This window comes from Rhodococcus sp. B10 (assembly GCF_011770055.1).
Lineage (GTDB): Bacteria > Actinomycetota > Actinomycetes > Mycobacteriales > Mycobacteriaceae > Rhodococcoides > Rhodococcoides kyotonensis_B.
The window spans coordinates 1-57,671 of sequence record NZ_JAAFYV010000035.1; the positions used below are offsets into that span (position 1 = coordinate 1).

The following is a 57,671-nucleotide window of genomic DNA, read 5'->3' on the forward strand; positions in this document are numbered from 1 at the left end:
TTTCACCGTCGAGCCCCAACCCAACAGAACCCAGAACAGCATCCGCACCTCATGGGTGTACACCGGACGTCCCATCGCAACCATCCCCCAATGATCAGGCACGTTGCGATGACTGCTTGAGACCGCCTACATTCGCGCGCACATGGGGGCTCAGGTGAAGGCCACGACCTCCTCGCCCCACGCCCGCCGGAGCTCGTAGTCCGGATCGTCGACCTCCCGGTCCTGCTTGTCGATCAACAGTGTCGTCCGTGCGGTCTCGTCGTACCTCGTCCACGGCTCGCGGCCGTGCGCGAAGTCGATCCACCGCTGCTGCATGCGCCGTGCGACGGTCTGCGCAGCTCTGCGACCGCCAAGTTTGTACGTCGGATCCTTCGGAATGACACCGAAGTTGCCGAACACGTACGGCACCTCGGTACCGTGCGTCGCGCCGATTCCGGTCAGCCTGAACAGCGGCGATGCATGGTCGAACCGATAGACGTACGTCGGAGCGACCCGGCTGTGCGCCTCCGCGATCCACAAGGTCGGCATGCGGAACGCCGCGTCGCGGGAGATCTCCATCGCCGTCCTCTTCGACGGATAGTGCGGGTACGCGAGCGCGATCTCGGCCTCCTCGTCCTCCGGCAACTGTGGGTGATCAGCGGCGATGGCCTGGAACATCTCGTGAATCTTGTCGGGTGTGATCGGCATCAACGGCGACTTCATCAACTTGAACAGCGACGCTTCGTCCCGGTTGGTCCCGATCAGCAGAGGCACCTGCACCTGCCTCCCCTTCTGGAACGACGCCACCGGATAGTGCGGCACGATGTCGCCGTCCACGGTCGGTGCCACCGCCAACGTTCCGGGCACCTTCGACGGAATGTCCCGAACCAGCTCGGCGCCGACCCTAACGAAGTCGTCGACGGACAGCTCACGCAGCCGGTCCGCCTTCACCTCGGCCAGTTCGAGAAAACGCTCCGCGATCGACGACGCTCGCGCTGCGCCGTAGACCGACGTCGCAGGCGAGCTCTCCGCGATCGCACGATGAAACAAACCGTCGGCAGCAGGCGACGTCAGCAGGGTCGTGACGGCGCCGCCCCCTGCGGATTCACCGAACAGCGTCACGTTCGACGGGTCGCCGCCAAATGCACCGATGTTGTCGCGCACCCATTCGAGCGCAGCGATCTGGTCACGGAGACCCAGGTTCGTGTCGAAGTCCCCGAACGACGAGAAGTCCAGGAAACCCAGCGCCCCGAGGCGGTAGTTGATCGTCACGAGTACGACGCCGCCCTGCCGAACCAGGTTGCGGCCGTCGAACATACGTTGCGCAGACGACCCGATGAAGTACGCACCGCCGTGAATCCACACCATGACCGGAAGCCCGCTCGCGCTCTTGCCCACCGGGTCATTCCGCAGGCTCCACTCCCGCTCCGGTGCCCAGACGTTGAGGGTCAGACAGTCCTCCCCGAGCGTCAATCCCGGATCGATCGGCATCGGACCGTGCGCGCTCTGCGGCGCGATGTGTCCGAACTCGGTCGCCGCCCGCACGCCCGTCCACGGTTCCGGCGGCCGAGGTGCCCGCAATCGGAGATCACCGACGGGCGGTGCCGCGTAGGGCACTCCCTTCCACACGACGATGCCGTCGTCGACGACGCCTTCCACCTGGCCGTACCGAGTCTGCGCGATCACCGTGCAATCATGCGTCACGGACGAGATCCACGCGGGGTGTTGAGGTTCGCCTTTTTCACGAGCGAACTACCGGTGACTTCGCAGAACGACCGGAGGACGATGGAAGCCGACCTACCTACAAACGATCGGGCTTGTCGGTCAGAGCGGTATCCTCACCTGCTGCTATGTCGCGAAGCCACTGAGGGACGGGCTTGTTGTCGTATTCGCGCAGCTTGATGGACGCTCCTGCGGCGGCCGCGCGAACTCGGCGCTTTTGCTCCGGTGTCCAGGACCGGCGCGCTTCGGTGCTCGTCATGACTGCTCCTTGTAGGCACTGTGGGGTCCAATGTCGCTGGTGTGTTCGGTTTCCGCCAGGTCAGTGCCGGCTACCGTCACAGCGCAATCGGCCAGCGCCTGAAGTGTGTCCCGGTCAGTCCTGGCGATGAACGGGTGCTCGCTCGATTGTCAGCGCGGGTTCGTTGGTTGACCGTCAGAATCACGCCGACGACGGCGAGTAGCCCGACCAACAGGGTTATCCAGGCGTGTGAGGGCAAGTGATGGCCTTTCTACCGGTCCGGGGCGGGGGATGCCGGGACTGTAGGAGATCGCACCGACACGACGCCGTCGTTCCACCCGAGTCCAAGTCGCTTACAACCGGTCTCCAAGTGGACCCGGCCACAGTTCCTCCCATGACTACAACAGCCCGCAGAGCCTCTGCATCCGCTCTGGCGTTGATCGCCGGCGCCACCCTCCTGTCCGCATGTTCCTTCTCCATCGGCACCGGTGGCGACGCCGAGGCAGCTCCCGACGGCGCCGTCGAATTCGACGACCTGCAATCCGCGACGATCCAGCTCGAAGCGCTCGGCACCTTCGTCTCCCCGCAGGAAGGTGGATACGAGGCTGCGGGACGCGGTTCCGGATTCCTGATCTCGTCCGACGGTTACGCACTCACCAACAACCACGTCGTCACCGGTGCAGGCACCCTGAAGGTCTGGCGCGGCGGAGACCAGAGCGACACACTCGGCGCCCGCGTCGTCGGCTCGTCGGAATGCCTCGATCTCGCCGTCGTGAAGCTCGAAGGCGACGACTTCCCGTTCGTCGCCTTCCACGAGGGCGAGATCGACACCGCCGACGAAATCTACGCTGCCGGTTACCCTCTCGGCGATCCGACGTTCACGATGACCAAGGGCATCGTGTCCAAGGCCGACACGGCCGGTGACACCCCGTGGGCCTCCCTCGACCACGTCATCGAGCACGACGCGAAGATTCGCAGCGGCAACTCCGGTGGCCCGTTGGTCGACCCGGACGGCCGACTCGTCGGCGTCAACTATGCGGGCAACGACAAGTACGACACCAACATGGCCATCCATCGCGACGAAGTGCAGAACGTCGTCGACGATCTCAAGGACGGCAAGAACGTCCTCAGCCTGGGCATCAACGGCGAGGCACTGACCGACGACTCCGACACCGGCCTCGGCGTCTGGGTCAACTCGGTCGCGTCGGGATCCGCTGCCGACAAAGCAGGCATCGAAGCCGGCGACCTGCTGACCAGCATGGAAGGGGTCACCCTCGGAACCGACGGCACGATGGCCGACTACTGCAGCGTCCTGCGCACCCACGGCCAGGACGCGACGCTGTCCGTCGAGGTCTACCGCCCCTCGACCGATTCCTACCTACGTGGTCAGATCAACGGCGACGCGATCGAGGAAACCACCACCGTCTCGTCCCGGGTGTCGACTCCGCAGAGCGGCAGCAGCGTCTCGCAGACCAGCACCGGCGGGTTCACGACGGTCGAGGACAACGACGGTGTCGTCAGCGTCGACGTCCCGGCGGGGTGGAACCAGGTCGACGGCACCAAGTTCGTCGACGACCGGAACAACTACTTCTACGGCGTCGAAGCGAGCTCGAATCTCGAGCAGTACCAGGGCGGGTGGGGCGCGGTCGGCACGTCGGTGATGGCGTCCGACACCGCGGTGTCCAACTCCTCACCGGAGGATCTGCTGAACTGGGCGACGAAGTCTCTGCCGGAGTCGGGATGCGTCTCGACCGGCCGCGAGGACTACAGCGACGCGCTGCACACCGGCCGATTCGAGGTGTGGACCGGATGCGGCGAGACCGCAGCAACGTACATTCTCGTTGCGGCCAAGGCAGATTCGGGTCGCTACCTCACCCTGGTGGCCGTACAGGCCAACAGCGAGGCCGACCTCGACGCGGCGGACCGCGTGATGAACAGCTTCACGGTTGCGCTGTAGACAATTCCGACAGATCGAGGTTGTGCATTCGATTCACGATCGGATGCACAATCTCGAATTCGGCGCCTACGGCATTCTCCGCAATACTGACGTTCGGTTTTCTCGCTGACTCCGATTCCTCAGGAGTCTTTCGTCACCACCGTGAACGATCGGTGAATTCGACAAAGCGACCTACGGCCCTTTTGTTAAAGCCGAGAGTACTTTTCGTTACACCCTTTTGCGTGGTGGACCGAGCGTCTAGCGTGGGGTGCGGCGCACCGATGCGCCTGCTCCACACCCCTCATTGCAAGGAGTCACCATGTTCGACCTCGCATTCCTGTCCGATTTCTTCGGCGCCTTCTCCGACCTGTTCGGCGCATTGGACTTCTTCAGCGGATCCGCTGAACAGTAAAACGACTGCGCTGTTTCTATTTACAGCTCGGTCCGCGATAAACCGAAATGCCTCGGATCGAATTCGATCCGAGGCATTCGTATATCCGGTCTGAAACCGGGCAACCTTGCGCATCGATGAACCATCCACACCGTCTATCAGCTGTGGCGGGCCATCGATGCCGAAAGGGAGGGCACGGCGAGCAGATCAGTTACGCGGACGCTTACCCCGCCGGTCGCCGCCGAACTTGCCACCGCCGCGACCACCGCGGCCTCCCCCGGGAGGACCCTGGTCGGGCTGCAGCTGAATCAACACGCCGCTGATTCTGGTGCGTCGCAAGGCTTCCATGGTCTCGTCGGCCAAATCGGCGGGAAGTTCGACGAGCGAGTGATCGGGCCGAATGCTGATGTGCCCGAAGTCGCTTCGACGCAAGCCGCCCTCGTTCGCGATGGCGCCGACGATCGCACCGGGCACGACGTGATGCCGCTTGCCGACGGCGATGCGGTACGTCGCCATCGCCTGTCCGGTCTTGCGGTGATGCGAGCTGGCCGCATCCTCGTCGAAGCTGCGGGGCGGGCGCGGTTCGCGCTTCTCGCGAGGAGCACGCGGCGGGGCGGGCGGCTCCGGCTTGAGCAGGAATTCCTCGCCGTCCCGTGACTGGACGGCCAGCGCGGCGGCGATGTCGGCGAGCGGCACGTCGTGCTCGCGCTCGTAGTCCTCGATGAGCTTGCGGAACAGACCCAGGTTGGGCGAGTTCAGGCTCTCGGTGATGGAGTCGCCGAACTTCTGGACGCGCTGCGCGTTGACGTCGTCGACGCTCGGCAGTTGCATCTCGGTGATGGGCTGACGCGTCGCGCGCTCGATGGCCTTGAGCAGATGCCGCTCCCGCGGCGCGACGAACAGCAGTGCCTGACCGGCGCGGCCCGCGCGACCGGTACGGCCGATGCGGTGCACGTACGACTCGGTGTCGTGCGGGATGTCGTAGTTGATGACGTGCGAGATGCGGTCGACGTCGAGACCACGGGCCGCGACATCGGTGGCGACGAGGACGTCGATCGTGCCGTTCTTCAGCTGACCGATGGTCCGCTCGCGCTGCGCCTGCACGATGTCGCCGTTGATCGCGGCCGCCGAGAATCCCCGTGCGCGCAACTTGTCGGCGAGTTCCTCGGTGGCCTGCTTGGTGCGGACGAACATGATCATCGCTTCGAACTCTTCGACCTCGAAGATTCGAGTGAGCGCCTCGAGCTTGCGCTGATGCGCGACCTGCACGTAGCGCTGCGTGATGTTGGGCGACGTGGTGGTCTTGGTCTTGACGGTGATCTCGACCGGGTCGTGCAGGTACTGCTTCGAGATCTTGCGGATCGCGGGCGGCATGGTGGCCGAGAACAACGCGACCTGCTTGTACTCGGGGGTGTCCGACAGGATGCGCTCGACGTCGTCCTGGAAGCCCATCTTCAGCATCTCGTCGGCCTCGTCGAGGACGAGGTACTCGAGCTGCGACAGATCGAGCGTCCCCTTCTCGAGGTGGTCGATGACGCGTCCCGGCGTTCCGACGATGATCTGCGCGCCCTTGCGCAGCCCCGACAGCTGAATGCCGTAGGCCTGGCCGCCGTAGATCGGGAGGATGTGCAGACCGGGGATGTTGGCAGCGTACTTGCCGAACGCCTCGGCTACCTGCAGCGCAAGCTCACGCGTCGGCGCGAGAACCAGCGCCTGCGGGATCCGACGTTCGACGTCGAGGCGCGACAGGATGGGGATCGCGAACGCTGCGGTCTTACCCGTTCCGGTCTGCGCGAGGCCGACGACGTCACTGCCGTTCATCAGCGGCGGAATCGTGGCGGCCTGGATCGGCGACGGAGATTCGTAGCCGACGGCATGCAGAGCCTTCAGGACTCTCTCGTCGATACCGAGGTCCGCGAACGTCGCCTGTGCGCTGTCGTCGGACGAAACCGGGCTGGTGGAACTGGACTCGTCAGACGTCACGGCGGCATCCTGATTCGGCTCTGTTGTGCTCATATACAACCGAGTTTAGTCCCTGTCATGAACCGCCGATGACCTCGTGGCTGGATTGTCGAGCGAACGGCCGTCCGGCGTTCTAGCGTCGACAGTGATGATGTTCGCCGATCGTATGGAAGCCGGCCGCATCCTGGCCAAGGATCTCGGTCACCTCGCAGGGCAGAATCCGCTGGTACTGGCGCTGCCACGAGGCGGCGTGCCCGTCGCGGCCGAGATCGCCTCCGCGCTCGGGGCCGAACTCGACGTCATTGCTGTCCGCAAGCTGGGAGTACCGGGACAGCCCGAACTCGCGATGGGCGCGATCGGTGAGAACGGCACGCTGATCCTGAACCGCGACGTCATCGATCACCTGAGGATCACGGCCGACGACATCGACCACGTCAGACGTCAGGAAGAGATCGAGCTCGCGCGGCGTGCGCAGCGGTGGCGACGCCACGGCCCACGCTCGCGTCGGGGCAGGCTCGCGGTGATCGTCGACGACGGGATGGCGACCGGTGCCACCGCGGAGGCAGCCTGCCGCGTCGCCGCTGCCGAAGGTGCGGCGGGAATCGTGTTGGCCGTCCCGGTCGCGTCGCCCGACGCGGTTGCCCGCATCCAGCCGCTCGTGAACGAGGTCCGGTGCCGCGTCGACTCCCACCTCGACGGCGTCGGCGCTGCGTACGGCGACTTTCACCAACTGACGGACGACGAGGTCACCGCCCTGCTTCTGTGACCGAACCGACACTCGGTGTCGAGAATGTGACCCGTTACGGTTATTGTGCATTCGAGTCACACCTAACTCCGCAGGACAGGTCGGAAATTCGCAAACCGGACAACCATCGGTAGTGCACTACGGCTCGGAATGTGATGAAATGCACACCTATACGTCAGTTTTTCGGAGGGGATTCAAGTGCGCGAATATTCTGTGCCGGCATCATTCACCATTCCTGATGATGTCTCGATGGCCGATACCGTGTTTCGGTACGAGAAGGAGTCCCCCAACCTGGTGCCGTTCCAGCGTCTCGTGAACGGCTCCTGGGTCGACGTCACCGCGAAGCAGTTCGCGCAGGAAGTGGCAGGCGTCGCCAAAGGCCTCATCGCATCGGGCATCGAACTCGGCGACCGTGTCGCCATCCTGTCGGCCACCCGCTACGAGTGGGTCGTCCTCGACTACGCCATCTGGACCGCAGGTGGCTGCACCGTTGCCATCTACGAGACGTCCGCACCCGATCAGGCGCAGTGGATTCTCGAGGATTCCTCGTCCAAGCTCCTCGTAGTCGAGACTCCCGCCCACGCGGAGGCGTTGAAAGAGGTCACCGAAGGCGCCGCCGAGCTGCGTGAGGTTCTGCAGATCGATGCAGGCGCGCTCGACGAGTTGACCACCCGCGGCGTGGACGTCAGCGACGAGGACCTGCATGCCCGCCGCGGTCAGGTCACCGCGTCGTCGCCCGCGACGCTCATCTACACGTCCGGAACCACCGGTCGGCCCAAGGGTGTGCAGCTCACCCACTCCAACTTCTACGCCGAGACCAAGGCCGTTCAGCTCGCACTCGGCGACGCGATGAAGGAGGGCAGGCGGACGCTGATGTTCCTCCCGATGGCACACGTGTTCGCCCGTGCAATCTCGTTCGGCGCATTCGAGTCCAAGACGACCGTCGGACACACCTCCGACATCTCGACGCTGCTCGACCAGTTCGCCCTCTTCAAGCCCAACTTCATCCTGTCGGTGCCGCGTGTGTTCGAGAAGGTCTACAACTCGGCGAAGCAGAAGGCGCACGACGGCGGCAAGGGCAAGATCTTCGACAAGGCTGCCGCCACCGCGATCGAGTGGAGCGAGGCCAAGGACAAGGGCGGCCCCGGCCTGGTGCTGAACCTCAAGCATGCGCTGTTCGACAAGCTCGTCTACTCGAAGCTCCGCGCTGCACTCGGTGGCGAATGCGACCGCGCGGTGTCCGGAGGCGCAGCACTCGGCGCACGGCTGGGCCACTTCTTCCGCGGCGTCGGCATCCCGGTCTACGAGGGATACGGACTCACCGAGACCAGCGCGGCCGTCACCGTCAACACCACCAAGGACCAGCGCGTCGGCACCGTCGGTAAGCCGATCAACGGCCACGCGGCGAAGATCGCCGAGGACGGCGAACTGCTCGTCAAGGGACCGGTCGTCTTCGGTGGCTACTGGCACAACGACAAGGCGACCGCCGAATCCATCGTCGACGGCTGGTTCCACACCGGCGACCTCGGCTCGATCGACCAGGACGGCTTCGTCTCGATCACCGGCCGCAAGAAGGAAATCATCGTCACCGCGGGTGGCAAGAACGTCGCACCCGCTGTGCTCGAGGACGCACTTCGAGCGCACGCCCTCATCAGCCAGTGCCTCGTCGTCGGCGACGCCAAGCCGTTCATCGGCGCGCTGATCACGCTGGATCCCGAGGCGCTTCCCGGGTGGAAAGAACGCAACAGCATCGCCGACGGCATCGCATTCGACGAACTGTCGAAGCACGCCGACCTCGTCGCCGAGATCGACAAGGCCGTCGCCGACGCCAACAAGAAGGTCTCGAAGGCCGAGCAGATCAAGAAGTACAAGATCCTCGAGGTCGACTTCACCGTCGAGACCGGCGAACTCACGCCGACGATGAAGCTCAAGCGCAACATCATCCATCAGGAGCGTGGCGCCGAGATCGAGGCGATCTACGCCAAGTAGTCCTTTTCGTGTGACGTGCAGGTACCCGGCCTGCACGTCACACGTGAGAGAGCAGGAAATCCGCGGCTTCGAGCGTGACCGTGCGGTGGACCTTCTCGTGCAGAAGATCGTGGCCGGCGTTCTCGAACTCCCTCAGCCGGGCACCGGGGACGGACGGGATCCACTCGCGCACCGCGTCGATCGGGGCCATCCGGTCGTCGACACCGTGCATCGCCAGCAACGGCACCGTCGACGAGTTCAGATCCCCGGCCTTACCCGTCGTCGACGTCGGAGTTCCGCACAACACTGCGGAGACGAAATGATCCGGATCCTTGTGGAGGGCTGCTATCGCCGTCGCCGCGCCGAGGGAATGACCCATCAGAGCCATCGGCACGCCCGCGCGCTCGGACCTGGCGATCTCGGCGAGCTGTAGCGCGTTGTCGGCCAGACCACCGATCTGCGACGCGTCGGACAACTCCCCTTCGGTCAGTCCGTGGCCGACGTGGTCGACGGCCCAGACATCGATGTTCTCGCCGTTGAGCACGCGGGCGAGACGGTGGTAATGACCGCTGTTCTGTCCGAGACCGTGAAGAAACACCAGGACAAGACGTGGATGAGCTGTGGTCCACGAGCGGTAGTGGACAGCACCGGTGACTCCTTCGAAAAACGGCATTCGACTATTTTGCCTGGCTCGGTTCGATGTCGCAGCAGTCCCCTACAGTTGTCCGCGTGTTCCTCCTCGACGACCGGGTGGTCTTCAGCGCGAGCGACCTCTCCGCGGCAGCGGTGTGCGAGTACGCGCTGCTGCGCACGCTCGACGCGCACCTCGGCCGTGTCGAGGCAGGCGTCGCTGCTGCCGACCCGATGCTCGAACGCACATCGGCGCTCGGATTCGCGCACGAACGTCGGCAACTCGAGGCGTTCCAGAAACAATTCGGCGCCGGTGTGTCGATCATGCCGCGGCCGGAGCGCACGCGTGTCGCCTACGCCGACGCGAACGCGGCCACCGTCGAAACGGCGTTGTGGGGCTACGACGTCCTGTACCAAGCGACGTTCTTCGACGGACGATTCCTCGGATTCTGCGACTTCCTCGTCAAGGAGGATCGTGGCTATTCGGTCTACGACACGAAGTTGTCCCGGCACGCTCGGGTGCCTGCGTTGCTCCAGCTCGCCGCGTACGCCGACGCACTCGAGCGGAACGGCATCGAGGTCGCCGACTCGCTGCACCTGATGCTCGGTGACGGCACCACCACCGATCACGCGCGCAAGGACCTGCTGCCGGTCTATCGTCGTCAGCGCGCACACCTCGAGGACATTTTCGACGAGCACATCGCCGACGACGAACCCGTCGACTGGGCCGATCCGCGGTACACCGCGTGCGGCAGGTGCGACGCGTGCGAAGAAGAAGTGGTCGCGCGCGACGACCTTCTTCTCGTGGCGGGACTGAGCGGTGGCCATCGAGCACATCTGATCGACGCGGGCATCACGACGACGAGAACACTTGCAGCACACGACGGTTCGGTGGACGGAATCTCGCATCGCATTCTGACCAACCTGCGTTCGCAGGCGGCTCTGCAGCTCGCGCAGGCCGACAGCGGCGTCGCCGAATACGAGATCTTCGACGCCGACGCACTCGGCTCGATCCCGGAACCGGACCCCGGCGACATCTTCTTCGACTTCGAGGGTGACCCGTTGTGGGCAGAGCCGGGTTCCAACGACTGGGGTCTCGAGTACCTGTTCGGCGTGCTCGAAGCCGACGGCACCTTCCTGCCGTTCTGGGCACACGACCGCGCGCAGGAACGCCAGGCGCTCGGAGACTTCCTGGACTACGTCGTCGAACGGCGTCGACGCTTCCCCGGCATGCACGTCTACCACTACGCGGCGTACGAGAAGACGGCCCTGCTTCGACTCGCCGGACGTTACGGCGTCGGCGAGGACGTCGTCGACAATCTGCTGCGGCAGAACGTGCTCGTCGACCTCTACCCGATCGTCCGGTCGTCGATGCGGATCGGCGAACGCTCGTACAGCATCAAGAAACTCGAACCGCTCTACATGCCTGCCGATCGCGACGGCGACGTCACCAATGCGGCCGCGTCGATCGTCGAATACGCCAACTGGTGCGACCTGCGCGACGAAGGCCGCACCGAGGAGGCGGACGCCGTCCTGTCGGCCATCGCCGACTACAACGAGTACGACTGCGTCTCCACCATCCGGCTGCGAGACTGGTTGCTGGAGAGGGCATCCGAGGCAGGCGTCACACCAGATCCGATCTCCGAGATCCCCCTCGAGATCGACGATCAAGCGTCACCACTCGAACAGTCGCTTCGAGACTTCGCCGGCATCGGCGAACGAGACGCGGTGCGGCAGGCCGTCGCGCTGTACGGCGGATCCATCGGATATCACCGTCGCGAGCGAAAACCGTTCTGGTGGGCTCATTTCGACCGGCTGCAGAAGCCGATCGACGAATGGGCCGACGCTGCAGACGTATTCGTGGTCGAGTCGGGAACGATCGAGTCGGAGTGGTCGAAGACGACCCCACGGCAGAAGTTGCTCCGGCGACGTCTTCGTCTGATCGGCAACGGCGGCGTCGAGAAGTCCGTGCGACTGCTGTACGACCTGCCTGCCCCGGACGGCCTCGAACAACCGCACCCGACGTATCGCTCGTGCAGCCGAGGCGATGTCGTGGAAATCGGAGACACGTTCGTCGTCGTCGACGAGAAGCTCGCCGCCGGTGCGGACCCGTACGCCGACCTCCCGATGGCTTTGGCTCCGACGTCGCCGATTCCGTCGGCGAGTCTGGAAGCCGCCATCACCGCTGCCGCCGAGGAGGTGCAGCGGGGACTGCCGGACCTTCCGCGGACCGCCGTCGCCGACCTGACCTCCCGAGCGACACCGAGAACACTGTCCGGCAAGCCACTTCCGACGCTCGTCGGCAGCGACTACATCGGGGCCATTCGCACCGCATTGCTCGATCTGGACAACTCGTACCTGGCCGTCCAGGGGCCTCCCGGAACCGGCAAGACGTACACGGCCGCATCCGTCATCTCGACCCTGGTACGCGAGCATCGGTGGAAGATCGGCGTTGTCGCACAGTCGCATTCGGTCGTCGACAATCTACTGCAGGGCATCGCGAAAGCCGGTGTTCCTGCGCAGCAGATCGGCAAGAAGAAGGCACCCGACGGACTCACCGAACTCCGTGAAGGCGATTACCCGTCGTTCATCGGGGATTCCGTGGACGGCTGCGTCGTCGGCGGCACGGCGTGGGACTTCTCCAACTCGAATCGCGTCGAACCCGGCTCGCTGGATCTTCTCGTCGTCGACGAAGCGGGACAGTATTCACTCGCGAACACGATCGCGGTCGCGCAATCCGCTCGAAATCTGTTGCTGCTCGGCGATCCTCAGCAACTACCACAGGTCAGTCAGGGCACGCACCCCGAACCGGTCGACGAGTCCGCTCTGGGCTGGCTGTCGGCGGGGCACGGCGCACTGCCCGAGGACCGCGGATACTTTCTCAGTCGCACATGGCGCATGCACCCCGACCTGTGCGCACCCGTGTCGGCCCTGTCGTACGAGGGCAAGCTCTTCTCGAACGAGGCGCACACGCTGCAGCGGAACCTCGTCGGACTCCGCGCGGGCCTGCACACCGTGTACGTCGACCATCACGCGAACACCACCGACTCCCCCGAGGAAGCCGACGAGATCCGTCGACAGATCGAGAAGCTCGTCGGCAAGCAGTGGACCGACCCGAAGAACCACGACGGAAGCCGGGGCCTCGAACCCACCGACTTCATCGTCGTCGCGCCCTACAACGCGCAGGTGGCCCGCATTCGAGAACATCTCGACGACGCCGGTCTTGGGGACGTGCTCGTCGGAACCGTCGACAAGTTCCAGGGCCGTGAGGCACCGATCGCGATCGTGTCGATGACCGCGTCCAACCTGGGTGAATCACCCAGGGGCGCAAGCTTTCTCCTGTCGAGAAACCGACTCAACGTCGCGATCTCGCGCGGACAGTGGGCGGCATTGCTGGTGCAGTCGTCGACGCTGACGCAGTATCTCCCGTCGACACCGCACGGCCTCGAATCGTTGGGCGCATTCATGGCACTCGGCGAGACCGGCTAGCCGAAGTTCTTCCCCTCGCCCCGGTAGGTCGGCACGGTGGTGACGCTGCCGTCGGACTCGACGATGTGCAGCGCGTCGAACCGCTCGCACACCTCGCCTGCCTTGGCGTGCCGGAACCAGATACGGTCGCCGATCGAGATTCCGGCCCCGGCAACGGGTGTCTGTACCTCGCCTGCACCCTCGTTGCGCAGCAGTTTCAATCCGCCCAGCAGGAGGCCGCGCGCCGCGGACGAGACGGCGACAGGCGTCGGCACCCTCGATTTCGACGCAGGCCCCGACGCGATGTACCCGCCGCCGAACGCCGTCGCCACCGAGCGAGTGGGCGTCCGAACGACCGGAAGTGCGAAGTACAGAGCAGGATTGGGCGCGAACGCCTTGTAGCGGTCGAACAACGTCGGCACGAACAGACCGGAACCTGCAGTCACCTCGGTCACGACCGGGTCCGCACTGCTCACCTCGAGCGAGCCGGTCCCACCGCTGTTGACGAACTCCAGATCTCCGACGACGCCCGTCACTGCGTCGACGACAGCTCCTCTGCGCGTGCGTAACTCGGCGGCCGACGCGCGCTTGACCAGCTCGATGGCCACACTCGAATCGGGCAATCCGGCAATCTGCGCCTCGTAGAACATGATTCCGACGACGCGGAAGCCGCGGTCCTTCGCCCGCGCCGCGAACCGGGCGACCTGGTCGGGCTCACGGAGCGGCGAGCGACGCACCCCGAGATGCAGTGGCCCGATCCGCAGGGACGCGTCGACGTCGATGCAGATACGCGGCTTGATCCGGTCGGAACCGGCGGCGGCACGGATGATGTCGAGGTGGGCCACGTCGTCGACCATCAGGGTGATCCGCCCGGACAGCACTCTGTCGCGGGTGATCTCGGCGATGGAGTCGGCGTCGACCGTCGGATATCCCATCAGAACGTCCTGCGCACCGAGCCGGGCGAGCCAGACCGCTTCGGCGGGCGAGTAGGTCATGATCCCGCGAAAGCCGCTTCCTGCAGTCAGATTGGGACCGAGGACCCGTTCGAGCACGGCTCGGGTTCGCACCGACTTCGCCGCGACGCGCACCGGCGTGCCGCCTGATCGACGGCACAGGTCGGCGGCATTGGCGTCGAGCGCGACGGCGTCGACCGCCGCGAACGGTGGTCGGAGCGACTCGGTGGCGCGTGCGATGCGGTCCAACGCGGTACGGCCGTGCACGGTTCGTGGCAGCAGTGATGTCACGGAGTTCCTCGTCCTGTCGTCCGAAGGCAGTGTCCTCACACTTCTACAGCCTTCGAGGCGATGATGCCGGACAGATCGTCGAGAGCGGCGATGACCGCCACGTCGTCGTGGTCGACAAGCCACCGCAGGATCAGCCCGTCGACCGTCGCCATGCCGAAACGCGCCACGGCCTCGATGGGCTCGATCCACCGCGTGCCGGTGAACTCCGAGCAGCGTTGGAAGAACAGCAGGGTCTCGTCGTCGCGGATGCGGTACTGCCCGGTCGCGATGGACGCGGCCAACTCCGACCCCAACGCACGATGGCGTAGCAGGTAGGTCTTGATCTCGTAGGACAGAAGCTGCCGGTCGGCGGTCTTCTCGACGATCGGCCAGATGGCGCTGAGCCCGCTGTGCACGAGTTCTCGCAGACCCGGAACCCCCGGCAGATTGACGGAGTCGGTGAACGCAGCCTGCAGCGCTCGCGTCACGTCGACGACGAGGCCCTCGCCCATCGCGATGACGAGCGACTCCTTCGATTCGAACAGGTAGTAGACCGCCCCCTGGCTCACCCCCGCTTCGTCGGCGACACCGCGGACGGTCAATGCCTCGATTCCGACCCGCTCGGCGCGATCGAGGGCAGCCGAGACCAGCTGTGCACGCCTCGTGTCCGCCGACAGCCGGGTCTGCATGCCCCGATAGTAAGCGGGCAGCCCCTCTGCGGACTGGCGATTGACCGTGTCGACGGTGCACATTCATAGTTGTGCGATGAACGGAGTCGAGTGGCGGAACTGGGCCGGGAATCAGAGCGCTCGCCCGCAGGAGTCGGTGAGTCCGAAAACCGTCGAGGAAGTGCGACGCACGGTCCTCCATGCAGCCGAGACCGGACTGCGCGTCAAGTGCGTTGGCGCCGGCCATTCGTTCACGTCGATTGCGGTGACCGACGGAATCCTCGTCGACCTCGACCGGTTGCAGGGCATCGAATCCGTCGTGCCGATGCCCGACGGTTCTGCGTCGGTGACGGTGTTCGCCGGGACGCGTCTGCGCGCGCTGACCGCATGGTTGTGGGACCTGGGCCTTGCGATGACGAACCTCGGCGACATCGACGAACAGTCGATCGCGGGTGCCATCTCGACGGGGACGCACGGGACCGGACGACGATTCGGCGGCATCGCGACTCAGGTACAGGCACTGGAGATGGTGACCGCCGACGGCAGCGTCGTGACGTGTTCCCGCGACTCGGAGCCGGACATGTTCGACGCGGCCCGCGTCGGACTCGGCGCGCTGGGCATCATCACGAAGGTCACGTTGCGATGCGAGCCGGCGTTCGCGCTGCATGCCGTCGAGGCGCCGTCGACGTTGACCGGCACGCTGTCGTCGCTGCCGGACGTCGTCGAGCAGACGGATCATTTCGAGTTCTACTGGTTTCCGCACACCGACCGGGTGCTGACGAAGACGAATACTCGATTGCCTGCCGACAGTCCGTTGGCGCCACTCGGTCGTGTCAGGGCTTATCTCGACGACGAGTTGTTGGCGAACCGTGCATTCGAGATCGTCAACCGCGCGGTGACGCGTTTCCCGGCCGCGATTCCGCGAGTCAACGCCTTCTCGTCGAGGGCACTGTCGGCGCGCGAGTTCACCGACCGGAGTTATCGCGTGTTCGCGTCGTCGCGCACCGTTCGGTTCCGCGAGATGGAATATGCGGTGCCTGCGGAGTCGATCACGTACGTGGTGCGCGAGGTGGATCGGTGGCTGCAGTCGTCGGGCTTCGCGGTGGCGTTCCCCGTCGAGGTGCGCTTCGCGGCCGCCGACGACATCTGGCTGTCGACGGCGAACGGCCGCGACAGCGCGTACGTCGCGGTGCACCAGTACCACCGGCGGGAGCACCGCGAGTACTTCGACGCGGTGGAGAAGATCGCCCGCAGCGTGGGCGGGCGGCCGCACTGGGGGAAGCTGCACTCGCAGACGGCGAACGATTTCGCCGAGATGTACGAGCGTTTCGGTGACTTCGTCGCGATGAGGGACAAACTCGATCCGGGCGGGATGTTCGGGAACGAGTACCTGGCAGCTGCGCTGCATGTGAGCAGAAATGTATAGAGGGCTATACATTTATGCTCACGTGTTGTCCGGACTTCTCGCTGCCGCAGTCGTTCTCGGCGTCGGCGAACTCGTCGCCGTGCCGTTCGGGCCGAACTCGTCACCGTTCTTCGCAGTCGGATCCGCCGTCGTCGACAACACCCCCGAAGCAGTACGGGAGTGGGCGATCGACACGTTCGGCACGTCGGACAAGACTGCCCTGTTCGTCGGGATGGCGGTCGTCATCGCGTCGATCGCCGCTGCGGCCGGCATGCTGAGACGGCCGTGGGGAGCAGTGCTGTTCGGGGTGCTCGGGGCGGTCGGCGTACTCGCCGCCGTCACACGCAGCACCGCCACTCCCCTGTCCGCACTGCCGACGATCCTCGGCGTCGCGGCGGGGATCGTCGTACTGAACGCCCTTCTGCGAACCGAAGAACCCGTCGCCGACGGTATGTCGCGGCGTAGTTTCCTCAGCCTTGCCGTCACCGCCGGAGTCGTCGCCGTCGCGGCAGGCACTGCAGGCCGGCTTCTCGGCCAGGCGCGTGACGTCACCGCCAACCGACTCGGCTTCAGGCTCCCGACGCCGACGCCTCAGCCCCCGATCCCCGCGGGCGCGGATCTGCGGATCGACGGGCTGGCGTCGTACATCACGCCGAACGACGAGTTCTATCGCATCGACACCGCACTGGTGGTGCCGCAGGTGGCGTCGGAGGACTGGTCGCTGCGCATCCACGGGATGGTGGACCGAGAACTCGAGATCACGTTCGCCGACCTCGCGACGAGGCAGGCCGTCGAACGCACCGTCACGCTCACGTGTGTGTCCAACATCGTCGGCGGCGATCTCGTCGGGAACGCCACCTGGATCGGCTACCCGCTGAAGGACCTGCTCGAGGAGGCCGGAATCCAGGACGGCGCGGACATGGTGCTGTCGTCCAGTCACGACGCCTTCACCGCGGGCACGCCGCTCGAGGTGCTGTTGGACGGCCGCGACGCGCTCCTGGCCGTCGGCATGAACGGGCAACCGCTCCCCGTCGAGCACGGCTATCCAGCACGTCTCGTCGTACCCGGCCTGTACGGGTACGTGTCGGCGACGAAGTGGGTCACCGACCTCGAGATCACTCGATTCGACAAGGCCAGCGCCTACTGGACCGACCGCGGCTGGGGTGAGCGCGGCCCGATCAAGACCGCGTCGCGCATCGACACCCCCAAGCCGGGAGCAGCGGTCGACGCGGGAACGGTCGTCGTCGCAGGCGTCGCATGGCATCAACACACCGGAATCTCCGGCGTCGACGTACAGATCGACGACGGAAACTGGGTGGCAGCAACACTGTCCGAGGAGTACTCGACGGACACGTGGCGACAGTGGACCTACGAGTGGGCCGCAACGCCCGGCCAGCACACCATCCGTGCCCGCGCGACCGACGGGAACGGCGACATCCAGACGTCGATGACGGCGGACACCGTGCCCGACGGGGCAACCGGCTATCCGAAAGCGTTCGTCACCGTCCGATGAAGGACGCCTTGATGCTGTTGTCGTACAGGATCTCTCGCTCACGAGCCGTCAGACCGAGCGCGGTCTCGAGGGCGGCGAAGTTGTCGTCGACGTAGCCGCCGAAGTACGCCGGATCGTCCGAGTTGACCGTGACGATCAGACCGCGCTCGATCATCTGCCGGATGGGATGCTCCGACAGATCCTCGTACACCTTCAACCGAACGTTCGACAAAGGGCAGACCGTCAGCGGAATCTCCTCGTCCACAAGACGATTCACGAGCGCGTCGTCCTCCAGGCAACGGACACCGTGATCGACGCGTTCCACACCCAGCAGGTCGAGGGCCTGCCAGATGTACTCCGCCGGGCCCTCCTCCCCCGCGTGCGCGACGACGTGCAAGCCCTCGGCTCGCGCCTTCGCGAACACGTCGACGAACAACGACGGCGGGAAACCGGCCTCCGCGGAATCGAGGCCGAGCCCGATGATCGGGGCCTGCATCGCGAGCAGATCGTCGAGCAACTTGTTGGCATGCAGCACCGGCTTGTCCCGCAGAATCGACGCGATCAGCCCGCTCTTCACCCCGAATTCCCGCTCGCTCGACGCCACCGCATCGGACAAGCCCTCGACGACGGCCTCGAGCGCGACACCCCGCGCCGTGTGCGCCTGCGGATCGAAGAAGATCTCCGCCTGCGTCACACCACCTGCGGCAGCACGACGGAAATACGCGCGCGCGAGATCACCGAAATCCTCGGCAGTCCTGAGCACCGACATGTTGGCGTAGTACAGATCGAGGAACGACTGCAGATCCGTGAACTCGTACCGGGCCGCCAACTCGTCGATGTCGTTGTACGGCAACGCAATTCCGTTGCGCTCGGCGAGTTCGAAGATCTGCGGAGGCTCCAGCGAACCTTCGATGTGCATGTGCAGTTCGGCGAGCGGGGTAGTCATCGCAGAAAGTCTACTTACCGGTGTACGTCGCCTTTCCCGGGCCGTTCGCCAGGAAACTCTTCACCGCACCTTTCAGATCCTCGGTCTCGAACAGCGCCCCCGACACGTCCGCGGTGATCTCGTCCGCATGAGCGACACCACCCGAACGCCACGCTGCCACGATCTTCTTGGTGGCAGCGTGAGCCACCGTCGGTCCGGCGGCCAATCGCTCGACCAGGGTACGGGCAGAGGCGTCGACGTCGTCGTGGATGCTGTTGACCACGCCCCACTCCTTCATGGTGGCCGCGTCGTAGAGGTCGCCCGTCATCACGAACTCGCGCGCACGTCCGGAGCCGGCGCGTTCGGCGAGGCGCTGCGGGCCACCCATGGACGGGGTGAGGCCGACGACGATTTCCACGAGGCCGAACTTGGCCTTCGGTGACGCGACGATGATGTCGCAGGCAAGGGAGATCTCGAACGCGGCCGTCAAGGTCAGTCCGTGAGCCGCGTAGACGACCGGGCACGGCAACGCTTCGAGCGGATGCGCGATCTCGTCGAACAGGCGACGCCACAGATCGGCGCCCTGTTGGGCCGACAAGCCGTCGAAGACATGCACGTCGACGCCCGCCGAGTTGACCTTGCCCTCGGCCCTGAGCAGCACCGCGCGGGGTGGATACGCCGTCAGATCGGCGATGTTCGCGCACACGGCGTCGAACATCGCTTGATCGAACAGATTGAGGGGCCCGTGGTCGAAGGTCAACACTGCGACCTCCGCACCGGCATCGGTGGTGTACCTGACGAGCGAAGTGGGTTGGTCAGCCATGGTGTCAGAGTGCCATACGCTGCGCGACGCGTAGTTACCGACGAGTATATTGCGTCTCGATTACCGTTACCTGGAGGAACACACATGAGGCGCAGCCTGTTCGAGAAGGACCACGACGCGTTCCGCGAATCCGTCCGCGAGTTCGTGACACGCACCATCACTCCCGTCGAGGAAAAGCTGATCGAGCAGCGCTTCATCGACCGGGAGATCTGGCTCGAAGCAGGGCGCAACGGCTTCCTCGGCCTCGAGGTGCCGGAGGAATACGGCGGCAGCGGCGCCGAGGACTACCGCTTCAATGCAGTCCTCGGTGAGGAACTCGCTCGATCGAGCGCCGCCGTGGCGTCGTGCTTCGGCATTCACTACGACATCGTCGCCCCGTACCTCGTCCAGCTGACGACCGAGGAGCAGAAGAAGCGCTGGCTGCCCGGCTTCTGCAGTGGCGAACTGCTGACGGCGATCGCGATGACCGAGCCGTCGGGCGGATCGGACCTGGCGTCCCTGAAGACCACCGCAGTGAAGGACGGCGACGACTTCATCATCAACGGGTCGAAGACGTTCATCACCAACGGCAACAGCGCCGACCTCGTCATCGTCGCCACCAGGACCACGCCCGAGAAGAAGGCGCGCGGCATCACGCTGTTCGCCGTCGAGAACGGAACCGAAGGCTTTTCGCGCGGACGCAAGCTCGACAAGGTCGGTCAGCCCGAATCGGACACGGCCGAGCTGTTCTTCGAGAACGTGCGGGTGCCGTCGTCCAACATGATCGGCGAGTTCGACGGCGGCTTCATCCACATGATGCAGCTGCTGCCGCAGGAGCGCATCAGTGCGGCGGTGGCGAACCTCGGTCACGTCCGGCCGATCCTCGAGGAGACGCTCCAGTACGCCAAGGACCGCAAGGCATTCGGTCAGGCGATCGGCTCGCTGCAGTGGAACAAGTTCCTGCTCGCCGAGCTGGTCACGAAACTCGATGTGGCACAGGCGTTCGTGGACAACTGCATCGTCGCGCACGGCAACGGTGAACTGACCGCCATCGACGCCGCCAAGGCCAAATGGTGGACGTCGCAGGTGCAGAACGAGATCCTCGACCACTGCGTCCAGCTCCACGGCGGCTACGGCTTCATGAACGAGTACCGCGCTGCCCGAGCCTGGAAGGACGCTCGGGTCACCAAGATCTGGGCAGGATCGAACGAGATCATGAAGGAACTGATCGGCCGGGATCTAGGGCTTTAGGCGCCTTCGGCGCACGTGCGCGCGAATGTATAGCCCTCTATACATTCGCGCGCACGAGGCGAAGCCGCCCTAGCCGACCACCAACAACAGATCGCCGCCATCCACCTGTGCGCCGGCCGCGATCGGCACCCGCGTGATGACACCGGCCCTCGTCGACGTGATGGACGCTTCCATCTTCATGGCCTCGATCGTGCCGACGGTCTCGCCCACCTCGACCGTGTCGCCCTCCTTCACGGACAGCGTGACGACGCCGGTGAACGGGGCGGACAGGTGTTTCGGGTCCGCGCGGTCGGCCTTCTCGGCCTGCGTCGTCGACGACTCGACGCCGCGGTCGCGCACTCGAACCGGACGTAACTGCCCGTTCAAGATGCACAGGACGTTCCGCATCCCATCCGTGTCCGGCTCCGAAATCGCCTCGAGGCCGATGATCAACTCGACGCCCTTCTCGAGCTGCACGCGATGTTCTTCGTCTTGCCTCAGTCCGTAGAAGTATTGGTTCGTCGACAACTGAGACGTGTCTCCGTACTCACGTCTATGCTTCTCGAACTCGCCGGCCGGACCGGGAAACAGCAAGTGGTTGAGCGTGTTCCGCCGTCGGTCACCCGGCTCGCCCAATGCAGCGATGTCGCTGTCGCTCAGCTGCGTGACGGCGGGTCTGTCCGGACGACCGACGAGCGCGCGGCTACGAAGCGGCTCGGGCCATCCGCCCGCGGGCTCACCGAGTTCGCCGCGCAGGAAATCGACGACCGAATCCGGGATGTCGAGGCTCTGCGGCTGCTCGGCGAATTCGGCTGCGGTCGTGTCCGAACCGACCAACGCAAGTGCGAGGTCGCCGACCACCTTGGACGACGGCGTCACCTTGATCAGTCGCCCCAGTTCCCGATCGGCACCTGCGTACGCGGTCTCGATGTCCTCGAATCGATGCGACAGTCCCAGCGCAGCTGCCTGCTGACGCAGATTCGACAACTGACCACCGGGAATCTCGTGCGTGTAGACGCGGCCCGTCGGGGCCGGGATGCCGGACTCGAACGGTGCGTACATCGAACGCACTGCCGCCCAATACGGTTCGAGGTCGCACACCGAACTCAGGTCGATACCGGTGTCACGGTCGGTGTGTTCGGTGGCTGCGACGATGGCCGACAACGCAGGTTGGCTGGTGGTTCCCGCCAGCGCGGCGCTCGCACCGTCGACCGCATCGACGCCTGCCTGCCATGCCGCAAGGTACGTCGCCAGCTGACCGCCCGGGGTGTCGTGGGTGTGCAGATGGACCGGCAGGTCGAAGCGCGAACGAAGCGCCCCCACCAACGTCGCTGCAGCCGCGGGGCGGAGCAAGCCTGCCATGTCCTTGATCGCCAGGACGTGCGCGCCTGCGTCGACGATGCTGTCCGCCAGCCGGAGGTAGTAATCGAGCGTGTACAGGGTCTCGTTCGGATCGGACAGGTCACCGGTGTACGACATGGCGACTTCCGCCACTGCGACACCGGTGTCACGAACGGCATCGATCGCCGGTCTCATCTGATCGATGTTGTTGAGCGCGTCGAAGATTCGGAAGATGTCCACGCCTGTCGCGGCAGCTTCCTGCACGAATGCGTGCGTGACGCGGTCGGGATACGCCGTGTAGCCGACCGTGTTGCGTCCCCGAAGCAGCATCTGCAGGCAGATGTTGGGCATCTCCTCGCGCAACGTCGCGAGCCGCTCCCAGGGATCCTCGTGCAGGAATCGAAGGGCGACGTCGTAGGTGGCTCCGCCCCATGCCTCCACCGAGAACAACTGCGGCGTCAAACGGGCGACATGAGGTGCGACGGCAACGAGGTCGCGTGTCCGCACACGCGTCGCCAGCAACGACTGATGAGCATCTCGGAACGTCGTGTCGGTCACCGCCAGCGCCGACGATGCACGAAGATGGGCTGCGAAGGCGTCGGGACCCAGAGCCGCGAGCCGGTCACGTGAACCTGCTCGAGGTGCCGCCGCCAGATCGACGGGTGGCAGTTTGTCGACAGCGTAGATCGACGACGGGCGTTCTCCATGCGGACGATTGACGGTCACATCGGCCAGGTACCGCAGAATCTTCGAACCGCGGTCGGCAGAGACGTTCTGCGTCGACAGTTCAGGGTGTTCCTCGATGAACGTCGTGGTGACGCGCCACGCCTCGAAGTCCGGATCACCCAGCACCGCCTGCAGGAAGGGGATGTTGGTCGCCACGCCGCGCACACGGAACTCCGCCAGAGCGCGCCTGGACCGCGCACATGCCGTCGCGAAATCACGTCCGCGACAGGTCAGTTTCACCAACATCGAGTCGAAGTGCGAACCGATCTCGGAACCGACTCCGACGATGCCGTCCAGCCGGATACCCGAGCCGCCCGGAGTGCGGTAGGCGGTCACTTCGCCTGTGTCGGGCCGGAATCCATCGGTCGGGTCCTCTGTCGTGATGCGACATTGCAGAGCAGCACCGTGAACCGAGATGTCGTCCTGCGTCAGTCCCAGATCCGACAGAGTCTCACCCGACGCGATACGCAACTGCGACGCCACGAGATCGACGTCCGTGATCTCCTCCGTCACCGTGTGCTCGACCTGGATGCGGGGATTCATCTCGATGAACACGTACCTGCCGTCGGGGCCCAGAAGGAACTCGACCGTGCCGGCGCACGTGTAGCCGACATGCTTCGCGAAGCGGACGGCGTCGTCGCACATCGATTGTCGCAGAACAGGATCGAGACCGGGCGCGGGAGCGACCTCGACCACCTTCTGATGCCGCCGCTGCAACGAGCAATCTCGCTCGAACAGATGGACGACCTCGCCCGTCGAATCGCCGAGGATCTGCACTTCGATGTGGCGTGGGTCGACCACCGCCTGTTCGAGGAAGACGGTTCCGTCCCCGAACGCCGTCTCGGCTTCGCGGGATGCGGCGCCTATCGCATCGCGCAACTGCCCGGGCTCGGCGACGCGTCGCATGCCGCGACCTCCCCCGCCCGCGACCGCTTTGACGAACAACGGGTACTCGATACGTTCGGCGGCGGCAACCAACTCGTCGACGTCGTCGGACGGAGGGGTGGACGCAAGGACGGGCAGGCCCGCAGCCTTCGCCGCTGCTACCGCACGTGACTTGTCTCCGGTCAACCTCAGAACCTCCGGCGACGGTCCGACGAACGTGATGCCCGCGGACGCACACGCCGCCGCCAATTCCGCGTTCTCGGAGAGAAATCCGTAGCCGGGGTAGACGGCGTCCGCACCCGACGTCCTTGCCGCGTCGAGAATCGCGTCGACGGACAGGTACGCGCGCACCGGATGGCCCACTTCACCGATCTGATACGACTCGAACGCCTTGGCGCGGTGCGCCGACTTGCGGTCTTCGAAGGGATAGACGGCGACGGTGGATGCGCCCAGCTCGACCGCTGCACGGAACGCACGGACGGCGATTTCTCCGCGGTTGGCAACGAGGACTTTCTCGAACATGGTGGCCCCTCTCGGGTGAGCCTGAGCCGGCGGGCGCCGCGACGACGGCGGCGCGAGCGATCGTCGCTCACCGGGATACGACCCGAGTCTCGCACATCTATCGATTCGATACTAGATCTGAACTAAAGTTACTGAAACCAGATCTTCTCTCGATTTTCCTGGTCAACTTGCCGCGGGAAATCTCTGTACATGGTTTCATTGGCACGAACTTTCTATAGTGTGACTTGAAATACAGTCCAACCCCCTCCGAGGAGGACTCGATGAGCGACGAGCAGACACCCGACCGCTGGATCACCGACTGGGACTTCAGCGAGCGCTACCCCGTGTACACGCGGGCCAACGCCGGTGAAGTTCTTCCCGATCCGTCCAGTCCACTCAACGTGACCCTCGTGTGGAACAAGGGCCTCAACATCGGTTGGCGCGAGGGATACGTCGACCATCTCGGCACGCACCTGGCCTCCGAGATCGACGAGACCATGCCCGAGATCATCGGCAACTTCGGCGGGTACCACTACACGAACTTCTCGATGACCGAGCTCAACGGCGCCCGTCTGCCGGGGCTGACCGTCCCGGTGTGGAACACACTGTGGGTGGGCGATCACCCTGACATCCCCGAGTATGTCGAAAAGCCCTGGCACAACAATGCCGAGCTCACCGAAGGTCTCGAGAAGAAGACTGCGTGGGCGCTCACCACGGACACGTTCCCCGAGGCGGAAGAGGCGAAGAAACGTGCCGACCTCGCACGCGCCAACCGCCCGGACGTCCGCGAGCTGACCGATCAGGCGCTCGTCGACCACGCTCGGTCGTTCGTTCCCGATCTGATCTTCTGCTACGCCTATCACCCGGTGACCACGACGCTGTCCACCATGGGTCCCGCGGTCGCCGGCGCGCTTCTGGAAGCCATCGGCGAAGCCGACAAACTCGGCGATCTCCTGAGCGGACTCGGTGGAGTGGATTCCGCCGCCCCGTCCTACGCCCTGTGGAAGATGGGCCGCCTCGTCGCCGGGTCCGAGGAATTGACCCGACTGTTCGACGACGGTCTCTCGACTCTTCTGGACGCGGTGGACGCGAGCGACTCCTCCGATGCGAAGCAGTTCCGCATCGAGTTCGACGACTTCCTGTACAAGTACGGCTCTCGCGCACCGAACGAGTGGGACATTCGCTCGGACAGTTGGGAATCGAAGCCCGTTCTCGCTCTTCTCGCCGTGAACGGGATGCGCCTCAGCCCCGAAGAGTCGGACCCCGAGAAGATTCGCGAGCGGAACGAGGCCAAGAGGATCGCACTCACCGCCGAACTCGCGGACAAGATGCCGGACGACGCGACGCGACAGAGCTTTCTCGACGCCGCCAAGTCCATCACGAAGTTCATGCCGTGGCGTGAACGCACCAAGACTGCGTGCGTGAAGGTCATGGGGGAAATGCGTACCGCCCTGTACGAATTGGGAGGGCGCATGGTCGCGCGCGGCGTCATGGACGACCACCACGACATCACGATGCTGCTCGACGACGAACTCGACGCCTTCGTCGCCGATCCCGAGTCCTTCGCGTCGACCATCGCCGAACGACGCGAGCAGTACCTCGCATTGTTCGACCTGGAACCGCCGTTCTTCCTGTTCGAACCACTTCCGTTGTCGCAGTGGCCCAAGCGGAAGGAACACAAGGCACAGGCGGCAGTGCCGGGTGACGCGCTGACGGGCGTCGGCGGCGCGCCCGGCACCGTTCGCGGACGTGCGCGGATTCTCCACGATCCGTACGACGTGGGCGATCTGGCCGAGGGTGACATCATCGTCGCGCCACAGACCGACCCCGCGTGGACCCCACTGTTCGTCTTCGCCGGCGGCGTGGTCGTCAACGTCGGCGCGACGATCACACACTCGTCGATCGTGTGCCGCGAGCTGGGCATTCCGTGTGCCGTCTCCGTGCAGGATGCCACGGCACGCATTCCCGACGGTGCCATGATCGAGGTCGACGGCAACACCGGGACGGTGACCGTCCTGTGAGCCTTCGTATCGGGCTGTCGCTTCCCCAACTCGGGGAGCACGTCGACACCGTCGCCGTACGCGAATTCGCCGTCGCTGCCGAGGAACTCGGCTTTGCCAGCCTGTGGGTCCAGGAACACCTGTTCTATCCCGAGGCCAACGAGTCGGTGTACGGCGGTCGACACACGACGAGCGTCCATCCGGCGTATCGGTCCGTGTTCGGCGCCACGGAACTGATGGCCTTCGTCGCCGCGTGTACCCGAACCGTCTCCATCGGCAGCAGCATCCTGGTCGCCGGCTACCACCGACCGGTGGAGCTGGCACAGCGGCTGGCCACTCTCGACGTGCTGTCCGGCGGCAGGCTCGTCGCCGGACTCGGCGCCGGCTGGTCGGACGAGGAGCATGCTCAGATGGATGTCGATCCACGTACGCGGGGCCGTCGTATGAGCGAACTGGTCGAGGCGGTCCGCGCGTGCTGGGGTCCGGATCCGGTCCAGTTCGACGGCGACTTCTTCACCATTCCGCGATCGGCGGTTCGCCCGAAGCCGGTGCAGACACCGCATCCCCCGCTGCTGTCGGGTTTGCGCTCCGCAGCAGGCTTGACGAGGACGGCGGCACTGTTCGACATCTGGAACCCCAGCAGCGGAACTCCCGAAGCCCTGCTGGACCAGCTCGACACCATGGCGGGGATGCGGCCGGAGGGAATGAGTCCGGTTCGATTGTTCCTTCGTTCGTACCTCCAACGGCCGACGGACGCGGTCGGATCGGGCGGGCAGGGCATCACCGGCGTCGAGAACGACATTCGAACAGCCCTCGTCACAGGTGCCGAACAGCTGATCGTGGAACTCAACTTCTGGGACGAGATGCGCTCGTCGGCCGACTGGGTCGCGGCGCCCTCTCGACTCGCCCCGCTTCTCGAGAAAGCCGACGAACTGTCCGCGCAGCTCGCGACTGCGGACGCACCGTGACCTCCGCCGCGTCACGAGATTCCCGACCGCTCGTCGCCGTCGTCACCGGCGCGGCATCCGGGATCGGCCGCGCGACAACGGAAATCCTCCTCGAACGAGGAGGTTCCGTTGTCGCGTTCGACACCACGCCCGAAGCCATGGAGTGGTTGGCCGGGATCGACCGGGCCGTCCCGTTCGTCGGCGACGTGACGCACCCTGCCGACAACCGCGCAGCCGTCGCCGAGGCGGAGCGTGCGTTCGGCCGACTCGACGCTCTCGTTCTCAACGCCGGTGTGCCCGCGTCCGGTTCGATCGAGACGCTTGACATGGACGTGTTCGACCGGTCCATCGACGTCAACCTACGAGCCGTCGTACTGGGTGTGCGCGAATCCATTCCGGCGTTCCGGCGAGCAGGTGGCGGATCCATCGTCATCACCGCGTCGGCCACGGCGCTGGGTGGCGAACCGAATCGATGGCCCTACGCGGCAGCCAAGGCCGGCGTCGTCAATCTCGCGAAGTCGTTCGCAATCGATCTCGCGAACGACGGCATTCGAGTCAACGCGGTCTGCCCGGGACCGATCGGCACGGGGATGACCGAACGCATCGCAGTCGGCACCCCCGAACGGTACGAGGCCTTGAAAGCCATGGTGCCGCTTCATCGTTGGGGGACCGCGCGTGAGGTCGGGGAAGTGATCGCGTTCCTCGCGTCACCGCTGGCGTCGTTCGTCACCGGTGCCGCGATTCCGGTCGACGGTGGCGCCACGTGCGGCAGCGGTCAAACGGTACCGTTGCCCGCCCCTGCCTCGGTGGGATGAACGAACACCGATTGTTCGACGTCATCGTCCGCGCGTGTCAGCAGCGCACGTGTCGACGCGCCTAGATGACTTGTCCAGCCGCCGGGGTCCTCGATGCCTCGTGACGACGGAGCCTCGACGCTGACCGCAGCAGTTCTCGGAAGTGCCCGCACGATATCCAGCAGCGGCAGTACGCCGTCCCCCGGCGCCAACCGGTCCGTCCGCGCTTCCGAGAGGGCCTCGTGTGGATCGGCCGCCGGCCCCGCGAACGACGCGTCGCAGATCTGAAAGTACGGAAAGCGCTGTCTCGACACAGGATTCAGATCGCTCGGCGTCGATCCTGCGCGTACGAAATGCAGAGTGTCGACCAACAGACCGGCATCGATGCCGTCGAGTACTTTCGTAGCTGCCCGTACGTCACGAACGGACGAGAACACCATCGGTTCCAGACAGCACCGAAGGCCGTATTCCGAGGCCGACGCTGCCAGGTGTGAGAGAACAGCAGCGGCACGGGGCAGATCGTCGTCCAGCACCGTGACGAGGAGATACTCCGCGCCGAGCTCCGCCCCGGCCTCCATCACGGCCGTCCAGTCGTCGCTCGTGCTCCCGGCATGCAGCTTCACCACTTCGACGTCCAACACTCGTAACCCGTTGTCGGACAACGCACTCCTGGTGTCACGCAATGCCGCCGATCCCGACGGGAGCGCGTACCCTCTGCTCTCCCCCGACTGCGCGACGCGGACGCCCACGGCGTCGAACCCGCCCGCGGCGGCGAGTTCGACGAACCGATGGGGCGGTACGTGTAAGGCCGACAGATGCGACAGCGACATGACGCGTCGACCGGCTGCCTCGTTCACGTATCGCGGCCTGTCACTTCTGCCAGAGAGTCTCGAACTGTTGCTGATAGTCGGCAACTCCCGCGTAGTATCCGGTGGCCTCGTCGAGAACCGCCGAGTCGATGTTGTCCGCGTTCAACAGTTGAGTGGGCAGGAATGCGGCGTCGGCCACTGCGATGTCGTCGCCGTTGAACTGTCGGGCAAGCGTGTCGAGAACGCGCCAGCCGAGAATCTGGACCGGGAAACCGACCCACACGCTGTTGTCGCCATCCTTCAACGACTGGAGGTTGTCGGGAGTGGGTGTCTGACCGGCGAACGTCACCTGGTCCTGCAGACTTGCCCCTCGCAGAGCTGCGTCGACGCCGAGCACGAGGTCACCGAACGAGAACAGCGCGTAGTTGATCGTCGGATCACGCTGCAACGTACTGACGACGCTCTGAGGAGTCTTCGTCCCGAGATCGGTGACCTGCTGATTGACGAGCTGGACCTTGCAGTCCGGGCACTGTTCCTTCAGCTGCGCGGTGAAGGCGTCGGTGAACACGTTCAGGATCGAGTAGTCCGTGATGGAGAAGATCGCGACGTTCGCGTCGCCGTCACTGTCCGCGATCACCTGGCTGGCCACCATCTTGCCCCACTCCTGCACCTGGGCGTCACCGTCGAGCGCGGTGGATATCACCCCGGGCACCGGTGGTCCGGCGATACTGTCCGCGATCACGGGAATGCCTGCCGCTCGGGCCGATTCGATCTGCTTGGACAACATGGTGAGCGGAGTGCCCGAGACGTGAATGGCGTCCGGCCGGAGCGCGATGGCCTGGTCGACGGCCTTGGGCGCAGCTTCGGCGTCGGTGCCCATCAAGATGCGCTGGTAACGCCAACCGAGTACGTCGGCCGCCTGCTGGATCGCGTCGTTCTTGGCACTCGAAATCGGTTGCGGCGTCTCGATGCTGATGACGTATTTTCCTGAGTCGGGCGCCCTGCTGAGAGGCGTGTCGAGAACGAGATCGGTCGGCGCCGCCTCGTACCGATCGGCGACCGCCTGCGCACCGGCCACGTCGGCCGCTTGCCCGGTGCCTTCGTCGGCCGAACTGCTGCTGCAGGCGGACGCCAGCAGGCATGCGGAGACGACGGCGACGAAGGCCCTGGTCCTGGTTCCAGTGAACACACGCGTTCCTTTCGAGGAGTTCATTTGCGACGAGCCGTGCGCGCGGCGAGTGCCACGGCGACGATGAGTGCCAGACCGTTGAAGAGGTCGTTGACGAAGCTGGGTGAGCCGGCGAGCTGCAGCCCTTTGACGCCGGTCGCGAGTAGATAGATGGCGATGAGCGTGCCGAGGACGTTGACCCGTCCGGCACGAATCTGAGTGGAACCGAGGAAGACTGCCGAGAACGCCGGAAGTAGGTAGGACGGGCCGATGTCGGGAGCCGCGGTGCCGAGCTTGGCGGCGAGCACCACACCCGTCGATGCGGCCACCGTGGCGGATGTGACCAACGCGCCGAACATGATTCGTTCGACACGAAGACCGGCCAGGCGTGCCGCCTGGCGGTTACCACCGGTTGCGTACAGGTACCGTCCCAAGGGGGTCTTCTCCAGAACGACGTACATCACAGCGGCCACGACGATCATGTAGAAGAACGGCAACGGCAGCCCGAGGAACGGCTTGCTGCCCATGTCGAGGAATCCATCGGTGAATCCCTCCGTGATCTGCTTTCCGTCCGTGACCCAGTAGGTTCCGGCCAGCAGAATGCTCGACATACCGAGGGTCGCGATGAACGAATCGACGCCCAGCTTCACCACCACGAAGCCGTTGACGGCGCCGATCAGCGCACCACACAACAGCGTCGTGACGACGGCTACCGGTGCACCGATACCCTGCGACAGCTGATAGGACACCATCGCGACCGAGAAACCCATCACTCCTGCGATGGACAGGTCGAACACACCTGCGGCCAACGGGACGATGAGTCCGATCGCGAGCATGGCCGTGATCGCCTGGTCGCCCGCGATGATCCTGAAGTTCCCCTCGGTCAGAAAGGTGTCGGGAATCCAGATCGCGAACAACACGATGATGGCAACCCAGACGTAGAGGCCGCTGAAACGATCGAGTCCGAGCTTGGGCAGACGCTTGCGGTCACGGGTCGGCGTCGGAGTACCGCCACCCGACGGAGAGCTGTGCGGCGCGGCCGACGTTCCCTCGTGCGATTGTGTTGTCATGGTGATCCTTTCACCGGTTGTCCGCGGACGCGGACGAACTCGCCGTCGATGCAGGCTTCTTCAAAGTCGATGCGGTCAGCCGATCCGGGTCGATCCGTGGCCGCGTGAACTCGTCCACGACCCCTCCACCCGCCAGAACGATCACCCTGTCGCACAGGCGGGTCAGCTCCCCGTGATCGGTCGAGACGACGAGGACGGCGGCGCCGCTGTGCGCTGCCGAGTCGACGAGCGTGTGAATGTCGGCTTTCGCTCCGACGTCCACGCCCTGGGTGGGTTCGTCGAGCAGCAGCACTCGCGGGTTACGTCGAAGCCACCGTGCCAGAACGACTTTCTGCTGGTTCCCACCGCTGAGGGTGCCGAGCGTGCGCTCCGTGTCGCCCGCCGGTCGTACACCGAGCCGCTCCAACCAGTGTGCGACATCGGACTTCTCGCGCCTCGTCCGCGAGAATCCGTATCGCGAATAGGCCCACGGGTCGGCGACCGACACGTTCTCACGTAGCGATGCGTTGACGAACGCCGCATTGGAAACACGTTCGGCGGGTACGCATCCGACGCCGGCCGACATCGCGAGATCCGGACGACCCTGCTCGACGACGCGGCCCTCGACCGCCACGACCCCGGCGCGAGCCTCCGCCCCGAACAATGCGGGCACTACTTGTTCACGTCCAGAGCCGGTGATTCCGGCGATGCCGAGTACTTCGCCCGAGCGAACCGAGAAATCGAGGTCCGCGAGCGCCCCACAGGACAGTCCGCTGACCTCGAACACCGGCGAGCCGACACCAGTCGTCGTCGCTTCCGGCTCGGCCAGGAATTCCACCACGCGACGGCCGATCATGAGTTCGACCAACCCTGCCTCGTCGAGTCCGTCGAGATCTCGCGTGTTGACGATCTTTCCGTCCCGCATGACGGTGACGCTGTCGCACAACGAGAACACTTCCGTCAGGTGGTGCGAGACGAACAGCACCGCGACTCCGCGGTCCCTGATGCGACGAACCAGATCGAAAAGGCGAACCGCCTCTGCAGCAGGCAGATTCGCAGTCGGTTCGTCGAGCACGAGGACAGTCGTCGCCCCGGACCGGTCCTGGACGGCTCGTGCGACTGCCAGCATCGTGCGTTCGCTCATGCTGAGCGAGCCGGCGAGCTTGTCGAGCGGTAAGTCGAACCCCAATTCGGCGAGCGCCGCACGTGCCCGCGCGCGCTCGGCTCGGGAGTCGATGGTTTTGAAGGCCGTGGTCGCGTAGCCGTGCCCGAGAGCGAGGTTGTCGACGACGTCGAGGCTTTCGACCAATCCGAGATCCTGATGTACGAAGCGCAGTCCTGCGGCCTCGCCGCTGCCGGGAACACCCAGGTGCAACTCGGCCCCGCCGACCTCGATGCGCGCCCCGTCGTCCGGGTCGTGATAGCCCGCAAGCACTTTGATGAGCGTCGACTTGCCGCAGCCGTTCTGTCCGACCAATCCACGGATTTCTCCCGGCGCGAGCGATAGATCGATACCGTCGAGAGCACGCTGGCCCACGAAAGTCTTCGAGAGCCCGGTGATACAGAGCGCGTCTGCCATGACACCTACCCCTGTGAGGTGTGTTACTTTAACCCAGCATTTGTTACCTAGGTCATACTCAACTATGTACAGAGATAAGTCCAGCACGAGTTTTCGGCTCGAACCTAGGGCCGCGAACGCGTCTCTATCAGTAGGCATCGACAAGAAACGGATGGACAACATGGTGAGAGCCGACGAGTTCCAGTCGGGCACGGTCGTACAGACCGCGTACCTCGTGGACGACGTACGCACGGCCGCTGCACGATTCGCGGCGGCCACCGGCGCCGGACCGTTTCTGGTGCGTCGCAACCGAATCACCGACGCAGTCGGTCCGGACGGTCGCCCCGCGATGTTCGATCACAGCTCGGCGTACGGCCAATGGGGTCGCACGCAGATCGAACTGGTGCAGACGCATGCGGCAGCGCCGACCGAATTCGCCGACACCACGACAGAAATCGGACGTGTCCACCACGTTGCGATGATGGTCGAATCCTTCGCCGAACAGCAGAAGAAGTTCAGCGACCTGGGCTGGCGGGCGTTGCTGACGGCAACGACGTCGAACGGCAACGCCTTCGCATTCCACGACGCACGCGCCGAGCTCGGGCACCTCGTCGAGATCTACGAGGCTCGCCCGAGCATCCTGGCGCTGTACCGACGGGTCGCCGAGGCCGCCGTGGACTGGGACGGCTACGAACCGGTGCGGGAGATGTGATTGCCGGTGAAGCCCGAATCAGGCGGACCGAAGCAACTCCGCCGCCCGTTCGCGCGCCATCGTGAGAACCTGCGGGTTGCCCGTGTTCCACAGAACCGTCAACTGCTTGCGGCAGATCTTCCACTCCCCACCGACTCGCACGACCGAATCGGTGTAGTAACCGCCGATCGTGAAGACGGCGTCGCCCGCCGTGTTCGGAAGCACGTGTTCGGCCCGGACGTAGGACACGACAGTGCCGTCGTCGCCGTCGACCGTGATGTCCAGGTTGGACAGAAAATGTTGCGACGCAGCGAGACCGGGAAACAGCATGCGTCCCCGCTGAACCCAGTCCTCGGCTTTGAACAGGCCTCCGTTGCCCGGGCGGTAGCTCGTGTAGTCGATCTCGATCTCGTCGGTGAAGACCGATCGATACAGCTCCCAGTCCCGAAGGTCGATAGCCCGGGCGAACCGCGCCATCAGTTTCGTGATGTCCCGATGGGCGTCGCCGGCCATGTCACCGTCCATGTCAGTTCGCTTCCGTACGCAGTTGGAGGGAGATCTTCTCGAAGTACTCGTCGAGACCTTCCGGCCCCAACTCGCGGCCGATGCCCGACTTCTTCATCCCACCGAACGGGGCCGACGCGTTGAAGCGACCGCCGTTGATGGAGACCTGGCCCGTCCTGAGCCGACGTGCGATCGCGATGGCTGCGTCGTCGTCGCCCGCGAACACCGCCCCCGACAGGCCGTAATCGGAATCGTTCGCGATAGCGACGGCGTCGTCGATCCCGTCGTACGCCAGAACGGCGAGCACCGGTCCGAACACCTCCTCACGCGCGATCGACGAGTTGTTGTCGATGCGGCTGACCACGGTGGGCCTGACGTAGAACCCGGACCGCAGGTCGTCCGGCAGGTTCGCGACCTCACCCGGTCCCCCGACGACGAACTTCGCCTCTGCCGGCACCTCCGACAGGTACCGCAGCACGGACTGTCGTTGCTCGGCCGACGCCATGGGCCCGATGTCGGTGGATTCGTCGAGCGGGTCTCCGACCTTCTGCGACCCCACGAGTTGCGCCAACTTCTCTTCGACGTAGTCGAGCCGGTCGAGAGGAACGAGCAAACGCGTCGTGGCCGTACACGTCTGCCCGTTGTTTACATAGCAGCCGCGGACGGCTGCGCTGAGGGCTGCGTCGACGTCCGCATCCGGGGCGACGACGAACGCGGACTTACCCCCGAGCTCCAGCGTCACTTTCTTGATACCAGCTGCGGCGACCTGACCTACTCGGGCGCCGGCCGCCGTGGAACCGGTGAGGCTGACGAGGTCTACGTCCGGATGGCCGGCCAGCCGTTCTCCGACCCGTCCTCCCGGCCCGGTGACGACGTTGAAGACACCCGGCGTCAGACCGATCGACTCGACGATCTCCGCGACTGCGAACGCGGCCAGCGGCGCAACGCTACTGGGCTTGACCACCGTCGTGCAGCCCGCCGCGATCGCAGGCGCCACCTTGGCCGCCAACTGGTAGAGCGGATAGTTCCACGGCGTGATCGCACCGACGACACCGACACCGACCTTGAGGATCAGCGAGGTCCCCCGGCGCTCCTCGAGCGTGGTGTTCTCGAGGATGTCCGCCATGGATCGGAAGATCGTCACACCGAGACCCACCTGGACCGAGCGCGACCGGGCGATCGGCGTACCGACTTCTCGAGTCATGGTCTCGGCGAGCTCCGTCTCGCGCGCGACCAACCCGTCGGCGATCTGTCGCAGAACCGACACTCGCTCCTCGATCGGCGACTCGGACCAGGAGCCGAACGCGGCACGAGCCGCGGCAACCGCGTCGTCGACGTCCTGCTCCGTCCCGGACGGAACGCGGGCGAACACGGTGCCCGTCGCCGCCTCGAGCACGTCGATCGTGCCGCCGTCGACGGAGGGGACCCACTTACCGCCGATGTAGAGCTCGTGCCGATCGTCCATCCCGCGCCTCGCTTCGTCCGTCCATGCCATGCCCCGTTCGTGGAGTGGCAACCATCACATCGAGCGTAAACGACTTTACGTACTCGATGTCAAGAAACGAGACATTCCAAAGTCTGTACATATTTAGCTGATTCTTTCTTGACAACCACTCCTGATCGGCTAGGTTATGAGCACCGTCACAGTTCCGTCGACGGTGTGAACACACCACACGATCACGTCGGTCCCGAACCGGGACCGGACATGCCCCGAGGAGCACCATGAACGACCTCGCGACCAACACGTCCGCTCCCACCGCAGCGCCGAGCGAGGTGGTCGATCTGGTGATCAAGGGAATGATTCGTGGCCCCGTCACTCCGGAACTGCAAGCGGTGATCGACGCGGGCGACGCCGTGGCCAAGGGTCCGGTGGTCATGCCGACCCAAGCGGGCATCGACAATGCCCATGCACTTGTTCGGCTTCCCGACGCTTCGGCCGAGCGCACCGTCGTCGACGATCTTCTGCATGTGTTCCTTCCCGTCAATCGCCGCCTTCGCGAGCTGTGCACCGCATGGCAGTGCCGTCCCGACGGCTCCCCGAACGACCATTCGGACGCGCAGTACGACGCCAAATTGCGTGACCAACTCGAGGACATTCATTCCGACGTGTCCAAGATGCTGCGCCGCGCGGGCAAGCAGTGCCCCGTGCTCCTCGACTACCGAGAGCGTCTGATCGGCGCCCTGACGCGTTTCGACGACGGCGACACCGCGTCGCTGACGTCACCCCTGACCGACGGCTATCACACCGTGTGGATGTGGCTCCACCAGCACCTGCTGATGATGCTGGGTCTCACCCGCGCCGAGGACGAGGCACTCGAGGAGAAGCTCGTCTCCGGTAGCACCGAATGACCGTGTCGGACACAACCGTTCAGGCGCTGACTCGATCGGCCGTTCCGTACGGACAGGGCCGCGCTCGCGGACTCGGTGCCGACGTCATGGGCGTCCACGGCGTCGAGATGGACAATTTGGTCGCCCTCGGCCTTCCGGTGGTTCCCGGTCTCACCGTACCGATCGGGTCCGGCGCCGGACTGCAGAATCGCGAGACTGCCGACACCGTCATCGACCTGCTGGAAAAACTCGCGGTGCGCGGCATCTGGCCTGCGGTTCGACAAGACCGCAGACCGATGCTGATGCATCTGCGCTGCAGCGCGCCGGTTCCGGTCTCCGCTCTCCCGCCCGCAATTTCCGTCATCGGGCTGTCGAACCGCAACATCGACGCGTTGGTCGACGTGATCGGACGCGACCGTGACATCTACGACTCGTGGGCCGCGAATCTGCGGTTCGTCGCCGAAGAGGCTCTCGACGTCGACGCCGACGACCTCGACGACGTGGAAGACGATCACCCGGACAGCAGGACGCGTGTGCCCGCACTCCTCGATCTGATCGAGAACTCCACGGGCGCAGCGTTTCCCGTCGATCCCGCCGAACAGCTCGGTCTCGCGGCGAAGGCCATGCTGAATCGCTGGGCGTCACCTCGTGGCCGTCGAGCCCGAAGCGCGCTGTCGCTACCCGAGGACACGGGAATCGCATTGCACGTCCGAGCTCTCCGGCTCGGGTCCTGGAACGAATCGGGCTACGGCTCCGCCATCAGCCGAGACCTCGAGACCGGTAGATACGCGCCGCACGGCGTCTTCCATCTCGGAGTTCGCCGTGCCGACCCCAACCCCGGGCCCGGCGACCCGCTCACCCAAACTCCCGGCGGCACCCAGATACTCGATCAGATCTTCGCCACCCTGGAACCGCATCTGCGGGCTGTCGCCGAAGTGGAGTTCGAGGTCCGCGACCGGCAACTCGCCCTGCTCAGCGCAGGGCCGCTGGAACATCCGGGTCCCCGCGCCATCACTCACCTGGCCGTCGATCTCGCGAACGCGGGCTCGATGGAACGAAGCGATGCCGTGCGGATGTTGAAGCCGGACCTCATGCAGGACCTGCTGCACGCTCAACTGACCCTGACAGGACGGGAACAACTTCTCGCGCACGGCCTTCCGGCGTCGCCAGGTGCTGCCGTCGGCGAAATAGCTCTGTCGAGCGACGCCGCACTACGGCTCGCCGCCGAGGGACGGAACGTCGTACTCGTCTCGGCGGAGACCACACCCGCGGACGTACCGGCGCTGCTCGCCGCCACCGCGGTCATCACGTCGAACGGCGGTCTGGCATCGCACGCGGCGGTCGTGGCACGTGGTGCAGGCCGACCTGCGGTCTGCGGAGCGACGACGCTACGAATCGACACGGCGTCGAACACGGTCACCGCAGGCGACTTCACGCTGCACGAAGGCGACGTCGTCTCGGTGAACGGCCGTACCGGCGACGTCTACATCGGTTCCGTTCCGATCCGGCCTGCGGAACCGTCCGACGAGCTGGAGGTTCTACTCGGCTGGGCCGACGACATTCGCCGGCTTCGCGTACGGACGAACGCGGACAACGCGGAGGACGCGGCAACCGCGTTTCGCCTCGGTGCCGAAGGAATCGGTCTGTGCCGCACCGAACATCAGTTCCTCGGAGACCAGCTTCCTCTGGTGCAGAGACTCGTCCTGGCCGACGACGAAGCCGAAGAGATCGAGGCGATCGCGGCGCTGACCGCCGCCCAGGAATCGGACTTCACGGCACTGCTCCGGGTCGTCGGCGATCGGCCCATCACCGTGCGTCTGCTCGACGCTCCCCTGCACGAATTTCTGCCGTCGGACGGTAGTTACGGTGACCCTGCTCGAGCAGAACGTGCCGCTGCAGCACACGAATCGAACCCGATGCTCGGTCTGCGCGGGGTGCGCTTCGCGATGGTGCAGACCCGCTTGTACCCCGCGCAGGCGGAGGCCTTGTTCCGGGCGTGGGTGACCGTGAACGCCGAGGGCCGATCTCCGAAACTCGAGGTCATGATCCCGCTGGTCTCGCTGCCCGGGGAACTGGCGGAAGCCATCGCGCAGGTCGATCGTGCCGCCCGAACCGTGTTCGAGGACACCGGGATTCAGGTTCCGTACGATGTCGGCAGCATGGTCGAGACTCCGCGCGCGGCCTTGCTCGCAGGCCACCTGACGGCCGACGCACAGTTCCTCTCCTTCGGCACCAACGATCTGACGCAGCTCACCTACGGGTTCTCACGGGACGACGTCGAGAAAGCCATGCTTGCTCACTACCTCGACCACGGACTGGTGACGGACAGCCCGTTCGCCCTTCTGGACCGCGACGGCGTCGGTGCCCTCGTCTCCATGGCTGCCGACGCGGCGCGCGCTGCGCGCCCGAACGTCAAGCTGGGAGTGTGCGGTGAGCACGGCGGTGACCCCCGGTCGATCTCGTTCATCGACTCGGTGGGACTGCACTACGTATCGTGCTCGCCGCGACGTGTCCCGGTCGCGCGGCTGGCTGCCGCCCACGCGACGCTCGAACACCGCTGACACGCAGCAGATACAGAACATCGGCCGAGTCCTCTCGAGGACTCGGCCGATGTTCTGTGTTCGGCTACCCTGCGAGCAGAGCGTACGGCCGAGACAGGATCGACGCGATCGTGCGCAGGAACTCCGCAGCGGGCGCCCCGTCCACTGCCCTGTGGTCGAACGTCAGGCTCAACGTGAGTACCTGGGTGCGGACCGGAGTCTCACCCTCCCAGCGGAATCCGTCCTTCACCCGACCGACTCCGAGGATGGCGACGTTGCCGGGATTGACGACGGGTGTGAAGAAGTCGACGCCGTAAGCACCGAGAGTGCTGACCGAGAACGTCGCACCTTCCATGTCGCTCAGCCCGAGGGTGTTACCCCGCGCCGCGGCAGCGAGAGCGCTGGTTCGTCCGGAGATTTCGCCGACGGACAGCGAGTTCGCGCCTCGAACGACAGGAACCACCAGTCCGCCCGGAACTGCCACCGCGACACCGATGTCGATCGTGTCGAACAAACGGATCTCGTCACCGACGATGCCCGCATTGAGGATCGGGTGCTTGACCAACGCCAGAGCTGCGGCCTTGACGACGAAGTCGTTGAGACTCGGTGGTCGCGAACCGGACTCTGCCAGTTCGGCTTTCAGGCTGTCACGCACGGCGACCAACGCCGTCACGTCGACTTCGTATCCGTGCGTCAGCTGCGCCATCGTCTGCAGACTGTCGATCATGTTCCGCGCGATCGCGCCTCGCATGCCCTTCAGCGGGACGACCTCGCCTGCCCGAGGGCCCGCAGGCGCTGTGGATTCCGTCGTGTCGGTGGACAGGTGGCCTGCAGCCCGTTCGACGTCGGCGGTCGTGACGCGTCCGCCGACCCCACTGCCGGCGACGGTGCTCAGATCGACACCCAATTCGTGTGCACGGCGGCGAACGAGCGGGCCGACGAAGTGCGCGCTCGAAGCCTGTGCCGACGAACTCTCCTCGCGCTGCGGAACACCGGGTGCCGGCTCCGGCTCCGGCTCCACGACGGACACAGCCGCGACGTAGTCCTCGACGTCCTCCGATACGATTCGGCCGCCCGGTCCGGTACCCCGCACCTCGGCAAGGTCGACATCGGACTCTGCGGCGACGCGACGAGCGTTCGGCGACGACTTGATCCGCTCACCCTGTTTCAGCGGGCCGTCGGTCGACGCCGCGGGCGATGCTGCGGTCGTCGAAGAATCCTTCGGGTCCGCCGGAGACGAGCTGGATCCGTCGGCACCCGTCGGTGCGACTTCGCCGTCGGCGAGCAACCACCCGATCACGGCACCGACCGGCAACACCTCGCCGACTTTCGCCGTCGTCGCCAAGATCCCGCTCGCCTCGGCTTCGACGTCGACCTCGACCTTGTCGGTTTCGAGCCGCAACAGCACGTCGCCCGTTCCGATGTGCTGACCGGCCTGGGCCAACCATTCACCGATGACGCCTTCCTGCATCGTGAGCCCCAACTTGGGCAGCACGATCTCCTGAGCCACGGGTCAGTTCCTTTCGAGCAGACGACGAACCCCGGCGACGATACGGTCGGCGTCGGGTACGTACGCGTTTTCGAGTGGGGTGCTGAACGGCACCGGCGTGAACGGGGCACCGAGTCGCAGGACCGGCGCGTCGAGGTAGTCGAACGCCTCCTCTTGGATCTGTGCGGCAACTTCGGCGCCGATTCCACCGAACGTCACGGCTTCGTGCACGACCAGGATGCGGTTGGTCTTCGACGCCGACCTCACGATGGTGGCAGTGTCGAGCGGCTGCACGGTACGCGGATCGACCACCTCGACCGACACTCCGGACTCGGCAAGGGCATCCGCGGCGGCGAGAGCTTCGGTGACCATGCGTCCGAACGCCACGATGGTGACGTCGTCTCCCTCTCGCGGAACCGCGGCCTGCCCGAGAGGTATCGAGTACGACTCTTCCGGCACCTCGCCGCGCGCCCCGAGCAGCACCTTGTTGAGCATGAACACGACGGGGTTGTCGTCGCGGACCGCCGACACGAGAAGACCCTTGGCGTCGTACGCGTTCGACGGCATGACGACCTTGAGGCCCGGCGTGTGGGCGAGCCAACTCTCGAGACTCTGCGAATGCTGTGCACCGGCGCTGACGCCGGCACCGTAGGCCACCGTGATCACCATCGGCACCTTGACGTCGCCGCCGTACATGAATTTCATCTTGGCGGCTTGGTTCACGACCTGATCGAGAGCGACGGCCAGGAAGTCCATGAACATGATGTCGACGATGGGGCGGAGACCACGCGCGGCGGCGCCGACGCCGAGGCCGATGAGCCCCATCTCGGCGATCGGCGTGTCGACCATGCGTCGCTTGCCGAACTCGGCCAACAGCCCGTCGTACATGTGAAACACGCCGCCGTACGCAGCGACGTCCTCACCGATGACGAACACGTCGTCGTCCTCGCGCATCGTCTGCGCCACAGCCTCGTTGAAGGCTTTGACGTACGTGGTGACCCGGGGCGCGTCGACCGGGTCGGTATTCGGAGCTAGTGCAGTGGACATCGGTGTCGGCTCTTTCGGGTCAGTCGCTGTAGACATTGAGTGCGAAGTCGGCCACGTCCGGGAACGGACTGGCCTCGGCGAAGGCAACGGATTCGGCGATGTCGGCATCGACCTCGGCCCAGACCGTCGCGAACTCGGCCTCGGTCACGATGCCTTCCGCCACGGCGCGGGCCTCGAGCAGCTTGATCGCGTCCTTCTCGCGCCAGGCCGCGACCTCTTCCTGCGTTCGATAGGTCTTGCGCAGACCTTTCACTCCCTGGTGGTCGTAGTACCGGTACGTCTTGGCCTCGACGAGCGTCGGACCGCCTCCGGCGCGAGCGCGTTCGACCGCGCGCCCGACGGCGGCGCGGACGGCGATCGCATCCATGCCGTCACAGATCTCGCTGGGAAACCCGTACGCGGCCGCACGGTCTGCGACGTTCTCGAGCTTCATGTGATCGCGCAGCGCGGTGAACTCGGCGTAGCCGTTGTTCTCGCAGACGAACACGACCGGAAGTTCCAGGATGCCCGCCATGTTCGCGGCCTCGTGGAACGCGCCGATGTTGCTGGCGCCGTCGCCGAAGAACGGAATCGCCACGGAGTCCTCGCCGCGGTATTTCGCTGCGAACGCGGCTCCGACCGCGATCGGAATACCGCCACCGACGATGCCGTTGGCGCCGAGCATGCCGATCGACAGGTCGTTGATGTGCATCGATCCGCCGCGGCCCTTGCAGTACCCGTCGACGCGTCCGAACAACTCCGCGAACATCTGACGGAACTGTGCACCTTTGGCGACGGCATGGCCGTGCCCGCGGTGCGTCGACGAAATCTGATCGGAGTCGCGCAGATTGCTCATCGCGCCCGCCGCTACGGCCTCCTGCCCGACGTACAGGTGAAGGAAGCCGGGGAGCTTGCCGCCCTCCATGAGCCGGCCCGCCTCGGTCTCGAACTGTCGGATGCGGACCATGCGCCTGTGCAGGTCCAGCACCACCTCTCTGCTCGGCGTCGGATCGTCGGAGCCGACCGGCTCCACGGCCTCGTGGCCGGCGTTGGTCGCGGTTGCGGTCACCACGTGCACCTCATTCTGGCTCTCGGAGCGAGTTTGTTGATTCCACGTTCAGTATCACCGACAGACTAGCTCAGTGTAAGTAGAATCACTATCGAGTTAGTTGCTCGGTTCTTCTCACACCTCTTACTTGACTTGACGTTCAGTAAATCGCACGATGAGCGCGAGCACGCGCACTTTCGACGACCTACCTGTGGAGGACGGCAGATGCTCGACCGCATACGAGATCGCGCGACCGAGGACCCGAACGGTCTCGCCCTGGTCGACGACCGTCGCACCATGACGTGGGCGGAGGTCGTGACCAGCCTCGACGCCCTTGCGGAGCGGTTCGTCGACGTCGCCCCACGGCCGGACGATCGCATCGCCGTGGTCGGCGAGAACACCATCGAGACTCTGCTGACGCACGTCGCGTGCATCGGGGCAGGAGTGGGGACCGTTGCTGTGTCACGGCAGCTCAAGTCGAACGAGATGGCCGATCAGTTGGTCGATTCGGGGAGCGTCGCCGTCGTGACGGGCCCGGTCGGTCTGGAGTCCGCGACGGGCGCCGCGAACGAGTCCGGATCGAAGACGGTCGTGGTTCACGGTCACACTGCGGTACCCGGCACCGTGGCGTGGGCCGACTTCGTTCGGCCGGCGGACGGACGCATTTCGGCGGCGCCCGAATCCCGTCCGGCACGGCCGCCGCTGGTCTACACGTCCGGCACCACCGGTAGGGCACGGGGTACCCAGGTGCGATGGTTGCCTCACTCCGTCGACACCGCCCGCGAGTTCGCCGACGCGGTGTCCGCGCGTTCCGGCTACCCCGACGGCGTGCACCTCGTCGTCGGGCCGCTGCAACACAACGGGCCGTTGACGTCGGTGCGTCACCTGCTGTCCGGTCGGCCCGTGGTGATCATGGGCCGGTTCGACGCCGAACGCACGCTGGCAGCCATCGAGTCTCACTCGGTGACGTCGACGCTGATGGTTCCCACCCACTTTCAGCGGCTGTTGGCCCTCCCCCACGACGTGCGATCGCGGTACGACACGACGAGCTTGAAGTACGTGGCGCACACGGGATCTGCGTGCCCACCCGACGTGAAGCGGTCGATGATCGACTGGTTCGGCCCCGTTCTGATCGAGTCCTACGGCGGGAGCGAGATCGGTACCGTCTGCAGAATCGACTCGACCGAATGGCTCGAACATCCGCGTTCGGTGGGGAGGGCCATACCGCCGTTCGACGCCGTCGTGGTCGGATCCGACGGCACGGAACTGGGCCGCGGCGAGGTCGGAGTCCTGGGGTTCCGAACGCCGCCCGAACGTCGCATCGAGTATCACGCGGATCCCGAGAAGACCGCAGCGGCGTACATCCTCCCGAACGTCGCCACACTCGGCGACGTCGGTTACGTGGACCACGACGGATACGTGTTCATCACGGACCGTGTCGCCGACATGGTCGTCTCCGGCGGCGTCAACCTGTATCCCGCGGAGAGCGAACGCGTGCTGTCGACCCATCCGGACGTCGCCGAGGTCGCCGTGATCGGGGTCCCCGACGACGACCTGGGCGAAGCGCTTCTGGCGCTCGTAGTTCCCTGCACCGACAGCGACGTGGATGTCGACGATCTCGCACAGTTCGCCAAGAGGTCGATGGCGTCCTACAAATGCCCGAAGAAGTACGTCGTCGTCGACGAACTGACGCGCAACGCCATGGGCAAGCTGGACAAGAAAGCGCTGAGAGCACCGTTCTGGAGCACCGCTCGCACCATTGCAGGCTGACGCCCGCCACACGAAAGGCACCCATGATCGAAGTACTGTTCGTCCGGCACGGCCAGCCCGTCTCGCGAGTACGAAATCCGTCGCTCGCGCCCGAGGGAATCGCCGATGCCCGTCGACTCGCCACGTGGTTGCGTCACGAACAGATCGACGCCGTGGTCTCGAGTCCGTTGGTGCGCGCCCGCGAGACTGCAGACGAACTTGCCGCAGGCATGGGCCGCAGCGTCGACCTCGTGCTGGAGGACCTCCGGGAGTGGGACGACGACATCGATCCCGAGCACTACATGGCCGTCGAGGACATGGCGTCCGACGACCCACGCCTCACTGCCGTCACGACGGGCAATTTCGAGGCATACGTCCCTGGCCTCGATCTCCCGAAGTTCAGGGCGAGGGCACGGTCAGGACTCGAGCAGATCTTCGACCGCTACCCGTCCGGACGCGTCGTCGCGGTTGCGCACGGCGGAGTGATCAATGCAGCGGTAGCCGACGTTCTGGACATGCCGAAGACGTTCTGGCACAACCCCGCCTACACCTCGGTGGCCCGCGTGCAGAAGTTGGATTCGGGCGTGGTCGTGGTGGCGTCGATCAACGACACCGCACACTTGCGTGGCACGGTGAACGCCTGACGGACTCCGCCGTCACGACAGCCGGACGAGGGCCTTGCCGACGTTGCCGCCTTCCAGCATGGACAGGAATGCGTCGACCGCGTTGTCCAGGCCGTCGTGCACCGTCGATTCCGCGACGAGAGCGCCCGACGACAGCCAGTCGGTCACACGGTTCTCGAACTCCACACGAAGGTCTTCGTGATCGCGAACGATGAACCCGCGAATCGTGATTCGCTTCAGGATCGCGTTCATCAAATGATCGATGGGAGGACTGTCCGGTCCACCGTTCGAGATCATGCCGCACAGTGCGACCCGTCCACGCTGCCGTAGCGACGACAACGCGGCAACCAGGTGATCACCGCCGACGTTGTCGAAGTACAGGTCGATACCCTTCGGCGCAGCTGCGCGGAGAGCCGACCCGATCGGTCCGTCTCGATAATCGATACCCACGTCGAAGCCGAAGCGATCGGTCAACATCGCTGCCTTGTCCGGTCCCCCAGCGCTACCGATGACGTTCGACGCACCGAGCAACCTGGCGAACTGTCCAGCAGCGCTGCCGACCGCGCCGGCCGCAGCAGACACGAAAACGGTGTCACCGTCGTGCATTTCGCCCGCTCGAACGAGTCCGCAGTATGCGGTGAAACCCGTCTGCCCGAGAATGCCGAGCCAGTGATGGAGCTCGATTCCGCGCGGGTCGATCACCGTGGCGCCCGCGAGGTCGACGACAGCGTGTTCTCTCCACCCGAGTCGGTGTCGCACGTACGAGCCGGCCGGGACCTCGTCGGTGCCCTCGACGACCACGCCGAGTGCCGATCCGTCGAGCGGTGCATCGACGACGAAGTTACTGGTGTAGTGCATCGCCGACGTACCCAGCCTGCCCCGCATCGACGGATCCACGCTCATGAACACGTTGCGGACCAGAACCTGTCCCGGGCCGGGCCGGGGCAATGCCAGCTCTCGAACTTCGAAGTGCTCGGGCCGAGGGCGGTTCGGCGTCGGCCGTTCGCTCAGGAATACGGCGCGGGTCGTGCTCGCGACACCCGTGGTCATGGCAGCTCCACGATCGTCACGGTGCCCCTCGATCCGTCGATCTCGACCAGCGCACCGTCGGGAATGCGGCGCGTGGCTCCCGGAACACCTGCCGCACAGGGGATCCCGAGCTCGCGACTGACGATCATCGCGTGAGAACCCATGGCGCCGACGTCGGTGACCGCTCCTGCGGACACCATGAACAACGGCGTCCACGAGGGGTCCGTCTGCGGAGCGACCAGAACCTCCCCGACCTGGAACTCGCCGAGATCCGCCATCGACGTGACCACGCGTGTACGGCCCCGGACGACGCCCGACGACGCACCCGACCCCTGCAGGACGTCTCCGACCTCGACGGGCTCCACAGCCGTCTCTCCCCGACGGGCCAGCGTCGACAGTGCAGGCAACGGTTCACGAGTGTCGAGGAACGTCGGCAGCTCGAGCCCGAACAGCTGTTTCCACTCGCGGTGACGCTCTGCCAGGGTCGCCTTCAACGAGTGCGGCGCACTGGCGAGAACGTCGAGTTCCTCGTCCACGGCCATGAAGACGTGGTCCGCCGACTCCAGATCACCGTCCGCGTACAGACGGCGCCCCAGCTCGACCAGCGGAACCCGCGCCTCGTGAAGCACCTTGATGCAGTTGGTCTTCGCGCGCTCACGCCACGCCGAGAACCGTCGCGCCGACGCAAGCGCCGTCATGAGCGTCGCGCGCCCGTCGTCATCCGTGACCGCGGCGCGTGCCAGCTCGAGCGCCTCCGCCGAGTCCGACGCGTGATCCGACGAGCGGACCGTCGGCGACGCCGAATCGTCCTGCAGTCGCAGGCGGTCGACCAGGCCCAGGACGAGTTCGGGATGCGTTTCCCACGACGGAGAGCCGAGGTCCCATTCGTTGGGACCTCGATAGCCGTAGTCGAGCAGAAAACGCTCGAGAGTGGCGTCGAACTTGCTGTCGATGCCCGAGACGGACGCGTCGGCACCCCCGGTGCGGGCATCGAAGGCGTCCATCAATTCGGTGTTGCTCCGGACGAGCCGACTCAGTTCCCACAACGCGTACGACGGCACTGCCGAATCGACATCGCCCGCCGCCCCGACCAACGACACGATCAGGTCTTGTCGGTCGGCGCCGAGAAGTTGACCGAGAACGGCCGGGCCGACGGCAGCGCCGTTGGTCGCGATCACCTCGCCGCGCCATGCCACCCGCTCCAGCGGCATCACCGATCGTGCGCGCGCGACGAGAGCTGCAGGCGTCAGAGCCGTGAGGTCGGGCCGCTCGGCGCGAAGCCGATCTGCGAGCACCCGGTCTTCTTCCAACTCGGGAAACGTCTCGGTCGACAGGACCCAGGCGTTGCGTGCCGTCAATCGCTCGGTGGCGTCGGCGTTCTCGTCGTCCGGATGCCCGACGTACGCGGGAATGTTCGGATCCCCGCCGTAGAAGAGCTGGTCGACGAGCTCGACCGGGAGTCCGCCGCGGATGCCCACCAACCGGGACATCGACAGGTTGATGTACAGGTGTCCGTAGAAGATCCCGGACGACGCGGCCACGTCGGGCTTCTCGGCCAGCGAATAGCTGCCGAGGCTGGCGTAACCGAAGTTCCACCCGGGCAGAATGTTCTGGATCCACCCGAGGTCGGCCCCGAGTGGCGTGATGGGATCGGACAACACGTCACTGGCATTGAGACGTGTGTACACCGGAAGTCTCGTGCTGGGAACGGTATCGACCAACCAACGCTGTTCGGCCACTGCGCTTCTCGTCTCTGTCGTCACCGGATGCGGTGAAACCAGTTTCTAGACATCGAATTCACAAAAGACTGTGATGCACGACACTCTACATGTAAGACTGCACTCGGAAGCAAGTTACTTGCCGAATTCCCCGACCGAATCCGCAGAGGGAGACCTTCGATGAAATTGCAGGACAAAGTTGTCGCCATCACCGGCGGAACCCAGGGCATCGGTCGCGGAATCGCCGCCGCCGCCCTCGCAGAAGGAGCCACGGTGTCACTCAACGGCCGTTCGAAGGAGAAAGGCGACAAAGCGCTCGCCGATTTCGGGGTCGGCGAGCGTGCCGCGTTCTTCGCAGGCGACGTCACGTCCCAAGCGGACGTCGAGGACTTCATCGAGCAGACCGTCGCCACCTTCGGCCGCATCGACGTCCTCGTGAACAACGCAGGCGGTGCACGAGATCTGCAGCCGACAGCGCAACTCAGCGACGAGGAGTGGACGCTCGTCATGAACTGGAACCTCAACTCCAACTTCTGGGCCACGCGTCGCGCGCTGCAACACATGCTGCCGCGCAAGTACGGACGCATCATCAACATCTCGTCCGTCGAGGGCAAGCACGGCAAACCCGTGTTCACCGCCTACGTCGCAGCCAAGCACGCGATCAACGGCATGACGAAGTCGATCGCCCGCGAGGTGGGCACCGAAGGCATCACCGTCAACTCGATCTGTCCGGGTCTCGTCATCACCGACATCATCAAGAACAACGGTCCGGACACGGCGAAAGCCATGGGTTTGACGTTCGACGAGATGGTCGCGATGTTCGCCGAGGAATCGTCGATCAAACGTCCCAACACCGTGGAAGAGGTCGCGGCGATGGCGATGCTTCTCGCGTCCGACGCCGGTGCGGGGATCACCGGGGCGATCCTCTCGGTCGACGGCGGCACGGCGTCGTACTGAGCGACGACGCCGACGAACGGGAAGGATTTCGATGAGCACATCCGGCCTGGAAGCCAGCCGCGAACTCGCCGAACGATATTCGGTGGTCGTCCGCAGCCTCACACCCGACGAGTGGTCGGCGCCAAGTCGGTGCGCCGGCTGGTCCGTCAAGGACCTCGTCGCCCACACCGGTTCGAACTTCGCGGCGTTGACCGACCCGCCCGAACCCGACCCGGCGGTACCGCCGCCGACCACTGCCGAGGAATTGCAGAATCGACTCGTAGACGCGCGGCGTGACTGGACGTACACGCAGGTGGCGGACGAGTTCCTCGCCCATCTCGACGGTGCGGTCGGTGTGCTCGGGGCGATGCAGCGAGACGATCTCGCGGAGCAGCCCATGGTGCTGACCGACCTGGGAACCTACCGCACCCATCAGCTGTCGGACGCCTTCGCATTCGACATGTGGTGCCACATGTACGTGGATCTACTCGGTCCCGACGGTCCGGTGGTGCGTCCGATTCCCGACCCGGAGGACGATCTGGTTCGCGTCGCGGTCGAGTGGATGTGGACGGGCCTGCCTCAGATGTGTACGCCGGTATCGGCCGTGCTCGACCGTCCGATCGGAGTGAAGTTGACCGGCGCCGGAGGCGGCGAGTGGACACTCGTTCCCGGTTCCGAACTCCTGACCGTGGAGACGGGTCTTTCTCGAACGGACACCGTGATCACCTCGCGCGCAACGGACTTCGTTCTGTGGGGTACCACCAGAAGCTCGTGGCGGAATCACGTGTCGATCGACGGCGACAGATCCTACGTAGAGAAGATTCTGGACACGGTCGACATCATCTGACCTGTCCGGCCGACGCGGGTCGTGGCGCCGTCATCTCACCGGAGACGGCCCACGCCACGCATCGCGAGAGAATCTCTCGGTACTGCGGGACGACCCAACTTCCCCGATCCACTCGGCCCAGGTCGTCGATGCCCAGATCCTGCACGTCGAATCGCCCGCGGCAGTGTCCCAACGTGAAGTAACAGACCGTACCCCTACCGTGATCCTTGGTGTAGAGCACCGGCCGCGGCTCGTCCACCGTGGTGTGCCCCTCCTCGAATCCCGTGGACTCCCCGACGAATCGTGTATGTGCGAGAACACGAATCGGCGGATGCAGCTCGCTGACGTACAGCTCGTCGACGGCATCGAACGGGCCGATACCGGCCACGAGCGGATGCTCCGGTTCCGTGATCTCGACCCGGTACGGCGCGATCGGCGGATGCCCGAGGAACTGGCTCCCCAACACGGCGGGAAGTACCCCGAGCGTTCGAGGTGTGACGTACTTGCTCGGCGAACCGGCCGGAGTTCGTTCGATTGCCGAATTGGTTCCGTGCAGAGCCAACCAACGGCCTCCGCGAGAAACGAAGTCGGCGAGCGTCTTCTGCTGCGTCGCGTCGGGAATTCGGTTGCAGGTATACGTGATCAGCACATCTGCCGCAGCCAGGGCATCAGCGCAGTCGTAGTCCTCGAACACCCTGGTGCGCACGTTCTCGTACCGGGCCAGTTCCGACAGCAATTCCACACGCGCATAGTCGAAGTCGTGCCACTGCCCGCCGCACACCAACACCGCGTCGATCCGACCTGCCGGTCCCGACATCGTTCCTCCTGTGGCTTCAATCGTGCGCGTGCAACGCCTTGCCCGCGAGGGCGAGGTGCGCTTCACCCAGCGCCTCTGCCTGCGTGGGATGTGCATGGACGTGCTGAGCGACGTCGCCTGCCGTGGCTTCCCAGTTGTAGATGAGCTGCGCCTCTCCGATCAGCTCACCGACGCGAGCACCGACCAGGTGTATGCCGACGACCGGTCCGTCGTCGCCCGCACGAACGAGCTTGACACCGCCGGAGGTGCGCAGGATGCGGCTCTTACCGTTTCCACCGAGGTCGTACACCACAGTCGACACGTCCGAGTACTGCTCGCGCGCCTCGGCCTCGGTCAGCCCGACCGAAGCCACTTCCGGGTTCGAGTACGTCACCCGCGGAATACCCCTGTCGTTCACGGGCATACAGTCGAGCCCGGCCAGCTGTTCGGCCACGAGAATTCCCTGAGCGAATCCCCGATGGGCCAGCTGCGGTCCGGCCACGATGTCTCCGACGGCGAAGACCCCGGGCACGGACGTCTGCAGCCACTCGTCGGTGACCACGAACCCGCGATCGAGGTCGATTCCACCTTCGACGAAACCCATGCCGTCGGTGCGGGGACCTCGTCCGACGGCGACGAGCAGCAGGTCGGCGTCGAGACGGCTTCCGTCCGCCATCTCCAGATCGACCCCGCCGCCCGAACGCTGTGCCGCACTCGCGAAGGAACTTCCGGTGCGCAGCGTCAGACCACGCTTGCGGAATGCTCGTTCGACCTGCTTCGACACCCACACGTCTTCCGTGGGCAGCAGGCGAGGGGCGGCCTCGACGATCGTCACGTCGGCACCGAGCGACGACCACACACTCGCGAATTCGCATCCGATGACCCCACCACCGAGCACGATGACGCGGTCGGGCACGTCGCCCAGCTGGAGTGCGCCGTCACTCGTCACGACCGACCCACCGATGTCCAGGCCGGGCAAGGACTTCGACTGCGAGCCCGTCGCGAGCACGAGCGCGTCGCCGCGGTAGGTGCTGGTGCCGCCGCCGTCGTGCGTCACTTCGACGGTACGTTCGCCGACGACCCGCCCGTGGCCGACGACGACGTCGATGGACCGCGACGCGATCAAGCCCTGCAGACCGCGGTACAAGCCGGCGATCACGTCGTCCTTGTAGCCGTTCACCGCGCTCATGTCGACACCGTGCAGCGTCGCCTTGATCCCGAAACTCGTTGCCTCCTTGACGGAGTCGGCGATCTCGGCGGCGTGCAGCAGCGCTTTCGTCGGAATACATCCGTTGTGCAGGCAGGTACCCCCGAGCTTGCCCGCCTCGATCAGGACGACCGACATTCCGAGCTGCGCGGCGCGAAGCGCACACGCGTACCCTCCCGATCCGCCGCCCAGAATCACCACGTCCGCAGCGGTGGTCACGTCGTCACCCATCGCGAACTCAGAAATCGAAGCGGTTGGTGAACCCGCCGTCGACCACCAGATTGGTCCCGGTGATGTGCCCGGCTGCAGGCGATGCCAGGAAAGACACCGCGTTCGCCACGTCCTCGGCGGCACCGAGCTTGCCCAGAGACGCGGACGCGAGCGCAGCCTCGTACAAGGCCGGGCGGCTGCTCCGAATGGTGTCCCACGCCCCGCCTTCGAAGAAGATCGGACCGGGCGACACTGCGTTGACTCGGATTCCTTTCGGACCGAGGGCTCGGGCCTGGGCCGACGAGTGCTGCAGCACAGCTGCTTTGAGCGCACCGTAACTGTTGGCCGTCGTGATCGGCCCGGCTTCGAGAGCGGACGTGGTACTGATGGTGACCACCGACGCGGCGTCGCTCGTCTCGAGGTGCGGCGTCGCCGCCTCGATGAAGTTGACCAGACTCATCAGGTCGACGTTGAAGCTGTTCAGCCACGCCTGCGGGCCCTTGCCGGTGGCAGCGGAGGCGTTCACGACGACGATGTCGATTCCGCCCAGCGCTGCCGCGGCGTCGTCCACGAACGACGCGACGGCAGCGGCGTCGCCGACATCGACCGCCTTGTGGAAAACCGTTCCAGCCCCGGACAATTCGGCGGCGACGTCGGAAAGGCGTTCTTCTCCGCGCGCGCAGATTCCGACCGACGCACCTTCGGCAAGCAAAGTGCGTGCGATCGACAGGCCGATTCCACGGCTCGCGCCGCTGACGAGCGCTCGTTTTCCGGCGAGACCGAGATCCATGTGATGACTCCTTGGCTGCTGTGGGCGCTGGGCGCCGGTGTCGAAAGTTCGTGTGCGGTGTTGCGGCGGTTACTGATTCATGATTCCGACATGGGTCTGGAAGTCGAGCACGTGCGTGAAGTCGTTGACCGACTGGACGGCGCGACGAGTGTCGGCGCCGCGAACGACGCTCAACGACGTGTGGTGGACCCGCACCGGCATGTCGAGACCGCTGCCGAGCGCGTGGGCGAGCACCGCGTTGATGACGCCTCCGTGACACGTCACCACGACACGTTCACCGAGGTGATCGTTCACGATCGTTTCCACGACGCCGAGTACACGCTCTCGGAATGCCTGGGCGTCCTCGGCGTACGGGAAGACCTCGTACCGCCGCGTTCGAATGTGGTCACGGAATATCGCGGCGATCTCGTCGTGCGGCAGGACCTCGAACGGGGATCGGTCGGCCGGAAATCTCTGCCACGCTTCGTATTCCACGAGTTCGGGGCGGACGACCGGGGTCAGCCCGTGACGTTCCGCAATCGCGGTTCCGGTGCGCAGTGCACGACTCAACGGTGAACTGTAGACGGCGTCCACACGGGCTGCAGCCAATCGCTCGGCCACGGCGTCGACCTGACGCTCACCGAGCTCGGACAGCGGCGGGTCGACGGTCTCGCCTGCGCTGAGATCCTTGCTCAACTTCTGCTCGCCGTGACGCACGAGCACCAGCTCGCACAGACCGTTCAACGGGGCGAACGGGTTGTCGAGGTCGATGGACCGAGCGCGCGGCTGACTGAGCATGGTCCGAGTCAACCACAAACTATCGTCGGTCTAAAGATACTTGGGAGAAATTTTCTGTGCCGGCCCCGTCACAGGCTCGCGATGTCGGCCGCCACGTCGCGCACCTCGTCCGAGAAACGTCTGCGCCCGAGGTTGGCCAGTACCGCGTCCTCGGTGAGCCAGGACGACATCGACACTTCCAACAGACTCGACAACGCGGTCGCGGCTGCAGCCTGTTTCGCCCGAACCGTGATTCCGTGCCGAGTGCGCAGTTCCGCCATGAACAAATTCAGCACAGCCAAACGAACACTCCGACGAAGAGACTCGATGGACAAGCTCCACCCGGGTGAGTGCACGAAGTACACGAGCGACGCCGGGCGATGTTGATCCGTCCATTCGAGCAGCCCGACGATGACGTCGCCCAGAGAAGCCGAGTCGTCGCTGTCGATCCGACGGCGTAATTCGTCGAGCAGACCCTCCGAATACAGGCGAAGCCCACCGAGAAGGACGTCGTCCTTCGACGGGTAGTGGTAGTAGACAGCGGCGGAGGTCATCTGTGCCTCGGCAGCGATGTCGGCCACCGTCACGTCCTCGATGGACCGCACCGAATACAGATGCATGGCAGCGTCGATCACCATCTCGCGACGCGACGGCCGGTGGGCGGCACGTTTGACGCTCCCGTCCTCCGAGGCCTTACCGGTGCTCCTCGCCGTCCCCTTCTTGCCTGTCATGACCTAGATCATGACAGGCAGGGTGTCGGCCCGGCGGTGGGCGACCCGCTTCTCGTCGCGAACAGGTCGCCCGACCCGTGGACGTGGTGTGTGAGGATGGACCCACCCGAGGGGCCGACGAGAACGGGAGCACGCTGTGGCGCGACGGAAAGCTGTCGACGAGGATCTCGCGACGCAGGTCGACGACGAATTCGGCGACGAACCGATGCCTGCCGACCCCGCGCCTGCTGCATCGACCAAGAATTCCGCCCATCGGCCGTCCCGTCGGCATCTCATCGTCCAGGCCGCCGTTCGAGTGTTCTCGACGAAAGGGTTCGCCGAGGCGTCGATCCAGGAGATCGCCGAAGCAGCAGGCATGGTGGCGACCGCGGTCTACTACCACTTCTCGAGCAAGGAAGAACTGTTCGAGAGCGCTCTCGGCTACGCGATGGACGCGAGCTCGGCCGCCGCACAGAACACCAGGCCCGACGACGTGGACGCCGACGCGGACTCGTTCCGTGCCGTCATCGATGCGGTGTGGGACTGGACCGCGGAACATCCGAACGCGTCGCGCATGCTGTTTCTCCAGATCGCGGGCGGAGCCACTCCCGGGACACGCCTGCTGACCAAGGAGTACATGGAGCGCCATATCCGACGGGCGTTCGACTACTTCCCCGCCGTCGAGATCCCGTCGAACAAGCGGGCAGCGGCCGCCCAGCAGGCCGCGCGATCGTTGCGAGTTCGGACGATGATCGGAACCACGATCGCCATTCAGCCTCTGCGCATCGAGGGCGGGCCACTGTCGAACATCTCCACACCGCGTCTGCGCGCCGCGATCAACGACGTGTGTTCGAAGATGATCGTGGGTCGCTGAAACAGCCGCTCACGTCGGCGCATTCGAGTAACTTGACTGCAACCACAGTTGTTCTGTCGAGTTCTGGAGTGTGTCCATGCGCATCGCCGCATTCACCGGAGGCCATTCGTTCGACCGCGACGCCTTCGCTGCCCTGCTGGAGTCTCTGCCCGGTGACGTCACCTGGTTCGAACATGCCGACGTCGCCCTCGGGCCCACCGAGCTGACGACTTTCGACGTCTGCCTCCACTACGACATGCCGGGGACGCTGCCCGAACCGTCCGATCCCCCCGCTGCGTTACGCGACGCGATCGCGTCGGCACCGACGACGGGACTGGGATACGTGGTCCTGCACCACGCCATCGCGTCGTGGGCGACCTGGGAGGGGTGGTCGGAATTCGTGGGGGGCAAATATCTCTATCGACCGGGCGTCGTTCGCGGAATCGACGAACCCGATTCCGGCTACCGACTCGACGTACCCCAACGAATTTCGGTTGCGGATGCGTCGCACCCGGTCGTCGAGGGAATCCCCCCGACCTTCGACATCGTCGACGAGACGTACCTCTGCCAGGTGTTCGAGGACGACGTGACGCCCCTGCTGCGTAGTGACGCCGAGATGACCGACGCCGTGCACTGGTCCACCGCGCTCGCCATGGCCGGCAGGCGTGGTGAACGCGAGGGGTGGCATCACGAGCCCGGTTCGTCGCTGTGCGGGTGGACGAAAACCAACGGTCGAAGCCGTCTGGTCTACCTGCAGCCCGGAGACTCGGCGGCCACCCTCGGCGATCCGGTGTACCGGCGCCTGGTGGCAGGTGCCGTGCGCTGGGCCGCTCGACCGCAGGGCTTTATGTAGTCCAATTCAAGAAATATGTGTCTGCGGTCACGTGCCGCTGTTACAGTAAGTGCATTCGACGTTAAGTAAGGCCTCAGCCCCGCTTCAAGGAGAACCGCGATGCGACAGATCAAGCATCCGATGAGCCACGCGATCTACGAATTCGACGACGATTTCAACGTCTTGGTGACCACTCGCGACGGACGAACCGGAACGTTCGACCCCGAGGGCAGGTACCTGCACGGTGAGGTGAAAGCCGTCGATCCCGAACTGGCGCGCTGGGTGGGACTCGGTCCACGAGAACCTATTCCGATCACCCAGAACCGCCGCTTCATGGGAGCCGCGAAGCTACTGGAGAAGATGCAAGCCGACAAACTCGCCGAGGAAGCCCGCGCCGCGGCGCTGGACAAGGGAGGCAAGCTGTGACCGATATCGAGGATCGCCCGCCGTCGGGGACCGACGACGGATTCATCGAGAACGGAATGGGCTACCAACGCCTTCTCGACACCGACACCCACCCGGTTCCGCCCATCCTGCGCGAAGAAAGCCACGACCTCTACGAGGACCAGAATTTCGTACCGGTCTCGCGCTACATCAGCCGCAGATATCACGAGCTCGAACGAGACCGCGTGTGGTACAAGGTGTGGCAGATGGCGTGCCGCGAGGAGGAGATTCCCGAGCCCGGCGACACACTCGTCTACGAGATCTGCGAGAAGTCCATCCTCATCGTGCGCGGCAAGGACATGAGCATCCGCGCGTTCTACAACTCCTGCCTGCACCGCGGACGAACGCTACGCGAGGAGGCCGGACCTGCAGGTAACGAAATACGTTGTCCGTTCCACGGTTTCGCGTGGAACTTCGACGGGACCCTGAAGTCGATGACGTGCGCCTGGGACTTTCCACAGGTCGATCAGGGGAAGATGGACCTTCCGCAGGTGAAGGTCGGCACCTGGGGCGGCTTCGTGTTCATCAACATGGACCCCGAATCCGAATCGCTCGACAGCTTTCTAGGGGATCTCGGCAAGCACTTCGAGGCGTGGCCACTCGAGGATCGGTACATCCAAGCCCACGTCGCTCAGGTCATCCAGGCGAACTGGAAAATCGCGCAGGAGGCGTTCTCCGAAGCGTTTCACGTGATCACCACGCATCCTCAACGCGTCGTCGGGACCGGGGACTCCAACAGCCAGTACGACAGCTGGGGAAACTTCAACCGCGGCATCACCGCCAACGGAGTCCCGAGCCCCCACATCAACTTCGTCCCCACCGAGCAGGAAATGTTCGACTCGATGGTCGACGCCCGTATCGACGAAGATCCCATGGTGACGCTTCCGGACGGCGTGACCGCTCGCGAGATGTCGGGCATGCTGGCCCGCGAAGGACTGCGCGACGTCATCGGAGATGTCAAGGCGGACAACATGTCCGACGCCGAGTCACTCGACAGCATCTACTACACGGTGTTCCCGAACTTTCATCCGTGGGGCGCCTACCAACGAATCGTGTACCGGTTTCGGCCCAACGGCGACGATCACGAAACGTCGATCATGGACGTTTACCTCCTCGGGCCGTTCAAGGGTGAACGGCCGAAGCCGGCCAAGACCCAATGGCTCGACCCCGACCAATCATGGTTGGAGGCAACGATTCTTGGAAGTTCGGCCCGGGTGTTCGACCAGGATGCCTACAACATGCCGAAGGTTCAGCGAGGGCTGAAGACGACGCAGGCGAAGACCATCCCCCTCGCCCGGTACCAGGAATTGAAGATCAGACACATTCATCACCTTCTCGCGGAGTGGATCGGCGAGTAGGCGCCTTCGGCGCACGTGCGCGCGAATGTATAGCCCTCTATACATTCGCGCGCACGTGCGGCGACGCCGTCTAACGAACGAGAGGCCGGACACTCGGAGATCTCTCTCCGTGTGTCCGGCCTCTCGTCACCGGTAGTGGGACAGCGTAGAGCCGTCAGCAAAATCCGGGTTTGGCGATCCCTGAAAGGGGATCAGATAGCGCGAACGCCCGTTGCCTGGGGGCCCTTCTGACCCTGGCCGACCTCGAACTCCACGCGCTGACCCTCGTCGAGCGTCTTGAAGCCAGTTCCCTGGATCTCGGAGTAGTGAACGAACACGTCAGGTCCGCCACCGTCCTGCTCGATGAAGCCGAAGCCCTTTTCGCCGTTGAACCACTTAACACTGCCCTGCGTCATACCGTAAACCTTCTGTAGCGAGCTGGACCTTCACGTCGAAGCTCCAATCTCATCCGTGATCATGCCATTGTTCTGAGTCATGCGAAACGTCGGGGGCGAAAAAACTTCGAGATAGCGTGGACCCGGTGGATTCGCATCATCACGACATCATCCGCCTTGCATGGTCCAGACACCTGGGGCTCGCCGACTCTGCGCTGCGTGACGGACGCCGTCACACCCTCGTCGTCCCGGAGGCGACGTCGGTCACATTT

At 65.1% G+C, this 57,671-nt stretch carries 48 protein-coding genes (1 of these 48 running past the window's edge); 22 read left to right on the forward strand and 26 right to left on the reverse strand.

Going from position 1 to position 57,671, the window contains the following annotated elements; genetic code table 11:
- Positions 1 to 150: 150 nt before the first annotated feature.
- Together RhoFasB10_RS20515 and RhoFasB10_RS20520 are read right to left on the reverse strand one after the other, a co-directional pair.
- A complete protein-coding gene (locus RhoFasB10_RS20515; RefSeq protein ID WP_068428244.1) occupies positions 151 to 1,665 on the reverse strand; it encodes a carboxylesterase/lipase family protein in 1,515 nt (504 codons plus the stop codon).
- 115 nt (positions 1,666 to 1,780) lie between these two features.
- A complete protein-coding gene (locus tag RhoFasB10_RS20520) occupies positions 1,781 to 1,960 on the reverse strand; it encodes a hypothetical protein (protein WP_068428241.1) in 180 nt (59 codons plus the stop codon).
- A 373-nt stretch (positions 1,961 to 2,333) separates the two neighbouring features.
- On the opposite strand from RhoFasB10_RS20520, the gene RhoFasB10_RS20525 reads away from it, so the two are divergent.
- Positions 2,334 to 3,896 carry a trypsin-like peptidase domain-containing protein gene (locus RhoFasB10_RS20525; RefSeq protein WP_157105369.1) on the forward strand — a complete coding sequence of 521 codons (1,563 nt, stop codon included), beginning with the start codon at positions 2,334 to 2,336 and terminating at the stop codon, positions 3,894 to 3,896.
- A gap of 577 nt (positions 3,897 to 4,473) precedes the next feature.
- On the opposite strand, the gene RhoFasB10_RS20530 is transcribed toward RhoFasB10_RS20525, so the two are convergent.
- On the reverse strand, positions 4,474 to 6,249 hold the full coding sequence (locus tag RhoFasB10_RS20530) for a DEAD/DEAH box helicase (RefSeq protein ID WP_157105368.1): 1,776 nt from the start codon (positions 6,247 to 6,249) through the stop codon (positions 4,474 to 4,476).
- 127 nt (positions 6,250 to 6,376) lie between these two features.
- On the opposite strand from RhoFasB10_RS20530, the gene RhoFasB10_RS20535 reads away from it, so the two are divergent.
- Both RhoFasB10_RS20535 and RhoFasB10_RS20540 read left to right on the forward strand, forming a co-directional pair.
- The gene (locus tag RhoFasB10_RS20535; RefSeq protein ID WP_167678296.1) at positions 6,377 to 6,994 is read left to right on the forward strand and encodes a phosphoribosyltransferase family protein; all 618 of its coding nucleotides are present in this window, start codon (positions 6,377 to 6,379) and stop codon (positions 6,992 to 6,994) included.
- Positions 6,995 to 7,171: 177 nt separating this feature from the next.
- Positions 7,172 to 8,962 carry a long-chain fatty acid--CoA ligase gene (locus RhoFasB10_RS20540; protein WP_068428231.1) on the forward strand — a complete coding sequence of 597 codons (1,791 nt, stop codon included), beginning with the start codon at positions 7,172 to 7,174 and terminating at the stop codon, positions 8,960 to 8,962.
- Between the two features lie 37 nt (positions 8,963 to 8,999).
- Here the strand turns inward: RhoFasB10_RS20540 and RhoFasB10_RS20545 are convergent, their stop codons facing one another.
- Positions 9,000 to 9,614, reverse strand: a complete 615-nt coding sequence (locus RhoFasB10_RS20545) for an alpha/beta fold hydrolase (protein ID WP_114328548.1) — start codon at positions 9,612 to 9,614, stop codon at positions 9,000 to 9,002.
- Between the two features lie 56 nt (positions 9,615 to 9,670).
- Here RhoFasB10_RS20545 and RhoFasB10_RS20550 point away from each other — a divergent pair, with 56 nt between their 5' ends.
- Complete coding sequence (locus tag RhoFasB10_RS20550; protein ID WP_167678298.1) at positions 9,671 to 13,060, forward strand: TM0106 family RecB-like putative nuclease; 3,390 nt, start codon at positions 9,671 to 9,673, stop codon at positions 13,058 to 13,060.
- On the opposite strand, the gene RhoFasB10_RS20555 is transcribed toward RhoFasB10_RS20550, so the two are convergent.
- Together RhoFasB10_RS20555 and RhoFasB10_RS20560 are read right to left on the reverse strand one after the other, a co-directional pair.
- Positions 13,057 to 14,274, reverse strand: coding sequence for an alanine racemase (locus tag RhoFasB10_RS20555; RefSeq protein ID WP_240931358.1), 1,218 nt, complete (start codon positions 14,272 to 14,274; stop codon positions 13,057 to 13,059). The genes RhoFasB10_RS20550 and RhoFasB10_RS20555 overlap by 4 nt on opposite strands.
- A 44-nt stretch (positions 14,275 to 14,318) precedes the next feature.
- Complete coding sequence (locus RhoFasB10_RS20560) at positions 14,319 to 14,951, reverse strand: helix-turn-helix domain-containing protein (protein ID WP_068429073.1); 633 nt, start codon at positions 14,949 to 14,951, stop codon at positions 14,319 to 14,321.
- 76 nt (positions 14,952 to 15,027) lie between these two features.
- Here RhoFasB10_RS20560 and RhoFasB10_RS20565 point away from each other — a divergent pair, with 76 nt between their 5' ends.
- Together RhoFasB10_RS20565 and RhoFasB10_RS20570 are read left to right on the forward strand one after the other, a co-directional pair.
- Positions 15,028 to 16,356 carry a D-arabinono-1,4-lactone oxidase gene (locus RhoFasB10_RS20565; RefSeq protein WP_167678300.1) on the forward strand — a complete coding sequence of 443 codons (1,329 nt, stop codon included), beginning with the start codon at positions 15,028 to 15,030 and terminating at the stop codon, positions 16,354 to 16,356.
- A gap of 22 nt (positions 16,357 to 16,378) precedes the next feature.
- Entirely contained in the window at positions 16,379 to 17,848 is a 1,470-nt protein-coding gene (locus RhoFasB10_RS20570; RefSeq protein WP_346764441.1) for a molybdopterin-dependent oxidoreductase, read from the forward strand.
- Here RhoFasB10_RS20570 and RhoFasB10_RS20575 read toward each other — a convergent pair.
- Together RhoFasB10_RS20575 and RhoFasB10_RS20580 are read right to left on the reverse strand one after the other, a co-directional pair.
- A complete protein-coding gene (locus RhoFasB10_RS20575) occupies positions 17,835 to 18,773 on the reverse strand; it encodes an adenosine deaminase (protein ID WP_167678304.1) in 939 nt (312 codons plus the stop codon). The genes RhoFasB10_RS20570 and RhoFasB10_RS20575 overlap by 14 nt on opposite strands.
- A 10-nt stretch (positions 18,774 to 18,783) precedes the next feature.
- Positions 18,784 to 19,575, reverse strand: a complete 792-nt coding sequence (locus RhoFasB10_RS20580) for an enoyl-CoA hydratase/isomerase family protein (protein WP_167678305.1) — start codon at positions 19,573 to 19,575, stop codon at positions 18,784 to 18,786.
- Positions 19,576 to 19,659: 84 nt separating this feature from the next.
- On the opposite strand from RhoFasB10_RS20580, the gene RhoFasB10_RS20585 reads away from it, so the two are divergent.
- Positions 19,660 to 20,805, forward strand: a complete 1,146-nt coding sequence (locus tag RhoFasB10_RS20585) for an acyl-CoA dehydrogenase family protein (RefSeq protein WP_068428216.1) — start codon at positions 19,660 to 19,662, stop codon at positions 20,803 to 20,805.
- A gap of 69 nt (positions 20,806 to 20,874) precedes the next feature.
- Here RhoFasB10_RS20585 and RhoFasB10_RS20590 read toward each other — a convergent pair whose 3' ends face one another.
- Positions 20,875 to 24,258 carry a pyruvate carboxylase gene (locus tag RhoFasB10_RS20590; RefSeq protein WP_167678307.1) on the reverse strand — a complete coding sequence of 1,128 codons (3,384 nt, stop codon included), beginning with the start codon at positions 24,256 to 24,258 and terminating at the stop codon, positions 20,875 to 20,877.
- Between the two features lie 260 nt (positions 24,259 to 24,518).
- On the opposite strand from RhoFasB10_RS20590, the gene RhoFasB10_RS20595 reads away from it, so the two are divergent.
- The 3 genes from RhoFasB10_RS20595 to RhoFasB10_RS20605 are packed head-to-tail and all read left to right on the forward strand — an operon-like array spanning position 24,519 to position 27,999.
- Positions 24,519 to 26,258: a PEP-utilizing enzyme gene (locus RhoFasB10_RS20595; protein ID WP_068428210.1), complete on the forward strand. Its 1,740-nt coding sequence runs from the start codon at positions 24,519 to 24,521 to the stop codon at positions 26,256 to 26,258.
- On the forward strand, positions 26,255 to 27,205 hold the full coding sequence (locus RhoFasB10_RS20600; RefSeq protein WP_068428207.1) for a TIGR03619 family F420-dependent LLM class oxidoreductase: 951 nt from the start codon (positions 26,255 to 26,257) through the stop codon (positions 27,203 to 27,205). Before RhoFasB10_RS20595 ends, RhoFasB10_RS20600 begins: the two co-directional genes overlap by 4 nt.
- Positions 27,202 to 27,999 carry an SDR family NAD(P)-dependent oxidoreductase gene (locus RhoFasB10_RS20605; RefSeq protein WP_167678309.1) on the forward strand — a complete coding sequence of 266 codons (798 nt, stop codon included), beginning with the start codon at positions 27,202 to 27,204 and terminating at the stop codon, positions 27,997 to 27,999. Before RhoFasB10_RS20600 ends, RhoFasB10_RS20605 begins: the two co-directional genes overlap by 4 nt.
- Here RhoFasB10_RS20605 and RhoFasB10_RS20610 read toward each other — a convergent pair.
- The 4 genes from RhoFasB10_RS20610 to RhoFasB10_RS20625 are packed head-to-tail and all read right to left on the reverse strand — an operon-like array spanning position 27,960 to position 32,583.
- On the reverse strand, positions 27,960 to 28,835 hold the full coding sequence (locus RhoFasB10_RS20610) for a TIM barrel protein (RefSeq protein ID WP_308115213.1): 876 nt from the start codon (positions 28,833 to 28,835) through the stop codon (positions 27,960 to 27,962). The genes RhoFasB10_RS20605 and RhoFasB10_RS20610 overlap by 40 nt on opposite strands.
- Positions 28,836 to 28,848: 13 nt before the next feature.
- Positions 28,849 to 29,976: a substrate-binding domain-containing protein gene (locus RhoFasB10_RS20615; RefSeq protein WP_165839487.1), complete on the reverse strand. Its 1,128-nt coding sequence runs from the start codon at positions 29,974 to 29,976 to the stop codon at positions 28,849 to 28,851.
- 20 nt (positions 29,977 to 29,996) lie between these two features.
- Positions 29,997 to 31,025: an ABC transporter permease gene (locus RhoFasB10_RS20620; RefSeq protein ID WP_240931354.1), complete on the reverse strand. Its 1,029-nt coding sequence runs from the start codon at positions 31,023 to 31,025 to the stop codon at positions 29,997 to 29,999.
- Between the two features lie 10 nt (positions 31,026 to 31,035).
- Positions 31,036 to 32,583: a sugar ABC transporter ATP-binding protein gene (locus RhoFasB10_RS20625; protein WP_167678311.1), complete on the reverse strand. Its 1,548-nt coding sequence runs from the start codon at positions 32,581 to 32,583 to the stop codon at positions 31,036 to 31,038.
- 160 nt (positions 32,584 to 32,743) lie between these two features.
- Between RhoFasB10_RS20625 and RhoFasB10_RS20630 the strand changes: the two genes are divergently transcribed.
- Complete coding sequence (locus tag RhoFasB10_RS20630) at positions 32,744 to 33,274, forward strand: VOC family protein (protein ID WP_167678313.1); 531 nt, start codon at positions 32,744 to 32,746, stop codon at positions 33,272 to 33,274.
- A gap of 18 nt (positions 33,275 to 33,292) precedes the next feature.
- Here RhoFasB10_RS20630 and RhoFasB10_RS20635 read toward each other — a convergent pair whose 3' ends face one another.
- Both RhoFasB10_RS20635 and RhoFasB10_RS20640 read right to left on the reverse strand, forming a co-directional pair.
- Positions 33,293 to 33,766 carry a nuclear transport factor 2 family protein gene (locus RhoFasB10_RS20635; RefSeq protein ID WP_068429065.1) on the reverse strand — a complete coding sequence of 158 codons (474 nt, stop codon included), beginning with the start codon at positions 33,764 to 33,766 and terminating at the stop codon, positions 33,293 to 33,295.
- Between the two features lie 13 nt (positions 33,767 to 33,779).
- The gene (locus RhoFasB10_RS20640; protein WP_206031161.1) at positions 33,780 to 35,252 is read right to left on the reverse strand and encodes an aldehyde dehydrogenase family protein; all 1,473 of its coding nucleotides are present in this window, start codon (positions 35,250 to 35,252) and stop codon (positions 33,780 to 33,782) included.
- A gap of 227 nt (positions 35,253 to 35,479) precedes the next feature.
- Between RhoFasB10_RS20640 and RhoFasB10_RS20645 the strand changes: the two genes are divergently transcribed.
- Positions 35,480 to 36,106: a hypothetical protein gene (locus RhoFasB10_RS20645; RefSeq protein ID WP_114328521.1), complete on the forward strand. Its 627-nt coding sequence runs from the start codon at positions 35,480 to 35,482 to the stop codon at positions 36,104 to 36,106.
- Positions 36,103 to 38,646: a putative PEP-binding protein gene (locus RhoFasB10_RS20650; RefSeq protein WP_167678315.1), complete on the forward strand. Its 2,544-nt coding sequence runs from the start codon at positions 36,103 to 36,105 to the stop codon at positions 38,644 to 38,646. The genes RhoFasB10_RS20645 and RhoFasB10_RS20650 overlap by 4 nt, the downstream gene beginning before the upstream one ends.
- A gap of 64 nt (positions 38,647 to 38,710) precedes the next feature.
- On the opposite strand, the gene RhoFasB10_RS20655 is transcribed toward RhoFasB10_RS20650, so the two are convergent.
- The 3 genes from RhoFasB10_RS20655 to RhoFasB10_RS20665 are packed head-to-tail and all read right to left on the reverse strand — an operon-like array spanning position 38,711 to position 42,209.
- On the reverse strand, positions 38,711 to 40,135 hold the full coding sequence (locus RhoFasB10_RS20655; RefSeq protein ID WP_167678317.1) for a 2-oxo acid dehydrogenase subunit E2: 1,425 nt from the start codon (positions 40,133 to 40,135) through the stop codon (positions 38,711 to 38,713).
- Positions 40,136 to 40,138: 3 nt separating this feature from the next.
- Positions 40,139 to 41,161 carry an alpha-ketoacid dehydrogenase subunit beta gene (locus RhoFasB10_RS20660; RefSeq protein WP_114328515.1) on the reverse strand — a complete coding sequence of 341 codons (1,023 nt, stop codon included), beginning with the start codon at positions 41,159 to 41,161 and terminating at the stop codon, positions 40,139 to 40,141.
- Positions 41,162 to 41,180: 19 nt separating this feature from the next.
- A complete protein-coding gene (locus RhoFasB10_RS20665) occupies positions 41,181 to 42,209 on the reverse strand; it encodes a thiamine pyrophosphate-dependent dehydrogenase E1 component subunit alpha (protein WP_346764442.1) in 1,029 nt (342 codons plus the stop codon).
- Between the two features lie 204 nt (positions 42,210 to 42,413).
- Between RhoFasB10_RS20665 and RhoFasB10_RS20670 the strand changes: the two genes are divergently transcribed.
- Positions 42,414 to 43,958 (forward strand): AMP-binding protein, encoded by a 1,545-nt coding sequence (locus RhoFasB10_RS20670; RefSeq protein WP_167678319.1) that lies wholly within the window; start codon positions 42,414 to 42,416, stop codon positions 43,956 to 43,958.
- A gap of 23 nt (positions 43,959 to 43,981) precedes the next feature.
- Positions 43,982 to 44,581, forward strand: a complete 600-nt coding sequence (locus RhoFasB10_RS20675; protein ID WP_068428172.1) for a histidine phosphatase family protein — start codon at positions 43,982 to 43,984, stop codon at positions 44,579 to 44,581.
- 12 nt (positions 44,582 to 44,593) lie between these two features.
- On the opposite strand, the gene RhoFasB10_RS20680 is transcribed toward RhoFasB10_RS20675, so the two are convergent.
- Complete coding sequence (locus tag RhoFasB10_RS20680) at positions 44,594 to 45,610, reverse strand: NADP-dependent oxidoreductase (protein ID WP_167678320.1); 1,017 nt, start codon at positions 45,608 to 45,610, stop codon at positions 44,594 to 44,596.
- Complete coding sequence (locus tag RhoFasB10_RS20685; RefSeq protein ID WP_308115211.1) at positions 45,607 to 47,277, reverse strand: PEP-utilizing enzyme; 1,671 nt, start codon at positions 47,275 to 47,277, stop codon at positions 45,607 to 45,609. Before RhoFasB10_RS20685 ends, RhoFasB10_RS20680 begins: the two co-directional genes overlap by 4 nt.
- A 210-nt stretch (positions 47,278 to 47,487) precedes the next feature.
- On the opposite strand from RhoFasB10_RS20685, the gene RhoFasB10_RS20690 reads away from it, so the two are divergent.
- Entirely contained in the window at positions 47,488 to 48,264 is a 777-nt protein-coding gene (locus tag RhoFasB10_RS20690; RefSeq protein ID WP_068428168.1) for an SDR family NAD(P)-dependent oxidoreductase, read from the forward strand.
- A 31-nt stretch (positions 48,265 to 48,295) separates the two neighbouring features.
- Positions 48,296 to 49,090, forward strand: a complete 795-nt coding sequence (locus tag RhoFasB10_RS20695) for a maleylpyruvate isomerase family mycothiol-dependent enzyme (protein ID WP_167678324.1) — start codon at positions 48,296 to 48,298, stop codon at positions 49,088 to 49,090.
- Here the strand turns inward: RhoFasB10_RS20695 and RhoFasB10_RS20700 are convergent.
- The 5 genes from RhoFasB10_RS20700 to RhoFasB10_RS20720 all read right to left on the reverse strand — a co-directional run bounded on the left by RhoFasB10_RS20700 (position 49,083) and on the right by RhoFasB10_RS20720 (position 53,559).
- Positions 49,083 to 49,886 (reverse strand): ThuA domain-containing protein, encoded by an 804-nt coding sequence (locus RhoFasB10_RS20700; RefSeq protein WP_167678326.1) that lies wholly within the window; start codon positions 49,884 to 49,886, stop codon positions 49,083 to 49,085. The genes RhoFasB10_RS20695 and RhoFasB10_RS20700 overlap by 8 nt on opposite strands.
- A 16-nt stretch (positions 49,887 to 49,902) precedes the next feature.
- Positions 49,903 to 51,303, reverse strand: coding sequence for a dihydrolipoyl dehydrogenase (gene lpdA, locus RhoFasB10_RS20705; protein ID WP_167678328.1), 1,401 nt, complete (start codon positions 51,301 to 51,303; stop codon positions 49,903 to 49,905).
- Between the two features lie 7 nt (positions 51,304 to 51,310).
- Complete coding sequence (locus tag RhoFasB10_RS20710; protein ID WP_167678330.1) at positions 51,311 to 52,072, reverse strand: SDR family oxidoreductase; 762 nt, start codon at positions 52,070 to 52,072, stop codon at positions 51,311 to 51,313.
- Positions 52,073 to 52,141: 69 nt separating this feature from the next.
- Entirely contained in the window at positions 52,142 to 52,849 is a 708-nt protein-coding gene (locus RhoFasB10_RS20715; protein ID WP_167678332.1) for a histidine phosphatase family protein, read from the reverse strand.
- A gap of 68 nt (positions 52,850 to 52,917) precedes the next feature.
- Positions 52,918 to 53,559, reverse strand: coding sequence for a TetR/AcrR family transcriptional regulator (locus RhoFasB10_RS20720; protein WP_068428154.1), 642 nt, complete (start codon positions 53,557 to 53,559; stop codon positions 52,918 to 52,920).
- 136 nt (positions 53,560 to 53,695) lie between these two features.
- Here RhoFasB10_RS20720 and RhoFasB10_RS20725 point away from each other — a divergent pair, with 136 nt between their 5' ends.
- The 4 genes from RhoFasB10_RS20725 (at position 53,696) to RhoFasB10_RS20740 (ending at position 57,025) form a co-directional block, all read left to right on the forward strand.
- Positions 53,696 to 54,412: a TetR/AcrR family transcriptional regulator gene (locus tag RhoFasB10_RS20725; protein ID WP_254303563.1), complete on the forward strand. Its 717-nt coding sequence runs from the start codon at positions 53,696 to 53,698 to the stop codon at positions 54,410 to 54,412.
- A gap of 76 nt (positions 54,413 to 54,488) precedes the next feature.
- On the forward strand, positions 54,489 to 55,244 hold the full coding sequence (locus tag RhoFasB10_RS20730; protein ID WP_167678334.1) for a ThuA domain-containing protein: 756 nt from the start codon (positions 54,489 to 54,491) through the stop codon (positions 55,242 to 55,244).
- Between the two features lie 99 nt (positions 55,245 to 55,343).
- Positions 55,344 to 55,649 (forward strand): hypothetical protein, encoded by a 306-nt coding sequence (locus tag RhoFasB10_RS20735; RefSeq protein WP_068428148.1) that lies wholly within the window; start codon positions 55,344 to 55,346, stop codon positions 55,647 to 55,649.
- Entirely contained in the window at positions 55,646 to 57,025 is a 1,380-nt protein-coding gene (locus RhoFasB10_RS20740) for an aromatic ring-hydroxylating dioxygenase subunit alpha (RefSeq protein ID WP_068428146.1), read from the forward strand. Before RhoFasB10_RS20735 ends, RhoFasB10_RS20740 begins: the two co-directional genes overlap by 4 nt.
- A 191-nt stretch (positions 57,026 to 57,216) precedes the next feature.
- Here the strand turns inward: RhoFasB10_RS20740 and RhoFasB10_RS20745 are convergent, their stop codons facing one another.
- A complete protein-coding gene (locus RhoFasB10_RS20745) occupies positions 57,217 to 57,420 on the reverse strand; it encodes a cold-shock protein (RefSeq protein WP_068428143.1) in 204 nt (67 codons plus the stop codon).
- A gap of 125 nt (positions 57,421 to 57,545) precedes the next feature.
- Between RhoFasB10_RS20745 and RhoFasB10_RS20750 the strand changes: the two genes are divergently transcribed.
- Positions 57,546 to 57,671 carry the start of a GNAT family N-acetyltransferase gene (locus RhoFasB10_RS20750; protein ID WP_167678336.1) on the forward strand. The gene runs 576 nt beyond the window's last position, so the window shows 126 of its 702 coding nt (coding positions 1-126); it begins with the start codon at positions 57,546 to 57,548; the stop codon falls past the right edge of the window.

What these genes read in the sequence shown, in the direction of transcription:
- RhoFasB10_RS20565 (WP_167678300.1), top strand. Translation starts at nt 15,028, where the DNA reads ATGAACGGAGTCGAGTGGCGGAACTGGGCCGGGAATCAGAGCGCTCGC.
- RhoFasB10_RS20660 (WP_114328515.1), bottom strand. Translation starts at nt 41,161, where the DNA reads ATGTCCACTGCACTAGCTCCGAATACCGACCCGGTCGACGCGCCCCGG.
- RhoFasB10_RS20650 (WP_167678315.1), top strand. Translation starts at nt 36,103, where the DNA reads ATGACCGTGTCGGACACAACCGTTCAGGCGCTGACTCGATCGGCCGTT.
- RhoFasB10_RS20620 (WP_240931354.1), bottom strand. Translation starts at nt 31,025, where the DNA reads ATGACAACACAATCGCACGAGGGAACGTCGGCCGCGCCGCACAGCTCT.
- RhoFasB10_RS20595 (WP_068428210.1), top strand. Translation starts at nt 24,519, where the DNA reads ATGAGCGACGAGCAGACACCCGACCGCTGGATCACCGACTGGGACTTC.
- RhoFasB10_RS20525 (WP_157105369.1), top strand. Translation starts at nt 2,334, where the DNA reads ATGACTACAACAGCCCGCAGAGCCTCTGCATCCGCTCTGGCGTTGATC.
- RhoFasB10_RS20670 (WP_167678319.1), top strand. Translation starts at nt 42,414, where the DNA reads ATGCTCGACCGCATACGAGATCGCGCGACCGAGGACCCGAACGGTCTC.
- RhoFasB10_RS20640 (WP_206031161.1), bottom strand. Translation starts at nt 35,252, where the DNA reads ATGGCATGGACGGACGAAGCGAGGCGCGGGATGGACGATCGGCACGAG.
- RhoFasB10_RS20745 (WP_068428143.1), bottom strand. Translation starts at nt 57,420, where the DNA reads ATGACGCAGGGCAGTGTTAAGTGGTTCAACGGCGAAAAGGGCTTCGGC.
- RhoFasB10_RS20675 (WP_068428172.1), top strand. Translation starts at nt 43,982, where the DNA reads ATGATCGAAGTACTGTTCGTCCGGCACGGCCAGCCCGTCTCGCGAGTA.
- RhoFasB10_RS20635 (WP_068429065.1), bottom strand. Translation starts at nt 33,766, where the DNA reads ATGGCCGGCGACGCCCATCGGGACATCACGAAACTGATGGCGCGGTTC.
- RhoFasB10_RS20535 (WP_167678296.1), top strand. Translation starts at nt 6,377, where the DNA reads ATGATGTTCGCCGATCGTATGGAAGCCGGCCGCATCCTGGCCAAGGAT.
- RhoFasB10_RS20630 (WP_167678313.1), top strand. Translation starts at nt 32,744, where the DNA reads ATGGTGAGAGCCGACGAGTTCCAGTCGGGCACGGTCGTACAGACCGCG.
- RhoFasB10_RS20585 (WP_068428216.1), top strand. Translation starts at nt 19,660, where the DNA reads ATGAGGCGCAGCCTGTTCGAGAAGGACCACGACGCGTTCCGCGAATCC.
- RhoFasB10_RS20545 (WP_114328548.1), bottom strand. Translation starts at nt 9,614, where the DNA reads ATGCCGTTTTTCGAAGGAGTCACCGGTGCTGTCCACTACCGCTCGTGG.
- RhoFasB10_RS20720 (WP_068428154.1), bottom strand. Translation starts at nt 53,559, where the DNA reads ATGACAGGCAAGAAGGGGACGGCGAGGAGCACCGGTAAGGCCTCGGAG.
- RhoFasB10_RS20590 (WP_167678307.1), bottom strand. Translation starts at nt 24,258, where the DNA reads ATGTTCGAGAAAGTCCTCGTTGCCAACCGCGGAGAAATCGCCGTCCGT.
- RhoFasB10_RS20690 (WP_068428168.1), top strand. Translation starts at nt 47,488, where the DNA reads ATGAAATTGCAGGACAAAGTTGTCGCCATCACCGGCGGAACCCAGGGC.
- RhoFasB10_RS20730 (WP_167678334.1), top strand. Translation starts at nt 54,489, where the DNA reads ATGCGCATCGCCGCATTCACCGGAGGCCATTCGTTCGACCGCGACGCC.
- RhoFasB10_RS20645 (WP_114328521.1), top strand. Translation starts at nt 35,480, where the DNA reads ATGAACGACCTCGCGACCAACACGTCCGCTCCCACCGCAGCGCCGAGC.
- RhoFasB10_RS20625 (WP_167678311.1), bottom strand. Translation starts at nt 32,583, where the DNA reads ATGGCAGACGCGCTCTGTATCACCGGGCTCTCGAAGACTTTCGTGGGC.
- RhoFasB10_RS20580 (WP_167678305.1), bottom strand. Translation starts at nt 19,575, where the DNA reads ATGGCTGACCAACCCACTTCGCTCGTCAGGTACACCACCGATGCCGGT.
- RhoFasB10_RS20735 (WP_068428148.1), top strand. Translation starts at nt 55,344, where the DNA reads ATGCGACAGATCAAGCATCCGATGAGCCACGCGATCTACGAATTCGAC.
- RhoFasB10_RS20560 (WP_068429073.1), bottom strand. Translation starts at nt 14,951, where the DNA reads ATGCAGACCCGGCTGTCGGCGGACACGAGGCGTGCACAGCTGGTCTCG.
- RhoFasB10_RS20520 (WP_068428241.1), bottom strand. Translation starts at nt 1,960, where the DNA reads ATGACGAGCACCGAAGCGCGCCGGTCCTGGACACCGGAGCAAAAGCGC.
- RhoFasB10_RS20715 (WP_167678332.1), bottom strand. Translation starts at nt 52,849, where the DNA reads ATGCTCAGTCAGCCGCGCGCTCGGTCCATCGACCTCGACAACCCGTTC.
- lpdA (WP_167678328.1), bottom strand. Translation starts at nt 51,303, where the DNA reads ATGGGTGACGACGTGACCACCGCTGCGGACGTGGTGATTCTGGGCGGC.
- RhoFasB10_RS20575 (WP_167678304.1), bottom strand. Translation starts at nt 18,773, where the DNA reads ATGACTACCCCGCTCGCCGAACTGCACATGCACATCGAAGGTTCGCTG.
- RhoFasB10_RS20710 (WP_167678330.1), bottom strand. Translation starts at nt 52,072, where the DNA reads ATGGATCTCGGTCTCGCCGGAAAACGAGCGCTCGTCAGCGGCGCGAGC.
- RhoFasB10_RS20700 (WP_167678326.1), bottom strand. Translation starts at nt 49,886, where the DNA reads ATGTCGGGACCGGCAGGTCGGATCGACGCGGTGTTGGTGTGCGGCGGG.
- RhoFasB10_RS20695 (WP_167678324.1), top strand. Translation starts at nt 48,296, where the DNA reads ATGAGCACATCCGGCCTGGAAGCCAGCCGCGAACTCGCCGAACGATAT.
- RhoFasB10_RS20680 (WP_167678320.1), bottom strand. Translation starts at nt 45,610, where the DNA reads ATGACCACGGGTGTCGCGAGCACGACCCGCGCCGTATTCCTGAGCGAA.